Below are 54762 nucleotides of genomic sequence, written 5' to 3'. Positions count from 1 at the left end.
GATATGGCTGATGTGGTGGCGCGCTCGATGTTGGGCGAAGAGCCCCACTACCTGCCGATTCCGTGGTTCTGGTCCGATCAGTACGCCACCAAACTGCAGATTGCCGGCCTGCACCTTGGCTATAACCGCGTCGCGGTGAGGGAGGCGCCCCGTTCAGGCCTTTCGGTCTGGTATTTCGATGACGACCGCTTCCTCGCAGTCGACGCGATTAACGATCCGAAAGCCTTTATGACCGCGAAGCGCTGGTTAACGGCTGGCTTCTACCCAAGTTTTGATGCTCTGGCGGACCCGTCGGTCGAGCTGAGCGCCATACCTGAGTTCGTCCCAACACGTACGAACACAACGCAGGAGATCTGATTTGCCTACGATCATTTTCATTGAGCCAGACGGTACCGAGAAGCAGGTGGGTGCCCGGATTGGCCAAACCGTGATGGAAGCTGCCGTGCAGAACGGCGTGAAAGGCATTGATGCCGATTGCGGAGGTTCCTGTTCATGCGCGACGTGCCATGGATATGTCGACGAGGCATGGCAAGAAAAACTTGAGCCAGCCGACTCGATGGAATTGGACATGCTCGACTTTGCATATCAACGGTCGGAAGGATCTCGTCTGACCTGCCAGCTCGTCGTGGGTGAAGGAATGGATGGGCTAATGATCAAACTTCCCGTATCTCAAGCCTGACGATGCGAAAAGAGTTTCGCCCGGCACGCGTGCATATGTCGGGCAGCGACCGGAGATAAATCAGCAATTTCGAATAGTTGAACAGTCGGTGTAAATAAAACAAATATAAAAAATAGAGGAATAGTAAATGCTCCGTAAAACTATAGCTTGCCTTGGTGTTGCATTGTCGTTGTCCACGGGTCTCTCATATGCAGAGTCCATGACGCTGAAGTTGGCGCACCAGTGGCCTCAAAATGAAAAAGACTATGTCGTTGCAGCGGGGGTGCAGTTCGCCGAGGAAGTTGAAAAACGCAGCGGCGGAGATATCAAAATACGCTTCTTTCCCGCTCAGTCCCTGGTCAAGGCGGCTGATACACATACGGCCTTGAAATCCGGGGCCATCGACCTGGCAATCTATCCGTATATATATTCCGCTGGGGCCATTCCTGAGATGAACCTTGTGTTGCTACCGGGTCTCTGGAAAAGCCACAACGAAGTCTTCGACTTCAAAAGTACCGAGGCCTGGAAAGAGTTGGAAAAAAAGGCCAATGACTACGGTTTCAAGACACTTGCTTGGATTCAGATTGCAGGGGGATTTGCCTCGACCGATGGCCCTATTCGTGTCCCGGCGGATCTGCAGAGCCAGAAAGTCCGTGCTGCGGGTAAGTACATGGAAGGCGCGCTCGTAAAAGCTGGCGCGAGCACATCGACAATGCCGTCCTCGGAAACTTATGGGGCCATGCAGAGCGGATTGCTCGATGGTTTGTTGACCTCCTCTAGTTCTCTGGGTGCGTATCGGGTGTACGAAGTATCCGAGCATTACGTGTCGCCTGAAGATTATTCGGTTTATTTCACGATCGAGCCGATCGCCATCAGCATGAAAACCTGGAAAGAACTCAGCCCGGAACAGCAGAAGATACTCGTCGAGGCGGGAAAGAGTGTTGAATCGAAAGCGCTCGAAGGTGCTATGGCAGAGGACAAGCGCGTCGCGCACGAGTTTGCTGCCAACGGCGTCGCTGTGGAAAAGCTGACCGAAGGCGACTGGGATAAATGGCACGATCTTTTTGCCACCCATGCTTTCGCAGCGTTTAAAGAAGGAGTTCCTGGCGGAGCGGCGCTTCTGGAAAAGGCAATTTCAGGACAGCACTGAAACGACCCGTCTACGGACCGGCACGGCTCGCCGCACCGGTCCGTTGAAGTTAGGAGCGAAAGAATGTCCAGCAAAGTTAGATGCTTCGATAGCCTCATTACGTTGAGCGGAATTATTGCCGGGATTGCTGCTTTTTTTATCGGTATCTCGGTTACTTACGATGTGGTTGCGCGCAGTATATTCGGTGCGACAACTACTTGGGTTACTGACGTAAATACTTATATTGTCGCCTTTATCACCTTCGTTGGTGCCGCGTACGCGCAGCGGGAAGGCGCGCATGTAGGGGTCGATATTGTAACGACCCGCCTGGCCCCGAAATTGCGCGGCCTGGCACTGTCAGTGTCGAATATTATCGTGGTGTTGGTGGTCGGGTTGCTCTTATGGCTCGGCTGCGAACAGTGGCTCGAAATGTGGGTTTCGGGCGAGAAATCTGCCGGTATGTTTACCGTGCCTCTCTGGATTCCCTTCAGTTCTCTTCCCATAGGAATGGTGCTGCTATTGGGTGTTCAGTTGCGTAGTACTTTTCGCTGCTTGCTCGCGCCGAGCCGACAGACCTAATCTTAATTTCATGAGATAACTACAATGCCCGTAGAAATTTGGATTGGCGCAGCAATGTTCGGTGCATTGTTGTTGCTTTTAGCGATCGGTATTCCGGTTGCGTTTTCTCTGTTAACGGTGGCCCTTGGTTCACTGTTCATATTAGAGGGCGGAATTTCTGCTTTTAGTCTGGTGGCCCCAACTCTGAATAGCAGTGTGATGGAGTTTGCGCTGACGGCCGTGCCCCTGTTTATTCTGATGGGCGCAATCATTTCTGCTTCGGGGATGGGCGGGCGCCTATATAACGCTCTGGCAATCTTGATGCACGGTGTGCCAGGTGCGCTATTGGTCGCGACGACGCTCGCCTCAACCATCATGGCAGCCGTGTCGGGCTCGAGCGTTGCTACCGCTGGTGCCATCGGAGGGCTGTCAATCAAGGAAATGCGGCGCCTGGGATATAGCGACGACGACTCCTGTGGCGCCGTTGCCGCCGGCGGGACTCTGGGCATTCTGATACCGCCGAGCATTCCGCTAATCATCTACGGAATCATTTCCGAGCAATCGATCAACAAGTTGTTCATCGCATGCATCGTGCCGGGCCTGATCATGGCCGCGTCCTTCATCGGCTATCAGGTGTGGCTCGACTGGCGCCGTGGGAATCTGAAAGTGGTCGACCCTACTGCCGATATTCGGAAGGTCACGCTGACAATGCGGTTGCGCGCCTTGTTGGATTTGTTACCGATGGTGTTGCTCATCTGGATCATCCTGGGCTCCATTTACCAGGGAATCGCCACGCCCACCGAGGCGGCGGCACTAGGAGCGATCACCAGCCTGTTGTTAGCCGGCCTGCTTTATCGCGAGATCGATGGCAAGACGCTGGTCAAGATTCTGCTCGAGTCGGCGCGCAGCAGTGCAATGGTGCTGATGATCGTCGCCGCCGCAATGCTGTTCGGCTATGTGATGACCACCACAGCCGTTGCGCCCATCCTCGCCAACGCCGTCGCCAGCATGGACGTGGCCCCGTGGATCGTCCTGGCCGCAATCATGATGTTCCTGCTGTTTCTCGGCTGCTTCATGGAGACGATTTCCATCATCGTAATCACCACGCCCATCCTGGTTCCGATCATCGATTCGTTCGGTTGGGACCTGATCTGGTTTGGCGTACTGCTGGTCATCAACATGGAAATGGCGCTGATCACGCCACCGGTGGGTTTGAACCTCTTCGTAGTTCAGGGCGTTGTTCGGGACGTTTCCATCGAGCGAATCATGGTTGGCGCTGCGCCTTACGTCGGGATCATGCTGCTGGTTTTGTGCCTGGTAGCGATGGTGCCAGGGGTCACGACGCTCTTGTTGAACTAGCGAACGGTCGTCTAATTGCCGGCTTGGGTGCGAGACCTTGGGTCGAGCGACTAACTCGGTGCGGGCTTTTTTGATCTGGGAGTTTTACTTTGAAAATCGCAGTAGTGGGTCTGGGGAACATGGGAGGGCGGGTCGCCAAGCGGCTCATGGAGCAGGGGCATGAGGTTGGTATTTATGACACGGATGCCGCGGCCGTCGCACGGTTCGTCGAGCTCGGCGCCACGGGCTATCAAAGCCTGAAGGCTCTCGGCGCGGAGCACCCGTTCGTCATTACCGTGCTCCCGAACGGCGATATCGTCAAAAAAGTTGTGTTTAGCGAGCACGGACTGGCGGCTGGCATGCGTGAGGGCAGCACGCTCATCGACATGACTAGTTCGGTTCCGGCGATCACCACTGAAGTTGGTCTGGCTTTGTCGAAGCAAGGTATTCATATGCTCGATGCCCCCGTCAGCGGCGGGGTTAAAAAGGCTGAAACTGGCCAGTTGACCATCATGGTGGGTGGTGATGCCGCTGTGCTGGCCGATGCCGATGCCATTCTCCGGGACGTGGGCGAGCACGTGATTCATGTTGGCGAGCTGGGGGCTGGCCATACCGTCAAGGCTCTGAACAACCTCATCACGGCAACCACGCTGGCCATCACTTCAGAAGCCATGGCGCTAGGCGTCAAGATGGGCGTCGATGCGCAAAAGATGCTCGACGTGATCAACGTCGGCAGCGGCAAGAGCGTGTCGAGCGAGATGAAATTCCCGCAACAGGTCATGTCGCGCAAGTTCGAGGTTGGCTTCACCGTCGGGCTGATGTGCAAGGACGTTGGTATTGCCGTGGATATGGCACATCAGGCTGGGGTACCGACATTCGTCTCCTCAGCAGCGTACGAATTATGGAAATTCGGTGTGGCTAAAGGCTGCGGTGCCATGGACCACACGGCCATCGCGTTGGTAGTCGAGGAAATGGCGGGTGTTGAAATCAAGGGTTGATTGGTGCGGGCCGGGGTGCGGCTGCGTACACAGCAGTGCCCTAGGCATAGGTGTGCCGCCCGACCTAAGAATCCCCTGCAGTCGCGCACCAGAAAGCCGATTGTTCAGGTCTGTGCGGCGCTCTGTTCACCGGTAAAAAAACAACGAACATCTTTATCAACGTGCGTTGGCGCGCTGCGTTTTGAGCCGCCTACACGAAGCGAAGTAGCTAAGGCCGAGTCATGTTTCAAAAGAATCCATGTGGTGCGCTGCTGGCTACCTTTACCAACAAAGCGAGTCTCAACAGATTGGTTTTCCTCTGCCTGCTGGCGGCGCTTATTAGCATCGCTGGGTTAGTCATGGTCATGGCTGGAATCGTCGCGAATGGGCACGAACCCGATGCGGCGCGCTACGCATTCATTGGCGGTGGCGCCGGGTTCGTCGCCACGGCGCTGGGCGCCACGTTTGCAATAACCCTGCGAAAGTTGAGCGACGAAATCCAGTCAAACATGCTCAGCTTCGCGTCCGGAATGATGCTGGCCGCTAGTTTTCTGTCTCTTATATTGCCGGGATTCGATGCGGCCAATTCGATTCTTGAGAACAAGTTCATGGCGGCAGGCACGGTAGTGCTCGGCTTGGCGTTGGGTGCCACGCTGATCAGTTGCTTGGACCGATTTCTCCCTCACGATCAAGTGTTCGCATTGTCTTACGGGGCGGGCGCTGGGCCAGCAGGTGCTAGCCGGGTATGGCTATTCGTCATGGCGATAGCGATTCACAACTTTCCTGAGGGCATGGCGGTAGGTGTGGGATTTGGTGGTGACCCGGAGCTCGGCGTGTCGCTCGCTACGGCGATCGCTATTCAGGATATTCCCGAGGGCCTGGCTGTCGCGATGGCACTCCGTGCTATTGGTCTTTCCATTCCTGTCTCCTGCCTGGTCGCTGCTGCCACCGGGGTGATGGAGCCCGTCGGGGCGATGGTTGGCCTTGCCGTTACGTCCGGTTTCGCGATTTCCTTTCCCCTTAGCCTGGGGTTCGCCGCTGGAGCCATGCTGTTCGTGGTGTGCAACAACATCATCCCGGAGACCTGTGGGCGCGGCGGCAAAGGCAGTCCCGGACTCTCCTTGATGTCCGGTCTGTGCGTGATGGTCTTTCTCGATGCCGCGTTAGGGTAAGTATCTGATGACGCCAAGTCTGAGTGTCGAGCCGGGCGCAGCCGGGTTGCTGGTGATTCGTAAGTATTTTGGCGCTAATCAGGAGCTGCTCGAAGTCGCGATCAGCCTGCATCCGGGTTCACGTTTCAGCTATTCGATCACTCAACATCTGCGCTTTCAGGGAGAGGCCTGATGGGCGGAGGCTTTCTCCCTCTGGTGGTGACGCTGGCGATCCAGGCGCTTGCCTCGATGGCCTCGTTCACCGTGCCGGTTCTGGCACCGGCCGCTGCCCGCGAGCTGGCCGGGCCGGTGGCGCTGGTTGGCGTCTATGTCGCGCTGATCTATCTCAGTGCGATGGTGACCAGTCTCCTCAGTGGAGGCTGGGTGGTCCGTTACGGCGCCATCCGCATCAGCCAGGTCTGCCTGCTGTTGTGCACGGCCGGCCTGCTTTGCGCAGCCAGCGGTACGCTGACAGGGATGGCCTTGAGTGCGTTGCTGATTGGCGCCGGCTACGGGCCGGTGACACCGGCCAGCTCGCATATCCTGGCGCGTACCACGCCGCCGCATCTGATGGGCTTCATGTTTTCGCTGAAGCAGACCGGTGTCCCACTGGGCGGCGTGCTTGCCGGCGTCCTGGTGCCGAGTCTGGTCACCGCTGTGAGCTGGCAGGGCGCCGCAATCGCGGTGGCGCTGGCCTGCGCCACGATGGTGCTGGTCGCGCAACCGTTCCGCGCCGCGCTGGACGACGACCGCCAACCGGGCCACGCCGGCCCGCGCGATCCGTTTCGTCCGTTGGTACGGGTATTTCAGCACCGGCCGATCCGTGACTTGGCCTTGTGCTCGTTCTGCTTCGGCGCCATGCAGCTGTGCCTGACCACTTATCTGGTCACCTATCTGACCCACGAATACGGCTTACCGCTGACCACCGCCGGGCTGGTGCTGGCCGTTACCCAGGGTGCCGGGATGGTTGGCCGATTGTTCTGGGGCTGGATCGCCGATCGCTGGCTGCCGCCTCGTCGACTGTTGCCCCTGCTGGCGTTGGCCATGGCCCTGGCGGCTGGCCTGACCGCTGCCTTCGATCCTGATTGGCCGTTGCTTGCGGTGATGCTGGTCAGCGCACTGTTCGGCGCTACGGCGATCGGCTGGAATGGCGTCTATCTCTCCGAAGTCGCCCGTCTGGCGCCGCCCGGCACAGCGGGCCTGTATACCGGCGGCACGCTGTTTTTCACCTATTTCGGTGTGGTCGCCGGCCCGCCATTGTTTGCCTTGATCGCCGAGGCGAGCGGTTCACTGGCCAGCGGCTATGCCACGTTTGGCGTGCTGCTGCTGGCCACCGGCCTGCTGCTCGGGCACTTCGCCCGGCGTCCGGCACCTGCTACCGGCTCGGTCTGAGCCACACTCATCCCACGGAGGAAACATGTCCGCACGGTCCTATCTTGATCTCGCGGGGCTCGAGGCCGCAGTGCTCGATGCGCGAGGCATGGGCTTTGGCGACAAGCTCTGCGCACACCCCCGTCAGGTCCGGCCGATCAATAAATCGACCGCGGCTGAGCCGCGCGACCAGCTCAAGCAGACGGCCGAGCGGTTGTTCGCCGAACGCGGCTTTCACCGTCTCAGCCTGCGCCAGCTGGCTGCCGAGGTTGGTTTGCATCCAGGCTCTCTGTACGCCCACTTCGACAGTAAAGACAGTCTGCTGCAGGAGCTCATCGAGGATGGTTACGACGCCCTGCTCGAGGGCGCTCGTGCCAGCCTGCATCAAGCGCCGCGCGATGGTGCGCTCGAAGCCCTGGTTCGCAATCACTTAGCATTCCGGCGCGCCCATCCGTGCTGGTTCTTCCTTGCGGCGATGGAGCGACGCCACCTGGCGGCGCCGCGACAGGCCGAGATCCTTTGCTGTGAGCGTGATTATGAGGGGCTGTTCGTGGGGGCTCTGAGCATCTATACAGATTCCGATGATCAGCGCACCCGCGCCGCGGTACGTCAGTTGCTACGCCTGCTCGATGCCGTGTTGCTACACGACGAAGCATCTGGCACTCCTCCGCAGCCCGAGGATTGGGCGAGCGATCTGGCCTGGCTGGCCGTGCAGCGGTTGGCGGACAGAGCGCTTGCTGCACCGGGACGGCTGATGGAGAGCGAGTAACTTCTTGAGGCTGTGCTGGCTTCAAGGCGGGCCAAAATACAGTTCTGCCTGCATCTACGGCGGCTCGGCGTGCACTCGCTGCGGTCACGCTTCGCCCAGCGCCGCACGCACAAACTCCAGTCGATCCTGACCAAAGAACAATTCACCATCGACAAAGAAGCTCGGCGCGCCGAATACGCCGCGTTGCACGGCTTCTTCGGTGTTTGCCTTGAGTGCGGCCTTGACCTGCTCGTCCTTGATCATTGCCTGGTATTGCTGCGCATCGAGCCCTGCCGCCTCCAGGGTTGCCGCCAGCATTGCATCGTCGCCAAGGTTGCGCTGTTCGGCCCAGAGCGCGCGAAACGTTGCCGTCAGGTAGCGCGGGAAATTGTCCGGCTGGCGCAGCTGATAGCCGATGGCGCCGCGCATCAAGCCCAATGTGTTGATGGGAAAGTGCGGATTGAAGGCGAATTGCACATCGTAGCGGCGCGCATGGCGCAAGAGGTCGGTCGCCATGTAGCGGCCCTTCGCCGGGACCGTCGCTGGCGAGGCATTGCCGGTGGCCTGAAACACACCGCCGAGCAGCATCGGGCGATAGTGCAATTGGGCCCCGGCGCGCTCGCATAACGCTGGCAACTGGGTCCAGCCGAGGTAGCTGGCCGGGCTGCCCAGGTCGAAGAAGAATTCCACGGTCTTGTTCATTGTTCATGTCTCCATGTGAGTGGCTTACCAGCGCTCGATCCAGGGGCGTAGGTCGAGTTCGAAGGTCCATGCGTCGCGTGGCTGGCTGTGCAGATGCCAGTAGTTGTCGGCGATGTGCTCGGGATTGAGGATGCCGTCCTGATTCTTCAGTGCGTAGCGCTCGGGGAAGCTGTCGCGGATGAAGTCGGTGTCGATCGCACCGTCGACCACCACGTGGGCGACGTGAATGTTCATCGGACCCAGCTCGCGCGCCATGCTCTGTGCCAACGCACGAATGCCGTGCTTGGCGCCTGCGAACGCGGCGAAACCGGCGGCGCCACGAAGTCCGGCCGTGGCGCCGGTAAAAAGGATGGTGCCGCGTCCGCGCGCGACCATGCGTTTGGCCACCGCCTGGCTGGTGAGAAAGCCGGCAAAGCAGGCCATTTCCCAAATTTTGAAATACTTGCGGGCGGTCTCTTCGAGAATGCTGCAGGGCACATTGGCGCCGATGTTGAAGACGAACGCCTCGATAGGGCCGATATCGCGCTCGATGGTCTCGATCAACTGGGTGACATCGTCTTCCTTGCGTGCATCGGAGGCGAAGCCGTGAGCGCGACCGCCTTCAGCGAGGATCTGATCGACCAGCGGTTGCAGCTTGTCGGCGCTGCGTCGGGTGACGCAGGCGATGTATCCCTCACGGGCAAAACGCCGCGCGATGGCACCACCGGTGGAATCCCCTGCGCCGATCACCAGGGCGACGCGATTGTTGTTATCCATGGGCTCGCTCTCGTGCTAAACGATCGTTAGGTAAACGAACGTTATGTTACGCTCGGCTCATCGTCAAGCGACACTCACGAGGTTGTGCTGCATGCGTTATTCCTCCAGCCACAAACAGGAAACCCGACAGCGTCTGGTCGAAAGCAGCGGCGCCATCGCCAAGCGCGGCGGCTTCGCTACCACCGGTGTCGATGGGCTGATGAAAGCCATCGGCCTGACCGGCGGCGCTTTCTACAGTCACTTCCCCTCCAAGAACGATCTGTTTACCGAGGTGGTGCGCCGTGAGCTGTCGCAAAGCCCCATCCTCACCCGCGAAGGCGGTTTGAACCGGCAAAAGCTCGAGCGCTGCCTGGATCGCTACCTCAGCCTGGCCCACCTGCATAACCCGGAGGCTGGCTGCGCGATTCCGGCGCTCGGCGCGGAAATTGCCCGTGCCGATGTGCAGGTACGCGAGGAGGCCGAACACTGGTTATGCGCGCTGCAACAAGCCTGGGCAATAGCGCTAGGGGATGACCAATTGGCCTGGGCGTTGATTGCGCAGTGCGTAGGCGCTTTGGTCGTGGCGCGCATGCTGGCCAGCGAAGACACCCAGCGCCAAGTGCTCGACGCGAGCCGCAGCGTGCTGCACACGGCGCTGGGGCAGCAGGCGGAACGGACAAGCTAGGACGGGCCTGGTCTATCCCTATTTCTGCCTGAAAAACGTGACTCAAATCAGGCTGTTAGGCCACACGGAATGGCCCCCTCGGATAATACGAACATCGATTGGTTGGTAACCCTTAATGGACTAGCTCTGGATGCCGATAGCGTTACTTCCCAGTCGGCAGGTGCCGTTGGGCTGATCCAGACAAATAGAGGGTTTCCCATGTTGATAAGACGCCTGAAGGTCGGCCCTCGCGCTGTGCTCGGCTTTTCCGCAGTGGCATTGCTCGTAATTATTCTTGGGCTATTCGCCCAGAGCCAGATGAAAAGCATCCGCGCCACTACGGTCGAGGTCATGGACAACACGCTGCCCAGCTTCGTGTCGTTAGGTTCGATCAGCGAAGCCATGCTACGTCTGCGGATCATCTCCTTCCGCATTCTGGTCGATCGCGAGGACGAGCAGCTTCGCAGCACCATCGCTCGGGGCGATGAGCTGGTCACGGAGCTCGACACGTTAGTAAAGGCCTATTCCAAGCTCATCGTCACCGATGCCGAGAGGTCGCAGTTCAATCTCTTCGAGCAGGCCCTGCAAGACTACATTGGCATCCACAAGCGGCTGGTCGAAGTCTCCGGCACTGGCGATGTCGAACGCGTGCGGTCACTGTTAGGCGGTGAATACACTGAGCTCTCTATCAAACTGGGCGCGCAGCTCAAGACGTTGGTGAAGATCAACAATTCCGATGCCCAGGCGTTCGCTGCGCTGTCCCAATCCCAGTACGAGCACTCCAACATCGGTGTGTTTGCGTCGATGGGCGTAGCCGTTGCGCTGACCATTCTGCTGGCGTACCTGTTCACGCGCAGCATCGTTGCGCCGCTGAGCGAGGCTGTGAAGGCGGCCGAGGCGGTTGCCCAAGGTGACCTCACTCATCCAATCCAGGTCAACGGTGACGATGAGCCGGCCCGCTTGCTCGGTGCGCTGCATGGCATGCAGCAAAGCCTTAAAGGCACCATCCAGCGCATCGTCGATTCGTCGATGCAGCTCGCCTCGGCCGCTGAAGAGCTCAACGCCGTTACCGAGAATTCAACCAAGGTGCTCTTGCAGCAGAATCAGGAAATCGAGCAGGCCGCGACGGCCGTGAACGAGATGACTGCGGCGGTGGACGAAGTGGCTGGAAATGCCACCGCGACGTCCGAGGCCTCGCGCGACGCCGACCGCACGGCGGGGCATGGGCGTCAGCAAGTCGATCAGACAATCACCTCTATCAATGACGTGGCAAACAGCGCCGGCGAAACCGTAGAGCAGGTTACTCAGTTGGCTGAGCGGGTGCGTGGCATCAGTTCGGTGCTCGACGTTATCCGCGCCATTGCCGATCAAACGAACCTGCTGGCGCTCAATGCCGCCATCGAAGCGGCGCGGGCCGGTGAAGCCGGTCGCGGATTCGCCGTAGTGGCCGATGAAGTTCGGGCGCTGGCGCACCGGACCCAGCAATCCACCCAAGAGATCGAACAGATGATCGTCGGCACCCAACAGGGCACCGACCAAGCCATGTCGTCCATGCAGATCAGCAACCGGCGTGCACAGGAAACCCTGACTATCGCGCGCTCCGCTGGCGAAGCGCTGCAGCAGATCACGGAAGCCTTCAGCCAGATCACCGAGCGCAACCTGGTTATCGCAAGTGCTTCGGAGGAACAAGCTCAGGTTGCCCGCGAAGTCGACCGCAACTTGGTGAACATCCGCGACTTGGCCATGCAGACTTCGGCCGGTGCCCACCAAACCAACACTGCGAGCCAAGAACTTGCACGATTGGCCGTTGACCTGAACGGGTTGGTCACACGCTTCAAATTGGCATAACGCCGTCTTGCTTGCCTAGGCAGTGACTCTGGTCTACAGCCGGCGTCAGCTCGGCTTGAAGAGGCTGTGTCGGAAAGCAGGGCGGCGGTGGTAAGCGCTGCAGTGGGGAGCCGCAATGATGACGCGACCGCCAGTGGTCGCGTTACGCACACTTGCCAAGCTCTACCTCACCATCTTTCCGCACCGTCAATCGCAAGTAATCTTCCGCCAAAAATAGCGCTCCTTCATAAATCCCTGCCGCTTCCATCCGGATCTCCTCGATCGACAGACCTCGATCTCGATCTTGACCCCGATCGCGCTGATACCGAGCGCTGAAGTGCGTGAGAATCAGGTTGGGAATGCCGACTTCCTGCGCGAAAGTCGCCACCTGCGCAGCGGTGCTGTGGCCGAAGTCGGCCTTGCCGGCTTCGGCGATTGCGTGAGTGTAGGTAGCTTCGTGAACCAGGAGCTGGGCGTCCAGGCAGGCGTCACGAAGCAGCTCGGGGCGGTCGTTGTCACCCCCGATGACGATGCGCCGCGGTGGGCGCGAGAACAGCAAATAGTCTTCGCTACGCAATGTGCGGCCTCCATGTTCGACATCGAAGCCGCGGACCAGCTGGCCCCAGAGCGGACCGCGTGGAATGCCGTCGCGGTCGAGCTTGTCGATGTCCAGGCGCGGGTCGGGACGGGCTTCGGTGAAGGTATAACCCCAGCTTGGCACCCGATGGGAGAGGGCGGTGGTCTCGACACGCACCTGCGGATTGCGCCATTCGCCGAGGGTTTCGGTGGCATGGAATTGCAGTTGATAGGGCAGCCAGCTTTGGCTCATCTCAAGCGTGGCGCGTACCCAGCCTTCGATAGCGGCCGGAGCGATAATGTCGAGTGGTTCCTGCCGGCGTGCCATGCCGGCGCTGGCAAGCAAGCCTGGTAACCCGAAGCAGTGGTCACCGTGTACGTGGGTGATGAAGATCGCCCGCAGCCCGTGCAGCGTCAGCGGCGTGCGCAGCAGCTGGTGCTGGGTGGCTTCGCCGCAATCGATCAGGTACCAACCTTTGCCGCTGTCTTCGAGCAGTGCCAGGCCGCTGACATTGCGAGCCTTGGTGGGCGTACCGGATGAGGTGCCGAGAAATAGCAGATCCACGTGCAAGCTCCATCGTGTTCGTTCGTCGGATGACTCCCAATTTAGATCGTCGCAGATAAGCATGCGTTCTTCATGCGTAGCGCAGATCAACTGGCTTATGCATTTTAGCTACTAAGAAAGCACCAACTTATATTAAGGATTGCTAACAGACCCCGTTATGCTGGCCGCTATCGACACGGCCCCGCTGGGCCCATTTTGGGATTAAACGATGGAATTCGGTGTTTTCGGTTTCGTAGTAGCCGGCCTGTTAGTTGGATTTATCGTTGGCATGACAGGCGTCGGCGGCGGCTCGTTGATGACGCCCATTCTGTTGTGGTTCGGTGTCAACCCGGCGGCGGCAGTGGGCACCGACCTGCTCTACGCGGCGATTACCAAAGCAGGTGGCGTCTGGGTCCATCAAAAAAACCGCAACATCGACTGGAGCATTACAGGTTGGCTCGCACTGGGTAGCGTGCCTGCGGCCGCACTTATGCTTTGGGTGCTGCAGGGCCTGAATGCCGATCAGGAAACGCTCAACGCGATCATCAAGCAATCCTTGGGCGTCGTACTGGTGCTCACTGCGCTGGCGGTACTGTTCAAGAAGCAATTGCTGGCATTCGCGTCCCGGCTGTCCGGCCCGACCCCGCGGTTGTCGCCGCGCGGCCTGAATGTACTGACCGTCGTGGTTGGGGTTGTGCTCGGCGCAGTGGTGACATTGACCTCGATCGGTGCCGGCGCATTGGGCACCGTGGCGTTGTTCTTCCTTTATCCGTTGCTGGCCACACGCCGCCTGGTGGGGACGGAGATTGCTCACGCCGTACCGCTGACGCTGGTCGCCGGTCTTGGGCACGCCAGCATGGGCAACATGGATTGGACGATTCTGGCCTATCTCCTGATGGGCTCGTTGCCGGGCATCTATCTGGGCAGCAACCTGTCCGGCCGGGTACCTGAAACCGTTTTACGCCCGTGCCTTGCGGTAATGCTGGCGGCCATCGGCTATAAGTTGATCTGACCGCATCCATCTCGAGGGCGCGACGCACCGCGCTATCCATTGTGGAGACAATCGCGGCTGGCGTTGCCAAACAAGCATGACCACCGCCACCTTTCGCTTCTATGCCAGGCTCAACGACTTTCTGCCCGCCGAGCGCCGCGGGCAGGCGTTCAGCTGTTCGTGCGCCCGTGCCGCGACCACCAAACACATGATCGAAGCCCTTGGCGTGCCGCATACCGAAGTGGCGCTGGTGCTGGTCAACGGCCAGCCAGCCGGGCTCCGCTGGCCAATCGAAGACGGTGATCGAATCGCCGTATACCCCAGGTTCGAGCACCTGGACATCAGCACCCTGGCGCCCGTGCAGCCACTGCCGAGCGGCCGACCGCGCTTCGTGGCCGATGCTCACTTGGGTGGTCTGGCGCGGCTGCTGCGCATGGCCGGGTTCGACACGCTCTACGACAATGGCTACGAAGACGCGGCGATGGCCGAGCTGGCGAACCGCGAAGGTCGTGTGCTGTTGACCCGCGATCGCGCATTGCTCATGCACCGAGTGGTGGCGCACGGCTGCTACGTGCATGCGCTCAAGCCGGCGATACAGCTGAGAGAGCTGTACGAGCGCCTGGACCTCGCAGCCCACGCGCGGCCCTTCAGCTTGTGCATGAACTGCAACTCTCCGCTGCGTGCTGTCGACAAGCAGACCGTGCTCGATCGCCTCCCTCCACGGGTGCAGGAGCGCCATGAGCGGTTTCTTAGCTGCGACTGCTGCGCTCGGATCTACTGGGAGGGCTCGCATTGGCAGGATATGCGCGCCTTGCTCGATTCCCTGAGTGCCAACGATTGACGGCGCATCCGCTGCTGCCAATCGCCATGGCAACCGCTTCGGCTATAGCATTTCCCTAAATTCACGGAGTCGCTCATGCGCCGCCAATCACCCTATCTGTTTTCCGCCATTGCCCTGCTGACCACTGGCGTCGCCTGCATGGCGATCGGCCTTGCCTCTGAGGCAAAGACCTTTCTCTGGATGGTGCCCGGCTTTCTCGCGCCGGGGCTGGTCCTGGCTCTGCTTGCCATGCGTCGACGGGTCCGCTGATTGGGTAATGCTCCGCCCGGCTGGACGGCTTGCTCACTTCAGGTCGAAGGTGGGCTGCGTTGCTAGATCGAATACGTAGCGATTAGGTCGTAGCGAAGAAGGGGCGTCCGGCGCAGCCATCGAGGCTCATGGCTGCACGCCGTATCCGTTGGCCAGCCACAACAGGCGCTGACCGTTGGCTCGAGTGGCTAGGGCTGTTCGCAGTTGACCATCCAGGACACCCCGAAGCGGTCGGTCAGCATGCCGAAACGCTCGGCCCAGAAGGTTTTCTCCAACGGCATCACGATCTGTCCACCTTCGGCCAGCCCTCCGAACACGCGTTCACCCTCGGCCACACTGGCAGGATGCAGCGAGATGGAGCAGCCCTTAATACCTTCGTATGGGCCCCCGGCGCACGCCGCATCGCCCGGCATGGTGTCAGACGCCATCAACTGGTAATCGCCCAGATTCAGGCATACGTGCATGATTCGCTCTCGATGCTCGGCGGGGAAATGCTCGACCTCCGGCGCCTGGGCGAAGGTCATCATTTCCAACGTGCCGCCCAGCACTTTCTGATAGAGCGTAAAGGCATCGCGTGCTTGGCCGTCGAAGGTGAGGTACGGGGTGATTTTCATGAGCTATCTCCTGTTTCGATTATTGGGCTATCTGGGCGCGCAGGCGTTCTTCCTGTTCACGCAGTTCGGGCGTGAACTCGGCGCCGAAGTCTTCGGCTTCGAACACTTGACGGATTTCGATTTCCGATTCGCCAACGGCTGATGCTGGGCAACGCTTCACCGAATCGATGGCGTCCTGCAGCGATGCGGTCTGGAACATCCAATACCCGGCGATAAGTTCGCGGGTTTCAGCGAACGGGCCGTCGACTACCGAGCACTGCCCGTCGCTGAAGCGTACGCGTGCGCCTCGGCTACTCGGATGCAAGCCTTCGCCGCCCAGCAGTACTCCCGCATTTGCCAATTCCTCGTTGTACTGGCCCATGGCTGCGAGAACCTCCTCACTGGGCATCACGCCCGCCTCGGTATCGCGGTTGGCCTTGATCATCACCATGAATCGCATCGTCTGACTCCTTTATCGGATGGGAGAAAACAGCCTAGACGGATCTGCAAGAATTTCCGCCGGCTCTGATCATTGGTCGAGCGAGCGAGACAAAAATCGACACGATCTCGAAATTTTCTTTGCCACCGCATAAAACGAAGCCCATGGGATGCCAACCCTCTGGCGCGCCATCAGGGCACTGATTGGAAATTCCGAAAATATTTTTTGCAGGGCCTGCATCCGATTCGGCTTCCCGCGGGTAGTACAGGTAGCGGCCAAATTTGCCGCCCAACTGATCACTATCGGAGATTTGAAATGGACGCGAAAAAGAGCCTCTGCCTGACCGGACTTTCCCTGGCGCTCGGCTGTTCGGCCAGTGCCTTCGCCAATATGGACGTACCCGACGCCGTCAAGGTCCCGGATGGCCACACCGTCAGCATGGAAACCCGCGGCGTCGGCAAGATCACCTACGAATGCCAAGCCAAAGCCGATATGCCCGAAAAAATGGAATGGGTGTTCGCTGGCCCCAAGGCTGCGCTCAATGACCGCAGCGGCAAGCAGGTCGGCAGCTACTACGGCCCGCCTGCCACCTGGGAAGCGGCGGATGGTTCGATGGTGACCGGTACCCAGGTTGCGGTGGCGCCGGCTGGCGACGGCAACATCCCGTATCAGTTGGTCAAGGCCAACCCTGCCGAAGGCAACGGCGCGATGAAGGGCGTCAGCTATATTCAGCGCGTAGCGACCAAGGGCGGCGTAGCGCCGGCGGCAACGTGCGAGGCTGCCAACAAGGGCGAGCGTCAGGTCGTGGATTATCAGGCCGACTACCTGTTCTGGACCAGTAAGTGAGCCCAGGATAGCGGGCAGGTCGCTCGATATGAGCGTCAAACACCTCTATGCTCCACAGACGCCCCGGCCTGCGCGCCGGGGCAATTACAATCAGCCAGTGGCGGATCAATTGTCAGCGTCTCCATCCCCGTTCGACTACGAAGCAGCCTTACGCGCCTGCGCTCGCGGCGAGCGCTCGGCATTACAGAAACTGTATGAACAGGAAAGCCCGCGCCTGCTCGGCGTGGTTCAGCGCATCGTGCGAGACGCCGCGCTGGCAGAGGACATCGTGCATGACGCTTTTATCCGCATCTGGAACAAAGCGGCGACGTATGACCAGACGCGCGGCTCGGCCCGTGGCTGGGTCTTCAGCGTGACCCGTCACCTCGCCCTCAATGCCGTACGCAACGATGCCCGGCAGATGCAGATGGATCCAGACGAGGACGGCGAAACCAGCCACGCCGTCATCGACGGCTGGCAGGAACAGACTGACACCTTCGATTGGCGAGTCAATCCCGGCCGTATCGAAGCCTGTCTCGAGCAACTGGAACCGGTGCGCCGCAACTGCGTGTTTCATGCCTACGTCGATGGCTATTCCCATCAGGAGATCGCCCAGCGCCTAGGCGCGCCGCTGGGCACGGTAAAAGCCTGGATCCGCCGCAGCCTGACCGCCCTTCGCGAGTGCATCGGATGAGCCCCAACCACGAAAGCCAGCAAGACCTGCACGAACTGGCTGGGGAATATGTGCTGGGCACTCTACCGGCGCAGCAGCGCATGGATGTCGAACGGCGTTTGCCGAATGAGCCCGATCTGCAAGCGGCCGTGGACTATTGGGACGCACGTCTGCTGCACCTGACCGACCTGGCTGAGCCACAGACTCCATCGCCGCGCCTGTGGGAACGCATTCAGCGCTCGCTCGACGAATCGACCGTGCGGCAAATGTCACCGGCACCGCAGGCTCGCAAACAGGGTGTGTGGGATAACCTGCTGCTCTGGCGCGGCTTCGCAGCCGCCAGCATGGCCGCCACGCTGGTGCTTGGGACGCTCCTGCTTATCCGAACCCCACCGAGCCCATCACCTACCTGGCTGGTGGTCCTGGCTACTCCGCAAGATCTGGCCCCGGGTTGGGTGGTACAGGCCAGCAGCACGTCCCGCGAGATCGAACTCATTCCTCTCGGCGTCACCGAATTACCGCCGGACAAGGCCCTGCAATTGTGGACCAAGGCGGAAGGCTGGCAGGCGCCGGTATCACTTGGTCTGGTAGAGCCTGGCGAGCCGATCAAGATACGGCTGGATAACCTGCCACCGCTTCAGCCCAACCAATTGTTCGAACTTACGCTCGAACAACCGACCGGCTCACCCACCGGCAAACCAACCGGGCCGATCCAGTTCATCGGGCGAGCGGCGAAGGTCATTTAAGGTGCTGAGCGCGTGCTGTTGCTCTGGCTCCTCTGCCACCGAGGAGGGCTGGGGTGACGGGGCTTTTGCTCTAGCCTCTCATTCCAAGAAAAGACTGGAGGGAATGCGCTCTGCTTTGGCTCCTTCTTCTACCGAGAGAGGGCTGGGAAGGGGGCTTTTGTCTAGCCTCTCTAATCCCAGGAAAAGACTAGAGGGACGCGCTCTGCTCTGGCGCCCTCTCCCTCCGGGAGAGGGCTGGGGTGAGGGTTGCTGTTAATAAATCTGAGCGCCCCGTAAAGATCGGCACTATTTCGCCTCAACCGCGCGGCGGGATATTCAGACCTTTAACCACAGCAGGCCTCGCGACAAAGGCATTCAGAACGCGCTGCACGTTGCTGAAGCGCTCGAACTCCACCAGCTCGCCGGCTTCGTAGAAGCCCACCAGATTGCGCACCCACGGAAAGGTCGCGATATCGGCAATGCTGTAGCGGCCGCCCATGATCCACTCGCGGCCTTCCAGGCGCTTGTCGAGCACGCCCAGCAGCCGTTGGGATTCGGCGACATAACGGTCGCGCGGACGCTTGTCCTCGTACTCCTTGCCGGCGAATTTGTGGAAGAAGCCGAGCTGGCCGAACATTGGCCCGATGCCGCCCATCTGGAACATCAGCCATTGGATCGTCTCGTAGCGGGCCGCCGTGTCCTCGGGCATGAGCTGGCCTGTCTTGTCCGCCAGATACAGCAGAATCGCCCCGGATTCGAACAGCGCCAACGGCTTACCATCCGGCCCGTTCGGGTCGAGGATCGCCGGGATCTTGTTGTTCGGGCTCAGGGAAAGGAATTCCTGCGACAGCTGATCGTTGGTCTCGAAGCTGACCAGGTGCGCCTCGTAGGGCAGGCCGGTCTCCTCCAACATGATCGACGCCTTCACCCCGTTGGGCGTGGGCAGCGAGTAGAGCTGCAGGCGTTCCGGGTAACTGGCAGGCCATTTCTGGGTGATGGGGAAGGCGGATAGATCGGACATACGGGCATGCTCTCCATACGATAGGGAATTGAGGATAGCTCACCCTTTGGCGCAGTTGATCGAATGGGAACGAGGGCCGTGATCCTCCGCTGCTTTCTATGCAAGGCAAGGCGCCGCATTCAGGCCGCTTCGACGGCTCCGAGCGTCACGGATAAGCTGCACTATGCTCAACGCAGCGCGCCTGTCGCGTTCCAGAACCATCACACGAGGCGTTCGACCATGGTGCTGATCCTCATTCTGCTGTTGCTGATTGCCTTCATCGTGTATTCCACGGTGCGCTGGAAGTTGCATCCCTTCCTGGCCCTGCTGGCAGCGGCAATTCTCGCCGGCTTCGCCTATCAGGTGCCGACAGCGGAAATCCTCAAAACGGTCGCGACCGGCTTCGGTGGCATCCTCGGCTACATCGGTATCGTCATCGCCTTGGGCACCATCATCGGCGTCATCCTCGAACGCTCCGGCGCGGCGATCACCATGGCCGAAAGCGTGATCCGGCTGCTGGGCGAGCGTTTTCCCACGCTGACGCTGTCGATCATCGGTTACCTGGTGTCGATTCCGGTGTTCTGCGATTCCGGTTACGTCATCCTCAACTCGCTGAAAAATGCCTTGGCGGCGCGGATGAAGGTTTCGGTCGTCGCCATGAGCGTCGCGCTGGCCACCGGCCTGTATGCCACCCATACCTTCGTGCCGCCCACGCCGGGTCCGATTGCAGCCGCAGGCAACTTGGGGTTGGAAGACTCGCTGGGACTGGTGATTGCTGTCGGCCTGCTGGTCTCGGCAGTAGCCGCGCTGGCCGGGCTGTTCTGGGCCAACCGCTTCCTTAAGCAAGATGATCGCGACCTGCTGGACGAAGCCCCCAGCGAGTTGCTCGCCGAAGACGTGGACTTCGACAGCCTGCGCGCCCGCTACGGCACCTTGCCCAGCGCCTGGCAGGCCTTTGCGCCTATCTTCATTCCCATCGCGTTGATTTGTATCGGCTCGATCGTCGCGTTGCCGGGCAGGCCGCTGGGCGAAGGTGTCGTGTTCTCCGTGCTGAGTTTCCTCGGCCAGCCGGTCGCCGCTTTGCTGATTGGATTGGGCTTCGCCTGTACGCTGCTCAAGGGCGAGAACAAACGTCAGCAGTTTCATGATCAGGTGGCCGCGGGCATCGTCTCGGCGGCGCCCATTCTGTTGATCACCGGTGCCGGCGGTGCCTTCGGCGCGATGCTGAAGATCACACCGCTGGGCGATTACTTGGGCCAAAGCCTGTCGGCGCTGGGGATCGGCCTGTTCATGCCCTTCATCGTCTCCGCCGCGCTGAAGACCGCACAGGGTTCTACCACCGTCGCGCTGGTCACCACCTCAGCGATGGTCGCGCCACTGCTCGGTAGCCTGGGGCTGGACAGCGAAATGGGCCGGGTGCTGACCGTAATGGCAATCGGCGCGGGCGGTATGACGGTGTCCCATGCCAACGACAGCTTCTTCTGGGTGGTCTCGCAATTCAGCCGCATGAAGGTGTCGACCGCGTACCGCGCGCAGACCATGGCGACATTGATCCAGGGTGTGGTGGGTATGGCGATGGTTTGGCTGCTGGGGTTGGTGCTGCTCTGATGCATTTCTGATCGGTCAGGACTAACCACACCGGAGGCAGACAGCAACTCCGGTGTGGCGCGTATCGACTAAGGGTTCTGGCCGGACAATGTCTGGATCATCGCTACCGTCAGGTAAAGCCTTGGCGCGATGCTCGACAGCTCCATGTATTCGTCTTCGGAATGCAGTCCGGCGCCGACCACGCCCATGGTTTCCAGCACGGCAGGCTTGTCGCTGTCCGGCACGTAGGCATAGCCGGCATCGGTGCCGAAACGCATGGCGATGGGCTCTATATTCTTCCCGATTTCTCCGTAGAGCTCATTCGCAGTCTCGGCCAGTTGCGCCGAGCCTGCGTTCTTCGCCAGCGGTGGCCGGCCTTTATCGATGCGCAATTCCACCGTGGTGTCGTCGATCAGCTTGTCTTTGATGATGCGCTGGGCATCGGCCAGGACGCGGTCGTACTCACTCAGATCGGAATAACGCATGTCGGCCTCGGCAGCGGCGCTGTCAGGGATGATGTTGCGCTTCTCGCCGCCCTTGATCATCGTCCAGTTCACCGTGGTGCCCTTGTCCGGATCGCCCAGATCCCCGAGCTGTACCAGTTGATGCGCGAGCTCCATGACGGCGTTGCGGCCTTCTTCAGGCGCCGATCCGGCGTGTGAGGATTTGCCCTTCACTTCAAGCATCACGGCGTTGATGCCGTTGGTTGCGGTGGTCACGGCGTCCTTGTCTGGCGGCTCGTAAGAAAAGACGTAATCATGCTTGCGGGCGAGCTCGGCGATGATCTTCTTCGAGCCCGACGAGCCCATTTCCTCATCTGGATTGAACAGCACGGTGATGGTGCCGTAGTCATCGAAGTTCTGATCCTTCAGCAGCTTCAACGAGTGCAGGATCATCGCGACACCGCCTTTGGCATCCGCGACGCCTGGTCCATACGCGCGTTGTTCATCCATGCGGAAAGGGCGTTCGGCGGCGGTGCCTTCGGCGAATACCGTGTCGTAATGGACCATTAATAGGAAATTCTTCGTGCCCGAGCCTTTCAGCGTACCGACGATGTTGTCGCCAGCCGAGGGTGTTGCGGGTGTGGCCGTCACCTCCGCACCCAGCGCTTCGAGACGCTTGACCAACATCTGGCTGACCGTGGTCAGGCCTTTTTCCTGGCCCGTGCCGGTATCGATGGCGACCAGGTTCTTCACCGTTTCCAGATAAGGTTTTCGTTCGGCTTCGGCCTGCTTGAGCAACTCGTCGGGCTTGAGATCGGCGGCGAGGCTGGTCAGGGAGAAGAAGCAAAGCGCAACAGCAGCAGCGAGCGGGGCGGGACGGACGTGCATCGGAAATACCTCAGGTCGCGTGGGGTGGTGAGGTTGAGAGGGTTTCCCGGTCTGCTTCGTTCCTACGTTCCTGCGTCCTGCGGATCAAGGCGCGCCTACTGCTCTTCTGCTCCCTCTCCCTCTCCCTCTGGGAGAGGGTTGGGGTGAGGGTGCTTTTCTGACAGTTGGCCCCTGCGTCGCTGGACCGTATATGGTTCATAGCTGATTCCCTGACCGAGCTTTCCTTGAGTTTTACCACCGCTTACAACACCGAAAACATCTGTAGGGTGGGCTTCAGCCCACCACAGGTAGCTTCGCTGGTGGGCTGAAGCCCACCCTACAGCTGCACCTCGCCGAGCCCTATCTAGCCCGCCGCACCTAACCCGCCGCCAGCTGCGTCAGCGCATGCAGCACCAGCCCGACCAGCCCGCCAACCAGGGTGCCGTTGATGCGGATGTACTGCAGGTCCTTGCCGACGCTCTGTTCCATTTGCTCGACCAGTTCGCGGCTTTCCCAGTTCTCCACGCGCTGGGCGATGTATTTGCCGATCTGCCCGCGATAGCGCTCAAGCATCGCCGGTGCGGCAGTCATCAACCGTTCGTTGATCCAGTTGCGCATGGACATATCGGCAGCGAGCGAGTCGCCCAAGCCTCGGGTCAGTTTGACGATGCGTTGGCCGATGCGTGAGTCGGGGCTGTCCAGGTCCGCTTGTAACCAAGCGGTCAATTCCTGCCAAAGCGTCTGGATGTACTCCGTGGTGGCCGGATGTTCGAGCAGTTGGGCGACGAGCCGCTCGATTTCCAGTCGATAGGTCGGGTCATGCTTGAGACGCTCGACATACTCGGCGACGTGTTCGTCGAAACGCTCGCGCAGCGGATGATCCGGATCGCTGGCGACCTCGGCGATCACCGCCGAAACGCCATCGACGAACTTGTTCGCCGACCAGCCGCCCACTGCTTTGCCGAGCCCCAGATAACGCAAGGTACGAACCTCGGCGGTGATGGCCTCGGCGACCAGCGCGCGGGTGTCGTCGTCCTGAAGCAGGGCGTCGAGCTTGATCAGTGCCTCGTCGAGCATGGCCTGGTGCTTGCCCTGACGAGTGAGCATTTCCAATACCTGGCCGCATACCGGCGCGAGGTCGAACTTGCGTATTCGGTTGATCAGCTTGGCCTGGACGAATGTCTGCACGCGCTCGTCATGCAGGGATTCAACGCCGAAACGCGCCATGCCGGTGAGTTGTCGGCCGACCGCTTCGGCATTGGCCGGATGGCGCAGCCAATTGGCCAGACGCCCGCCGAGATCCAGCGCTTCCAGCTTGGCCAGTACCAACGGCGTGGACAGAAAATGGGTGGTGATGAAGGTCGACAAGTTCCGACCGATACGCGCTTTGCTACGCGGAATGATCGCCGTGTGCGGAATGGGCAGGCCGAGCGGGTGGCGGAACAGGGCGGTGACGGCGAACCAGTCGGCAATGGCGCCGACCATGGCCGCTTCGGCGAAGGAGGCGAGATAGCCCCAGGCCGGATGTCGGGGTTCCAACGCGGTGGCGATGATGTAGAGCAGGGCGGCAAGCAGTAGCAGAAGGCCGGCGACCCACTTCATGCGCGAAACCGGGGACTGCCAGTGGCGTTGCAGAGGGCTCATGCGATTCCTCTTGTACGGCGAATGGGTGAAGCGCAGGCGGTCTCGGTGAGACGCCAACGGATCTGCTTATACAACACAGACCCGATTTGGCGGGAGCGGGTTCGGCTTGCCGATTTTATGCGTATTGCCCGGTGGCGATAACGAGCGCCTATTCGTCCTCACCCTCGTCTTCTTCGCGCAGCAGCACGTAAGTGCCGTCATCCAGGCGCTCGCAAACGTAGAACATGGCGATGGTGCCATCCTGCTCGGTCACGGCGGCGTAATCATCCGCCTCGACGGTGAAGTATCCCTTGGAGTCGGAGTTGGCTTCGCTGGCGAACACGGCGGTGAAAAAGGCTTCCGGTGGCATGCCGTCGAAATAGTCGGTGCGTTCCTTGGCATCCCATTCCGCTGGCGGCTCGAAGGTGCCAGTAATAATAATGCGAGCGTCGCCCATGTCCAGCTCTTCGCCTTCCGGATCTGTCTCGTGAGCGCGGTAGATGGTGCAATTCAAGGCATCCGGGTGGGCCAGGATGCTGTCGCGCGAGGGTTGGGTGTTGGCAGGCATGGGGCAGCTCCGGTCGCAGGTGGGATTGCCGGCAGTGTGGTGGAGTCCTCGAGCCGCTGCAATCGCAAGTTAGACGGCGCGGTGCTTCTTTTCCCGGTGCGCAACGATCAGACCGCCGGCAAGACGCGCGAGCGAACCCCTTCCGGTGGGCGCCGCTCCAATTCGATAGAGCACGTTCCGCCACTACGTTGAGAGATAGCCATGAATCAGAACCCGCACGATCAACCCAACCAGGACAAGCCCGCCGAGGATCTGCCGGATATCACCATGACCGAGTCTGGCGAGAAGGAGCCCGGCGAAGACCCGGATTTCGATGAAGAGGAACCGGAGGTGCAGCCGGATGACCCGGATATTCAAGGCGAGGACGGCTCCGGCAAACCGAGCTGAGCCTATGCGGCTAGTGGGGCTCGCCGTACCGACTGGCCATGTCGCCCACGCGCGCGCGCCCGCGAATATTGGAGTAATGCATGGATAAATTTAAGGTAAACCCGACCCCGATGGGCTGGGAGCTGGTCGATCAGCAGTCGCAAGAAACCGTTGTTCGGACGATCACCAAAGAGGAAATGTTTCTGGAGCTGAACGCCGTCATGAAAGGAAAAACCGCATCGGTTGAGGTTTACGGTCGAGATGGTTCACTGGAGGAAGAGCGGCCGTATCCGGGAAGCAGCCATCTGGCCTCATAAAGGTCAGACCGCCAATGAGCCCGACGGAACGATGCAGTGGCTACAGCTCACCAAGTAAAAGCGGGTAGCCGAACCTTATCCGGTACCGCCCGTTTTTTGCCACTCAACGTGAGGAAAAAAACATGATGCCGCCCAGCCAGAAAACGTTAGTTGCTACCGCTTTCGGGGCTTTCATAGCCTTGTCAGGTCTTGCCACCGATGCCTTCGCTCAAACCTCGCAGGCGAAGTCCCAATCCCAAAGCAACGCTGTGCAGCGTGCCGATGAAGATATGGCCACTGTGCTGAAGAAGCTTGAGGAGCTGGGCGCCAAGCCGATTGGGACGCAGTCCGTAGAGCAGACTCGCCAGCAGCCGACACCGGCTGATGCCGTGAAGGCTGTGCTCAAAGATCAGGGCAAGGATCCGAAAGAGCTTATGGAAAAAATGAAGGTCAAAACGCAAGACATGACCTATCAACCGGGCGGTGGCTCCCAGCCGATCCGCATCTTCACCCCCGAAGGAGAGGCGCCCGAAGGCGGCTGGCCGGTCGTCGTTTACTACCACGGCGGCGGCTGGGTGATTGCTGATATAGAAACTTACGCGGCTTCCGCCATGGGCCTGGCCAGCATGGCAGAAGCCATCGTGGCGAGCGTCGAATACCGTCATGCTCCGGAAAACAAGTTTCCCGCCGCGCATGAAGATGCCTTTGCGGCGTACCAGTGGGTTCTGGCTAACGCGCAGAAATTCGACGGTAACAGCAAACGCGTTGCGGTAGCCGGCGAGTCCGCGGGCGGCAACCTGGCGATCAATACGGCAATCATGGCGCGGGACAAGAGCGTACAGATGCCAGAGCACATGCTGCTGGTTTATCCGGTTGCAGGAACCGACCTGACCACGGCCTCCTACCAGGAGAACGCCGAAGCTAAGCCCCTGAGCCTCGAGGCCATGAAATGGTTCGTTGAGAAGACCATCTCCAAGCCGGCGGACAAGCAAGACCCCCGTTTGGATGTCGTAGGCCAGGCGGACCTGAAAAACCTGCCGGATGCCACCGTGATTACCGCGGAAATCGACCCGTTGCGCTCTGAGGGCAAAGCCTTGGCCGAGAAGCTTAAGGCGGCGGGTTCGGATGTCACCTACGAGAACTACGATGGCGTAACCCATGAATTCTTCGGCATGGCCGCTGTGGTGGATGATGCCAAAAGCGCGCAGAAGCTCGCGGCCGATGAACTGCAAGATGCCTTGGAAGCTGATTGACGTCGCGACACAAGCAAAAGCGATCCCTGTGCTCAGGCTCGGCCGTATCGTTCGGTTGGGCCTGAACGCACATTGGAATGCGCCCGCTTTTAGGACAACAGCCATGCGAAAAGGCTGACTTGGGGCTTACAGTGCGTCGTTACGGTCGGCCACGCATGAACCCAGGCTGGACCGACTCATCGATAGCCTCACGGAGATTTCCATGCGTTTGACCCTTGCGTTGTTGCCTCTGCTGGCGCTGGCTGGCTGTTCGTCCTGGCAGGCTGACCCGGAGGACATCAAGCCGGTGCCGGAAGAGCGCTTGCGCGGCTATCAGACGCCGATAAAAAACGGCGGTGAGCTGGTTGTGACGCGCGACTTCGGCCTGCGCGGCGGCGGTTGCTACGTGGCGGTGATGGTCGATCGCAAGATCGCCGCACGCATTCATGTTGGCGAGCAGGTGCGGTTGCAGGTACCGGCGGGGATGCGCATCGTCAGCATCGAATCCGATCCCGAAGACGACACCCTGTGCGGCATGGGTAACCTGCTACGTGAGAAGGCCGCGCGGGTGGAAACTGGCGAGACACTGTACTTCCGCATCAGCGTCGACAACCGCGTCGCTTTCGATATCCAGCAGGTCGATGCCAAGTAACCGACGGCAACCCCCACGCAGCGACAGCGGTGACCGCAAGGGTTGCCGCGTTTCATCGGAATAATCGCGAAACATCCTCGCCGAACCTATCTGTGGTTTCTGTGCTCCCATTGGTCAGAACCGTTGTGCTTGAGCGTCTGGTGCCCAGCCGGAGGGTCGTGTCTGGCTGTGATCACGACATGCAACGGCGATCCCAATGACCTCGCGGCCACGCTGCCGCTACAAGGAGTCGATGCGTGAAGAAAACCATGTCTTCGTTGATGTTTGCCGCTGGCCTCGCGCTGGTCCCTTCGCTGCACGCCGAGCAGCGGCCGGTGTACGGACCGCAGCTGGAAGGCTTCAGTTATCCGCATCCGATCGAGCGCTACGCGTTCTCGTCGCAGGAGAAGGCGCTGTCCATGGCCTATATGGATGTCGAGCCAGAGGGAAAGGCCAATGGCCGAACCGTTGTGCTGTTACACGGCAAGAATTTCTGCGCCGCAACCTGGCAAGAAACCATCGCGGTACTTTCCCAGAATGGTTACCGGGTCATTGCACCGGACCAGATCGGCTTTTGCAGTTCCAGCAAGCCGCAGGGCTATCAGTTCAGCTTCTCTCAGTTGGCGCATAACACCGAGGCGCTGCTGCAATCACTGGACGTGGATCGGGTCACCGTCATTGGCCACTCCATGGGCGGCATGCTGGCGGCGCGCTTTGCCTTGAATTACCCCCGAATGGTTGAGCAACTGGTGCTGGTCAATCCCATCGGTTTGGAGGATTGGCAGGCTGAAGGCGTGCCTTATGCGCCTATCGACCAGATGTACCAGAGCGAGCTGAAAACCGACTTCGACAAGATCAAGGCCTATCAGCAGAAGTTCTACTACAACGGTCAGTGGAAGCCTGAATACGACCGCTGGGTGAACATGCTGGCCGGCATGTATGCCGGTGAGGGTAAGGAGATCGTCGCCTGGAACCAGGCGCAGACGTCGGAAATGCTCTTCACCCAGCCGGTGATTCACGAGTTCGAGAAGATCAGCATGCCGACCTTGTTGTTGATCGGCGGCAAGGACCGGACCGCGCCTGGTGCCAACCGCGCACCCGACGAAGTGGCGCAACGCCTTGGCAACTATCCGGAACTGGGCCGGCAGGCCGCCGCACTAATCCCCGAGGCCACACTGGTGCCATTCCCCGAGCTTGGCCATTCGCCGCAGGTCGAGGCGCCGCAGGCCTTTCATAAGGCGTTGCTGCGAGGGCTCAAGGCGCGCTGAGCAGTGGCTGCGCCGGCAGTAGCGATGCCGCTGGCGCCAGCTGCAATCAATCGGCTAGAGCGGCCAGACCCAGAGAATGACCGGCACCGCCACCAGCACCACGAGAATCGACAGCGGCAGCCCCAAACGCCAATAGTCACCGAAGTGGTAACCGCCCGGCGCCATCACCAGCGTGTTCGACTGATGCCCGATGGGCGTGAGAAATGCGCACGACGAGCCGATCGCAACGGCCATCAGCAGTGGATCGGCGGAGGCATTCATGCCTTGCGCGAGGCTGATCGCGACTGGCGCAGCGAGCACGGCGGCGGCCGCGTTGTTGACGACGTTGGTCAACAGCATCACGCCTGCCATGAGTATCGCGATGGTGGCAGCCGGCGGTGCGGCCTGGCCTACCTCAAGCAGGGCATCGGCGATCAGTCGCGAACCGCCAGTGCTTTCCAGCGCCTCGCCGATCGGTAGCATGGCGGCGATAAGGACGATGATCGACATATCGATGCTTTTATAAATATCCCCGGTGGGCACCAGCCCGGTCAGGATCATCGCCATCGCGGCGCCGACCAGAGCGATCGCTGCCGGCACAATACCCAGTGCGATCAACCCCAGCGCGACGGCGAAGATGCTGATAGCCAACAGTGCTTGGCGCGGCGCGGTGATGCGCAGACCGCGCGATGCCAGGGGCAGGCAACCGAGCTCACTGAGCGTTGCTTGCAGCTGATCCTCACGCGCCTGTAGCAGCAGGATATCGCCAGCCGCGAAGCGGATCTTGCCCAACCGTTGTTGCAGCCGCTGGCCTTGGCGCGCCACAGCGAGGACGTTCACCCCGTGACGCTCGCGCAGGGCCAGGCCAGTCGCAGTGGTGCCCACCAATGACGACCCGGCGGTAACGATGGCCTCGGCCAGAGCACGCTCGCCGTGACGGTCCTTCCTGGATTTACTGGCGTCCGGCTCTTTACCTGATTCATCGTCCGCAGCGTTCTCCGCCTGTTCGCTCTGTTCGCTCTGTTCGGCCTCCGCCTTGCTGTCGGCTTCGGCGGCCAGCGCCAGATGAGTCACGTCGAGAAAGGCCTTGAGACTGTCGGAATCGGCCTCGACCAGCAAGATGTCGTCTTCGTGCAGCACTTCGTAGGTCGAAGGCATGCGCTTGTGCTGACCGGCACGGACCAGCGCAATGACCATCACATCGGCTTCCTCGCCGCCCGCGACGATCAGGTCGTGCAGGGTACGGTCCGCATATTTGTTACCCGCAGGGACTTGCAACTCGGTCAGGTAAGCACTGATTTCGAACAGTTCCTGGTCGCCGCTCGGGTTCTCACGGCGTGGCGTCAGGCGCCAAAGCAGGGCGATGAGCAGCACGCCGCTGATGGAGATCGCCAGGCCCACCGGGAGAAAGTCGAACATGCCGAACGGCACCTCGCCGACCTGGCGCCGATAGCCAGCGATGATGATGTTGGGCGGTGTGCCGATGAGCGTCAGGGTCCCGCCGAGCAACGAGCCGAACGCCAGCGGCATCAGTAAAAACGAAGGTGAACGGCCGCTCTGCCGAGACATCCACACCGCCACAGGCATGAACAGCGCCAGCGCGCCGACGTTGTTCATGAAGCCCGAACACAGCGCGACGATACCGGTGAGCGTCAGCACTTGAACCCAAGGCCGATCGCCGACTTTGGTCAGATGACGCGCCATCGAGTCCACCACGCCGCCGTTGAGCAGCCCGCGACTGAGCACCAGCACGGCGGCGACAGTGATGACCGCTGGATGTCCAAGGCCCATGAAAGCCTTCTCGGGCGGCACGATGCCTGCCAGTGTCACAACCAGCAGGGCGCCGAGCGCGACGATGTCGTAACGCCAGCGATTCCACACGAACAATCCCAGGGTCGCGGCCAACACGGCGAATACGGTCAGCTGATCGCTCTGCATGAATAACTCCGGATTGCCGGTACGCCGCTATCGCCAGCCCTTTGCGGAAGCAGCTGCGAACAGAACGGGAGGAAGGGAATCAGTCGCCTCGGCCAGCGCCGCCGTGATGCGCACACTGCCCGGATGGTTGACCTCTGCGCTGCCGCTCCGTTCGGTGTCGCCCTCGTTCAGCCAAAAGGCGACACATTACTTTTGGGGCCTGGTTTCATCATCGCTGGCGTGTCTCCTCGATAGCCGAAGGAAGAGGCCAGCTCAGACCGTGTGAAAAACTACTGCGCTCGGTTATGTCGCGTTAAAAACAGGCTCGGATGCGAGCCCAGTCCTCCGCTTCCTCGCCTGTTTTTGTGGGGACGCCCGGTCCTTGCCTAACCTTCGCTCGCTACGTTTTCACACGGTCTGCAGCTGCGGGTTGTTTTTGACGCGGCGGTCGAGGTCGGCCAGCAGCGCCATGATGTCATGCAGTTGTGCTGGTCAAAATTCACCCGAGCGGGCAAGGTTGCGTGAGGTCCACGGAGCGACGATCAGCTATGCCCAAGCACATCCTTCTACCGTGCCGCGATGGTTATCAGCTCGCCGCGCAGCTCTGGCTGCCATCTGGCGATGCGCGCGGCTCGGTGATCGTCAGTGGCGCGACCGGCGTACTGGCGCGTTATTACGCCCGGTACGCCAGCTTTCTGCGCGAGCAGGGCTACGCGGTGCTGACTTATGACTACCGTGGCATCGGCGGTTCGCGGCCGGCGAGCCTGCGCGGCGCAGGCATCCGCTGGCGCGACTGGGGCGATTACGACTTCGACGCGGCCGTGCGCTGGATGCGCCAACGTGACGCAGACGGGACGCTGGTAGCGGTGGGGCATAGCATTGGCGGGTTTTTGCCGGGGTTCGCCGCTACGGCGACACAGGTGGACCGCTTTCTCAGCGTCGGTGCGCAATATGCCTACTGGCGGGACTACGCTGCCGCGCAGCGCTGGCAGATGTATGCAAAGTGGCATCTGTTCATGCCGGCCGTGACCGCGCTGTGCGGTTACTTTCCGGGACGACGGCTGGGCTGGCTGGAAGACCTGCCGGCCGGTGTTGCGCTGGAATGGGCGTTTCGCCGGGCGCGGCTGGAAACCAGTTACCCATCACACGAGCGCGACGAAGTTCTGCAACGCTTCGCCGCCGTCCGTGCGCCGATGCTTGCGGTGAGCCTCAGCGACGATGAATACGGCACGCCTTCGGCCATCGAGCGCGGGCTGAGTTATTACCAAAACAGTCTGCGCACCCATGTTCGACTCCGTCCCGATGAGCTGGGCTTGGCGCAGGTCGGACATTTCGATCTGTTCCGTGAGCACCACCGGGAAGGGTTCTGGCGGGCGACGCTGGTGTGGATAGACGAGGGCCGCAATCCCTGGGCGACGGAGTCAGCGTATCCGCCGGAACGTCAGATCTGCTGACAGCCACGACGTCGACTCGACAGAGGCTATCCGCTCAACCGTTGGCGTGGCCGACTTGTCTGGGCAGACGATGGATGGTTGGCTGGTTACTGTTACCCGGCAGGCCCGCCGATCCCGTCGGCGGGCCTGCTGAGTGCGATGGCGGTTTCTCTGAATCTCCGAACCTACGCTCGCCCTTGGCGCGTGGAGATCGGATCGCTGTCAGATCCGGAACTGCTTGACCAGCGACCCCAGGCGGTTGCCCAGCTGTTCCAGGTTGCGTGCGGTCTGCGCACCATGCTGGGTCTCGTCGGCGACCTGATCAACTGACATGGCGATCTGATGCACGCTGCGGTTGATCTCCTCGGCGACCGAGGTCTGCTCTTCGGCGGCGCTGGCAATCTGTGCGTTCATGGCGTTGATGGTTCCGATCAGATGGGCGATGGCATCCAGGGAAACGCCGGCGCGATTGGCCTGTTCGCTGCTGCTCTCACCCGCATCGCTGGAGCGTGTCATGGCGTTGACGGCGCTCTGAGTACCTTGCTCCAAGCGGTCGATCATGCCCTGAATTTCCTGGGTGCTCTGCTGGGTCCGGCTGGCCAGCGCGCGAACCTCGTCCGCCACTACGGCAAAGCCGCGACCCGCCTCGCCGGCACGTGCCGCCTCGATGGCCGCATTGAGCGCCAGCAGATTGGTCTGGTCGGCGATCGAACGGATCACGCCCAGCACATTGACGATCGAATCCACGTCCTTGCGCAGGTTGTCGATGGACGCGCCGCTCTCGCGGATGTCCTGCACCAGTGCATGAATGTGTTGAACGGTCACATCTACGACTCGCTTGGCGTCCTGGCCTTCCTGATCGGTCTGCTGGGCCGCGTTGGCGGCATTCTGCGCGCTCTGCGCCACTTCCTGCGCAGCGGCGGACATTTCATGGATGGCTGTCGCCACCTGATCGGTTTCCTGACGCTGCTGCGCCATGGCGACTTCGGAACGCCGTGCCTGCGCCGCCACCTCGCCAACCAGTTCGGTCAGTTGAGTGGTCACCTCGACCATCTGGCTCACCATGCCGTGAATCTTGTCGACGAAACGGTTGAACGAAGACGCCAGTTCGCCGACTTCGTCCTGGCTGGTGATCTGCAGCCGGTGGGTCAGGTCGCCGTCGCCAGCGGCGATGTCGTCGAGGTTGTCCTTGATACGCTGAATCGGTCGTACGATCGAGTTGCTCAGGGCCAGCCCCACGAGGCCAAGCGCCACCAGCATGATGGCTGCCAGCACCAGCGTACTGGTCACGATGGCCTCGATTCGCTCGTCGATCTGCGCCTGGATCTGCGCCAGCTCGGCGTCGATGCTGTCGATGTTGATCGAGGTGCCGATGGCCAGATCCCACTTCGGCAGGTAAAGGTTGTAGGACAGCTTCGGTAGCAGCACGCTGTCCTTGCCTGGCATCGATGAAAAATACTGCAGGTAATGGCTGCCGTCTTTCGCGGCCCGCACCAGCTCGGTATTGATCAGCACGCCTTGCTGATCGCGACGATCCTTCATGCTCGTGCCGACGCCGTCCGGGTTGGTGCCGCGGAATAGACGAACGATGTTCGAGTCGTGGCCGTAGAAATAACCGGCATTGTCGAACTTGATGCGTGACAACCGTTCGATGGCTTCTGCGCGTGCGGTCATGTCGCCGCTGGGCGAATCCTCATAGAGGTCGGCAATGGCGGTGAATGCCACCTCGACGTAGCCTTTCAGCTCCTTTTTGCTCTGCGCCATCAGCCGCTCACGCGTGTGGGCGATTTCCGACTCGGCACGGTCGGTGAGGATTTTCGCGGTCCCGCCGCACAGGACCAGTGCGAGCAGCAACACCGGCAGCAACGCCAGGAGAATCATTTTCTGTTTCAGTGAGAGATGCATCTACAGCAACCGGTATGGAAAAGAAGGTTCAGTAAGGCGGCCTGAATCCAAAAAACTTAAGCCCCGCATTAAAAAAACTGGGAGAGCGAACGAGCCGCCCCGACAGACGGCTGCCGGCCTTATCTCCCCGCCTTTTTTCGGCTCGAATTCAATCGCAGGCGGTAGCCGGAGTGCCGGCATTCGCGGAGTCGTCCTGGACTGTCCAGGCCCACCAGAACACCAGCAGCCCGGCCGCTCCGGTCGCTGCGCCGATATAGCCGGTGGAAGTCCAGCCGAGGCCGGCACTGATGGCCAAACCGCCGAGCCAAGGGCCCAACGCGTTGGCGATGTTGAACGCGGCATGGTTGGAGGCAGCTGCGAGCGTCTGCGCATCCGCGGCGACGTCCATCAGGTGCGTTTGCAGAGCCGGCGACAAGGCGACCATGGTGCCGACGGCAAACGCTGCCGGAAGGATGGTCCACAGCGAATGCGTGGCGAAGGGGAACACCAGCAGCACCGCAATGCTCCACAACAGCAACCAGGCGATTGCCCTGAAGCGCAGCTTGTCGAACAGCCAGCCGCCGAAGATGTTGCCAACGATCCCGCCCAGGCCGAAAGCCGCCAGCCCCACCGGAATCCAGTTTTCGCTGACGCCGGTGACCTCCAGCAGCGTTGGCGCCAGATAGCTGAATACACAGAACATTCCGGCGAACCCGACGGAACTGATCGCCAATGCCAGCCAGACTTGCTTGCGGTTGAAGTCACGCAGCTCGTGCATCGGGTTGTTGCGTGGTTCGTCGCGGTTGAGCGGCAAGAAAATCGCCACCAGCAATACGGTCAGTAGCGCGATCAGACCCACCAGTCCGAATGCCCAGCGCCAGCTCAGCCATTGCCCCAACCAAGTCGCGGTGGGGTTGCCGATCAGCATGGCGATGGTCAGCCCGGCAAGTACTCGACTGACTGCCTTGGCGCGTTGATCCGGCGCCACCATGGAGGCCGCCACCAGCATTGCCACGCCGAAATAGGCGCCGTGGGGCAGGCCGGCAATGAAGCGGAACAGCATTAGCGAGTGGTAATCGGGAGCCATCGCGCTGGCGAAATTGCCCAGCGCGAAAAAGGTCATCAGGAGCAACAGCAGGTGTCGACGGAACATTCTGGCGCCAAGGATCGCCAATAGCGGCGCGCCGACCACCACACCCAGGGCGTAGGTGCTGATCACGTGGCCGACCTGCGGCTCGCTGATTCCCAAGCCTTGAGCGACATTGGGCATCAACCCCATGATGGCGAACTCGCCGGTACCAATAGCGAATCCACCCATGGCCAGTGCCAGTTCGATCAGCAGGATGGCGCGCGGCGAAAAGCGCTGCGTTGGCGGATTGGCATGCGCCGTCATGGTCGACCTCGGACGTTGCGGAAGGGAGTGCGGGATTATCCCGTTCAGACGGCCGGAAGGGGAGAGCTGCCTGCTTTCGGATGAGTACACAAAGATCGGGGGATGGCTCGATGGTTCAACGGGCGCCGCGGGTTGTTCTGCATGATCCGCGGCGAACAGGATGATTCGTGTGGGTCAGCTGCTGATGCTACTCAACAGCGCATGCGTATCGGCAGCACCCATCATTGCCGCGGCGGCGAGTGGCGTGGCGCCGTTGACATCAGCCGCATGCGGATCGGCACCGTGGGCGATCAGGTATTCGACTATTTCGGTGCGGTTGAACATGGCGGCGATCATCAACGCGGTCTTGCCATCGGGCGAAGCGCCCTCGACATCGGCACCCTGTTCAAGCAGCAACTTGACCATATCCAGGTTGCCCTTGAAGGCGGCGCCAGCCAGCGGTGTCTGGCCCTTGTTGTTTCGCAACTGAGGATCGGCGCCGTTTTCGATCAATACACGTGAAGCGTCTAGATGGCCGTGGTAACTGGCGAGCATCAGGAGGCTGTCGCCATTGTGGTTGCGGATGTTAGCGGGCAGGCCGCGGCTGAGAAGATCGCCAAGGCGCTGGGCGTCGCCCGCGCGGGCGCTGTCGAAGACCTGCTCGGCAAATGCCAGCGCGGCGTCATCCAATTCCGGCGTGGGGTTGGTAGCTTGCGTCATTTAGAGAACTCCATGAGTGAGGCGTGACCGCCCGACGGTGATGACTTAAGCGTCCTTAGTGTGACAAGCGATTTGACGAATGGCGCCATGGCGATCGCTATATGGCGCATAGTCGGGCTTTATCGCATCAACCGAGCGTGCAACGGTCGGAGCTGTGACTATTGGCGGCTGCCGAAGCGGGTGCGCTGTGGCAGTATTTGCGCCCGTATTTCAACCGATCGGCGATTCATGAAACCGGAAGACCTCCAACGCTTGGTGACCCAGACGATGCCTTATGGAAAGTACAAGGGCCGTTTGATTGCCGATCTGCCGGGCAATTATCTGAACTGGTTCGCTCGGGTCGGCTTTCCCCCGGGCGAGATCGGCCAGCTGTTGGCGCTCATGCAGGAAATTGACCACAACGGTCTGTCGCCGTTGCTGGAACCGCTGCGCCAGCGTTGAGCCTATTTGTCGAGTTCCGCCTGCAGAGCCGTTAATGCCGGGGCGGCGTAAATACCCACTTCGACTGCCAGAGCCATCACGCGCTCCATATCGCTGGTGTAAACCAGTACGGCTTGCAACTCATCGTCCATTGGCTCGCTGAAGTCCACCAGCACGTAGCCGCTTTTTTCCGGGTAGAGGCTGCTGAGTTGCGTCTGGATACGGTTGAGCGCTTTCAGTGGCTCGGTCTTCGCCAGCTGTTTCGGCTTGAGCACGAAATTCACGTCCGGACCGAACGAGCCGACGATCTGCTCGAACAAGCTCTGATAGTCATCCGCCTGGAACAGCACCGTGTCAGGCAGGCTGCCGACGATCATCCACTCGCCCAGCGGAATGGGAAAGTCGTCGTCGTAGATGATGTCCGTATTGGCCTGCAGAAACGCTTGGGGATCGGCATAGGCTTGAGCCGCTTCGTCAGCGAGCCGGTTGATCTCGTCTTCGCTCATGCACCCGGAGCTGATCAGGCGGATCAGTTCGGCGAGTTGGTCTTTCATTGGGCAGTAATCCTTGAGGGCAGGGCGGCAAGAATAACCGAAAGCCGTCAATCCCGATTTGTCGCTTCATGAGCAAACGTCCACGACAGCTATGTGTTACAGGCTTGTGATGGTTTGTCTGCTTTTCAGTGCTCTACTGCAGATTCTGTTACGTTTTCGTGCACAATAGCGGCCATATAAACAGGCGCTAGATGAACGACCGCAATCGGCTTCGAGCCGACTTCGTACTGTTCCGAACGTCAGATTACGATCAGCCAATATTCGAGAGGAACGACTGTGCACAACGTCGTCATCAGCGGTACCGGCCTTTATACCCCTGCCAATAGCATCTCCAACGACGAGCTGGTTGAGTCCTTCAACACTTACTCACGCCGGTTCAACGCCGAACACGCCGCTGCCATCGAGGCCGGTGAAGTGCAGCCAGCGCCCGAATCCAGCTCTGCCTTCATCGAAAAAGCGTCAGGGATCAAAAGCCGCTTCGTCACCGACAAGGCTGGCATTCTCGACCCGGATCGCATGGTTCCGCGCATTCCTGAGCGCAGCAACGACGAGTGGTCGATTCTTTGCGAGATGTCGGTCAAGGCTGCGGAACAGGCGCTGGAGCGAGCGGGCAAGACTGCGGCTGATATCGATGGGGTGATCGTTGCCTGTTCCAATCTGCAGCGTGCCTATCCGGCGGTTGCCATCGAAGTACAGGCGGCACTGGGCATCAAGGGCTTCGGCTTCGACATGAACGTGGCCTGTTCGTCGGCCACCTTCGGTATCCAGAACGCCGCCAACTCGGTGCAACTGGGGCAGGCGCGGGCGGTGCTGATGGTCAACCCGGAAATCTGCACCGGCCACATGAACTTCCGCGACCGCGACAGCCACTTCATCTTTGGCGATGCCTGCACGGCGGTGATTGTCGAGCGCGCCGATTTGGCGACTTCGGCGTATCAGTGGGACGTCGTCAGCACCAAACTGGTGACCGAATTCTCCAACAACATCCGCAATAACTTCGGCTTCCTCAATCGCACCGCCGAGGAATACATGACCAACCCGGACAAGCTGTTCGTCCAGGAAGGCCGCAAGGTGTTCAAAGAAGTCTGCCCGATGGTGGCCGAGCTGATCGGCGAGCATTTGCAGCAGAACGATATCCAGGTCTCGTCAGTCAAGCGCTTCTGGCTGCATCAGGCCAACCTGAACATGAACCACCTGATCGTGCGCAAGCTGCTGGGACGCGATGCCAGCGCCGAAGAGGCGCCGGTAATTCTCGACACCTATGCCAACACCAGTTCGGCCGGCTCGGTGATCGCCTTCCACAAGCATCAGGACGACCTTTCGGCTGGCAGCCTTGGCGTGCTCAGCTCGTTCGGTGCGGGTTATTCGATTGGTAGCGTGATACTGCGGCGCAAGTAAGCCCGTGCTGGTCTGACTTCATCGATCGATTTTGAAAGCAAAAAAAGCTCCCATTAATTGATGGGAGCCCGCGTCAGGAGAGCCTGAAAAGGAGCGCGTTCAGTGTCGATTAGAAGCTATAGACCATGCCCAGGGAGAACACGCTGATATCATCGCCAAGTGCCGCCACCTGGTAGACGTCGGTGTCGTGGCCGCCCTTGATCTGGTAGTCAGCCGTGTTGTCGTCGTTCTTCAGCATGCCGTAGATGCCGTAGATGGACAGTTGCTTGGACAGTTTGTGGTCCAGGCCCAGGCTCCACTGGCTTGCGCCGGAGTCGTCGGTATCGCTCCAATCATCAGCGACCATGTACTGCAGCTTTAACGTGTTGGCGCCGAACTTGTAAGCGCCGTTCAGGCCCCAGGCATCACGGTCGCGATCGCCGTCGGCACTGCCTTCTTCGTAACGGTCGAACATCGCGCCCAGACGGATGGCGCCGAAGGTGTAGCCGGCGGCAACGCGAAACGCATCGGATTCATAGGCGCGGACGTCGGCTGCAACGGTGTCGTTATCGTCGCCGTCAGCTTTCTCGTAGCCAGCGCTGAATTCGAGGTCGCCAATGCTGTAGCCCAAGGCAACGCTCGCCAGAGAGTAGTCGTTGTCTTCGATGTCGCCGTCAACAGTCTCGTAGTCAGCATAGGACGTAGCGTACATGGCGCTGGCGACCAGGCCGTTAAGGCTCGGGCTGACGTACTGGATGCTGTTTTTTGCCCGACGGTTGGCTTCGTCGGCCACGTTACGGGCATCGGCCACGGTGTCGCCAAAGATGTCGAAGGCGTTGCGCACGTTCTTGAGCGGCGTGTCCTGGTTACCCACCAGAACCTGGCCGAAATCGCCAGCCAAACCAACGAACGTGTTGCGCCCAGCGAAATTGTCACCGCCTTCGTCGACGATGATCTTCGATTCGATCTGGTAGACCACGTTCAAATCGGGGTTGACTTCGGTGACGCCCTTGAAGCCCAGGCGCGATGAGTTACTGGCGATCGCCAGTTCGCTGTCGGTGTCGTTGTCCACGAAGTCCGCCGACACGTGGGCCTTGCCATAAATCTCCAGCTGCTTGCCGATGATTTCGTAGGCGCTGGCGGTGGTGGGCAACGCAACTGCAGCGGCGATGGCGAGGGTCAGGGGGAGAAGCTTGCGTGGCATGATTTTTCCTTTCTGTGCGTTCGCGGATTGGTAGCTGTGCCGCCTCCGGGTCCTAACCCCCCAAGCGGCTGAGGGCAGAATGAGGTTCGTTGGTTACAACTTTCCGCACTTTTGACGACGATTTCATGACGTTGCAGAGGGTGTTTGCTTTGCCTAGCTATGGCGGAACGTTCCGTTCCGCCTCTTTCTGCGGCGTCGTTGCCAACAAGGACTTCAGTTCCGCGAGCCAGCGGGTGAGACTACGCATATGCCTATCCAGACCCTTTCCAGCCTCGCCGACATCGCGCCCGCTCGTTGGGATGCCCTGCTCAGTGCTGATCCTCAACCCTTTCTTCGCCACGCGTTCCTCTCCGCCTTGGAGGACAGCGGCAGCGTCGGAGGTCGCAGCGGTTGGTGCCCACAGCATTGGCTGTTAAGCGATGCACAGGGCGCAGTCGTCGCCGCGCTGCCGCCGTATCGCAAGACCCACTCCAGCGGGGAATACGTGTTCGACTGGGCATGGGCCGACGCCTGCCACCGTGCCGGGATTGAGTATTACCCGAAGCTGCTCTGCGCCGTGCCGTTTTCGCCGGTGACCGGGGCGCGCCTGCTGGGCGATCGCAACGCCGCTGGGCAGTTGCTCGACCAGCTTTGTGCCGGACTTGCCGAGCGCGGACAATCCAGCCTGCATGTGAATTTCACCGAGCCGGATGCCGACGCGGTGTTCAAGGAGCGAGAAGGCTGGCTGGAGCGCATCGGCTGCCAATTCCATTGGCACAACCGTGGTTACCGGGATTTTCAGGACTTCCTCGACGGCCTCACCTCGCGCAAACGCAAGCAATTGCGTAAGGAGCGCGAGCAAGTGGCGGGGCAAGGGATCGAGTTCGACTGGCATGAAGGCCGTCAGGTCAGCGAAGCCGAGTGGGATTTCGTCTATGCCTGTTATGCCAATACCTACCACGTGCGTGGTCAGGCGCCGTATCTGACGCGCAGCTTTTTCAGTTTGCTTGCCGAGCACATGCCTGAAGCGATTCGATTGGTGCTGGCGAAACAGGGCGGCCAACCGGTAGCCATGGCCTTCAGCCTGATCGATGGGCAGGGGTTGTATGGCCGCTATTGGGGTTGTTTAGCCGAGTTCGACCGGCTGCATTTCGAGACCTGTTTCTATCAAGGTATCGATCAGGCCATCGCGGCCGGGCTGCCTCGTTTCGATGCTGGGGCGCAGGGTGAGCACAAGCTGATCCGCGGCTTCGAACCGGTGATCACCCGTTCCTGGCATTACTTGGTGCATCCGGGGCTGCGCGCGGCGGTGAGCGAATTTCTCGATCAGGAACGTCAGGGCGTACTGCGCTATGCCGAGGCGACGCGCGACGCGCTGCCCTATCGCCAGGCAGATTGACCGCCGCGTTTATTTCACCTTCGGCGCCGCGCTGACGCCTTCGAGCGTGGCGAAAGAGGTGTCTTTGGCCGTCAACAGGAAATCGCGCATGAAAGGCGAATCCAGCATGTCGGCGCGGATGCCGGCGAATAGCGTGGCGAACAGGCCTTTCTCGCCCAGACGCTTGGCGGTGACGTAGCTGCGCGCACTGTATTCATGCAGTGCCCAGTTCGGCACGCAGCAGACGCCGCGGCCTGAAGCCACCAATTGCATCATCATTACCGTGAGTTCGGAGGTACGCACCTGCGCCGGCTCGACGTCTGCCGGCTCCAGAAAACGAGTGAAAATATCCAGCCGGTCGCGTTCTACCGGGTAGGTAATCAGCGTTTCGTTGGCCAGGTCTTCGGCACGCACATAGGGCCGGGTTGCCAGCGGATGTTGATTGGCGACCGCGAGCAGCGCCTCGTAGGTAAACAGCGGGACATAGGTAATGCCGGGCAGCTCGATCGGGTCGGAGGTCACCACTAGATCCAGATCGCCACGAGCCAGCGCCGGGAGCGGTGCGAACGAGAAACCCGAAGCGAGATCGAGCTCGACCTCTGGCCAGGCATCGCGGAATTGGTCGATCGTCGGCATCAGCCATTGGAAGCAGCTATGGCACTCGATTGCCATATGCAGACGTCCGGCGGTGCCGCCGGCCAGTCTCGCCAGATCACGCTCGGCGCTGCGTAGTTGCGGCAGCAGACTGTCCGCCAGCTGCAGCAGGCGCAAGCCGGCGCTGGTGAAGCGCACGGGCCGCGTCTTGCGCACGAACAGCTGCAGGCCCAGACGTTCTTCCAGCTCCTTGAACTGATGCGAAAGCGCCGACTGAGTCAGGTGCAGACGTTCAGCCGCTTCGACGAGGCTGTCCGTCTCACGCAATGCATGAAGGGTTTTCAGGTGACGAATTTCCAGCATGCCGGGCTTCCTGCGATTGCGTGCGATCAAGGCCTGAGAGAGGAGGCGTTCGATCAGAAAGGAGCTTGGTAAATGAGCAAAGCTCACGTGATGGCAAAGTGTGTCCCAGCGCGTTCGTGATTGTCGAGCCGTGAACGCTGGTGGAGGGCGGGTTTACCTTTCGTTAGCCGCAACCGTTTAGCGCGGCCTATCGACACTTGCGGAGCGAAGATGAATATATCTAAAGACGAAAGATAATAACCTGAGTTTGTCTCATGTAAGTGGCGCGCCCACAATCTACTCCATCAACACAAAATGATGGAGATTGTTATGGCTGTTGCTCATTCTCTGGGCTTCCCACGCATTGGTGCCGACCGCGAATTAAAGAAAGCGCTCGAGGCGTATTGGAAAGGCGACCTGAGCGAGCGAGAGTTGCGCCAGGTCGGCCGTGACTTGCGAGCCGCTCACTGGCAACTGCAGGCCGACGCCGGTATCGAGTTGCTGCCAGTCGGCGATTTCGCCTGGTACGACCAAGTGCTGACGCATTCCTTGATGTTCGGCGTGGTCCCGGAGCGCTTCCGCCCGCTTGATGGCCAGCCGACGCTGGATACGCTGTTCGCCATGGCGCGTGGTGTGACCAAGAGCTGCTGCGGCGGTGCACAGGCGCAGGAAATGACCAAGTGGTTCGATACCAACTACCACTACCTGGTCCCGGAATTCACCGTCGATCAGCAATTCCAGTTGTCCTGGCCGCAGCTGTTTGAGGAAGTCGCAGAAGCGCAGGCGCTGGGACATGCGGTCAAGCCGGTGCTGATCGGCCCGCTGACTTATCTGTGGCAAGGCAAGGCCAAGGGTGATGGGTTCGACAAGCTGGAACTGCTCGAACGGCTGCTGCCGGTATACGGCGAGGTGCTTGAGCGACTGGCAGCGCAGGGCGTCGAATGGGTGCAGATCGATGAACCGATTCTCGTGCTGGATCTGCCTCAGGATTGGAAAAACGCGTTCGAACGTGCCTACAACCTGCTGCAGCGTGCGCCGCTGAAGAAGCTGGTTGCGACCTACTTCGGTGGCCTGGAAGACAATTTGGGTCTCGCCGCCACGCTGCCGGTCGATGGTTTGCATATCGATCTGGTACGCGCGCCAGACCAGTACCCGGTGATCCTGGACCGCTTGCCGGCTTACAAGATTCTTTCCCTTGGCCTGGTCAACGGCCGCAACGTTTGGCGCTGTGATCTGGATCAGGCGTTGAACGTGCTTCAGCACGCAGCCGAACGCCTGGGTGAGCGACTGTGGGTCGCGCCGTCCTGTTCCTTGCTGCATACGCCGGTGGATCTGACGCGAGAAGATCAGCTGGATGCCGAACTCAAAAGCTGGTTGGCCTTCGCTGTGCAGAAATGCGCCGAGGTCGCGGTGCTGGCACGCGCTGTCGACCAGCCGGAAGATGCTCAGGTGCAGGCTGCGCTGCAGCACAGCCGTGCGGTTCAGGCCAGTCGTGCGCTATCGCCGCGGATCCACAAGTCTGAGGTGCAGGCGCGGCTGGCGGCGATCAAGCCTCGGCACAGTCAGCGGCAATCCAGTTTCGTCGAGCGTATCGAGCAGCAGCGTGCGCGCCTGAACCTACCGTCGTTCCCGACCACGACCATCGGCTCGTTTCCGCAAACTCCGGCGATTCGTCTGGCGCGGCAGGCCTTCAAACAGGGCAAGTTGGCGCTGACCGACTACACGGAGGCGATGCAGGCTGAAATTCGTCATGCAATAGCGGTGCAAGAGCAATTGGGCCTGGATGTGCTGGTGCATGGCGAGGCCGAGCGTAACGACATGGTCGAGTATTTCGCCGAACAGTTGGACGGCTATGCGTTCAGCCGTTTCGGCTGGGTGCAGAGCTACGGCTCGCGCTGCGTTAAACCGGCAGTCATCTATGGCGACCTGAGCCGCCCAGCGCCAATGACGGTTGAGTGGATCCGCTATGCGCAGCAGCAGACCGACAAAATCATGAAGGGCATGCTGACTGGCCCGGTAACCATGCTGATGTGGTCGTTCACTCGCGACGATATCGGCCGCGAACAACAGGCGCGGCAGCTAGCGTTGGCGATCCGTGACGAGGTTTGCGATCTCGAAGCGGCGGGAATCAAGATTGTGCAAATCGATGAGGCGGCGTTCCGCGAAGGTTTACCGTTGCGCCGCGCGCAGTGGCGCGAGTATCTCGATTGGGCGGTAGATGCCTTCCGCTTGTGTGCGAGCGGCGTACGCGATGAAACGCAGATCCATACGCATATGTGCTACAGCGAATTCAATGATGTGATCGAATCGATCGCCGCGATGGATGCCGACGTCATCACCATCGAGACCTCGCGCTCGCAAATGGAACTGCTCGAGGCTTTCCGAGCGTTCGACTATCCCAACGATATCGGTCCGGGTGTTTATGACATCCATTCGCCGCGGGTGCCCGATACCGGCGAGATGGTGCAGTTGCTGGAAAAAGCCCGCGAGCGAATTCCTGCCGAGCGGCTCTGGGTAAATCCGGACTGTGGTTTGAAAACCCGTGGCTGGCCGGAAACCGAAGCGGCGCTGGTGAACATGGTTGCGGCGGCACGGCAACTTCGCGCCGCGCAGCAGGGCAAGGTGGCCTGAGGCTGCGTATCCCGAGGCGCGCCCCGCCTTTGTTCGCGAGCAAGCTCACTCCTACAAAGCATATGCTGGCCGCTTTTCGTAGGAGCGGGCTTGTTCGCGAATGGGCTGCGCCGAACCGCGTCCCCCTGCTCTCATGGGATAGGCCGGTTCGTAGGCCGTGTCCCGCTACGTGCGGACCGTTGCGTATTTCGGCTAAGGTATCGGCTTCCATCCGACTCGTTTACCGTCATGACGCCCGCCATCGATCTGCTGAAAAAAGCCAAGGCCGAACACCGTGTTCACAGCTATGAGCACGATCCCAAGTCCGCATCTTATGGGCTCGAAGCGGCTGAAAAGCTCGGCCTGGAGCCCGCGTGCGTGTTCAAGACACTGCTGGTCTGTAGCGAGAAAAGCGAACTGCTAGTCGCCGTTGTGCCGGTAGCGGGCAGTCTCGACCTCAAAGCCCTGGCGCAGGCTGCCAAGGTGAAAAAGGTCGATATGGCCGATCCCATGGCTGCGCAGCGGGCGACGGGTTATTTGGTCGGTGGGATCAGCCCGCTGGGCCAGAAAAAGCGTTTGCGTACCTTTATCGACAGCTCCGCGCTAGCCTTGCCGAGCCTGCATGTCAGTGCGGGGCGGCGAGGTCTGGAAGTGGAATTGACGGCGCAGGTGCTGGCCGAGCATACCGCCGGCAGCTTTGCTCAGATCGCACGATCATGACGATGATGTTTCCAGCTATTTGGGATGAGGCTTTTGGCTGCAATCGCCAAAGCTCGTAGGCCAAACTTGCTCGGCCGAATGAATTCGGCCCTACCGTGAACAGACCCTAGAGCGGCGGCAGAATCTCACCGAGGTCGGTGGAGTTGATGCCGGGGATGTGAATCTCGCTGTGCACCAATTGCTGGCCTTCCATCTGCGGCTGGGTCACCCAGGTCAGGATGTCGTAATAGCGACGAATGTTCGCCACGAAATGCACCGGCTCGCCGCCCCGTGCGTAACCATAGCGGGTCTTGCTGTACCACTGTTTCTCTGCCAGACGCGGCAGCATTTGCTTCACGTCCAACCACTTGTTCGGATCCAGTCCTTCGCCTTCGGTGAGCTTGCGTGCATCTTCCAAATGCCCGCCGCCAACGTTGTAGGCGGCCAGCGCGAACCAGGTACGGTCGGGCTCCTTGATGCTGTCCGGCAGATTGGCATGTACCTGCGCGATGTATTTGCCGCCGCCCTGAATGCTCTGCATCGGGTCGACTCGATTGGTGACGCCCATGGCCTTGGCGGTATTGAGCGTCAGCATCATCAGGCCACGCACGCCGGTTTTCGAGGTGGCGTCAGGGCTCCAGTGGGACTCCTGATAGCCGATCGCGGCGAGTAGACGCCAGTCGACGCCGTGGGCCTTAGCGGTTTCGCGGAACATTTTCTCGTAACGCGGCAGGCGTTGTTGCAGGTGTTTGGCAAAGGCGTAGGCGCCGACATAGCCGAGCACATCGACGTGACCGTAGTAGCGTTCGCGCAGGCGTTGCAGCGTGCCGTTTTCACGAGCCTCGTCGAGGAACTGGTTAGCGGCGTCAAGTACGCTGTTGTCTTCGCCCTTGCCGAAAATCCATGACAGGCTGTTCTGCTCGCCCAGGTCGAACGCCACGCGCGCGTTGGTGAAATACACTTGGTTGAGCGCCAGCTCGTTCGACTCGACCAGTGTCAGGTCGACCTGGCCTTCATCGACCATGCGCAGCAGATCGACCACTTCCACCGCGTCGGATTCCTCATAGCGCAACTCTGGCAACTCGACTTGCAACGCCTTGAGCTTCTCCGCCTGGCTGCTGCCCTTGAGCACCAGGATGCGCTTGCCGACCAGATCTTCGGGTTGGGTTGGACGACGCTGTCCCCTGCGGTAAACGACCTGAGTGGTGACGTCCAGATAGGGCTTGGTGAAGCGTGCAAAATCCTTGCGCCCTTCGCTGGCCACCAGGCCGGCGGCCGCCAGGGTAGGGCCGCCGGGGCGGTTCAGGCGGGTGAAGATTTCTTCGATATTGTCAGCGGTTTCGATTTGCAGTTTGACGCCGAGGTGGCTGGCAAAGCGCTTGACCAGCTCATACTCGAAGCCGGCTTCGCCGTTGCGGTCCTGGAAATACGTGGACGGGCTGTTGCGGGTGATCACGCGCAGTACACCTTCCTCCTTAATACGCTCGAGTGCGCTGGGCGGTTCGGCGCAGCTACTGAGCATCAGGAAGAGTCCGGTCGCTAGCAACCAGGAGGTGCAGCGCTTGCGGAACGCGGTTTGGGCAAACATCGGCGCAGTATACGCAAAGGCGAACCGCCACCATATCTGGACAGGATCGACGGACTTTGCTAAGCGAAGCGGCAAATCCTCGGCGATCCAGCGCCGCTCGGGGCTTGGCTGTCGTCGCGGCAGCGACGGCAAGTGTGTCCGAACGTTACTGCAACGTTGAGTTCGGTGCCTGCCGCAAGACGGGTTCGGCTGTTCATACTTATCTTGCTGCGAGAGGTGACCTTGCTCTGGCCGGCTCGGAGCGGGAAAATCCTTCGTCGTGGTGCCGATCGAACGGTGTCTGCCCCTTCACTTCGAGAAACCCACTGGATGAGCGTCGCTGCTGCCAAACCCTGGTTCGTCTATCTGGTGCGGGCCGCCAACGGCTCGCTGTACTGCGGTATCAGCGACGATGCCAACCGACGCTTCGCGGCCCACCAGAGCGGGCGGGGCGCGCGCTTCTTTCATTCGAGCCCGGCGGTGGCGCTGGTCTACGTCGAAGCCTGTGACGGCAAGGGCGATGCGTTGCGCCGTGAACGCGCTATCAAACGGCTCAAAAAACCGGCCAAGGAGGCGCTGGTGATCGCGTACAGCAGCGGCCCGGTGAATACCCCGGTAATCAGCTGAACGGGTAGGCTGCCTCGGCCGGGCCGAGTAAGCTGCCGGTCTACCTACAAGACTGGCGGAGCCTGCAATGCATGAACTGATTCTGCACCACTATCCCACTTCTCCCTTCGCCGAAAAGGCGCGTTTGATGCTGGGTTTCAAGCAGCTTTCCTGGCGCTCGGTGGCTATTCCTCCAGTGATGCCCAAGCCGGATCTCACCGCGCTGACCGGTGGTTATCGGCGTACCCCGGTGCTGCAGGTTGGTGCCGATGTGTATTGCGATACCGCGCTGATGGCCCGTCGCCTCGAAGCCGAGAAAAGCACGCCGGCCTTGTTCCCCGAGGGGCACGAATTCGTAGCGTCCACACTGGCACAGTGGGCTGACTCGGTGTTGTTCCTGCACGCCGTGAGCCTGGTTTTTCAGCCCGAATCCATGGCGCTGCGCTTCGCTCAGGTACCCAAGGAATTCATTCAGGTCTTCAGTAAGGACCGCGCCGCATTGTTCGGCAGTGGCTCGGTGTCACGCATTCCGCTGGAGCAGGCCAAGAGCCACTGGCCGGTGTTGATGGCTCGCCTTCAACAACAGCTGGCGCGCGACAACGGTGAGTTTCTGCTGGGCAGCGTGCCTTGCGTAGCCGATTTCGCCGTCGCCCATTGCCTGTGGTTCCTCAAGGGCACACCGGTTACCGCGCCGCTGGTGGATGACTATCTGGACGTTGCCGCCTGGCTTGGCAAGGTATTGGCTGTTGGCCATGGCTCGCCTTCCGAGCTGTCTGCCGAAGAGGCCGTGGCGATTGCCCGCAGTTCCACTCCGGCTGCCCTGCCGGACGAGGCGTTCTTCGAGCCCAACGGTTTTCAGGCTGGCCAGCAGGTGACGATCTCCGCGGTGGATTACGGCACCGATCCTGTCGAGGGCGAGTTGATATTTGCCGGCGTCGAGGAACTGATTCTGCGTCGCGAAGACGAGCGCGCCGGCGTGGTTCACGTGCACTTCCCGCGTATCGGCTACCGCATCGACGCCCGTTGATGCGCAGTGCCCGCGGATCGGCCATTACCGGTCCGCGGGTCGCTTTGCTGCGGCCTACCGCTACAGTGCGATGAACAGCAGGGTGACGCCCAGCAGCAGGCGGTAGATCACGAAAGGCAGCATGCCCAGCGCATCCAGGGCCTTGAGAAATAGCTTGATGCAGAGGAAGGCAGCGACGAAGGACAACGCCGTACCGATGAAGATGTCGTTCCAGTGCGCGGCTTCGCCCGACTGGGCCAGTTCGACGGCCTTCAATCCGCCCGCCGCGAGAATCAGCGGTATCGACAAGAGAAACGAGAAGCGCGCCGCGGTTTGCCGGGTGAAGCCGAGCAGCAACGCCGCGGTCATGGTGATGCCCGAGCGGGAAGTGCCCGGGATCAGCGCCAGCGCCTGGGCGAAGCCGATGATCAGCGCGCTTTTCCAGGTCATCTGATCCATCTCCGCGATGCGCTTGCCCTTGATGTCTGCCCACCACAGCAGCAGGCCGAAAATGATGGTGGTGGCGGCGATGAGCAGCATCGAGCGTGTGTACTGCTCGATAGAGTCCTCCAGCAGCAGTCCGATAATCGCCGCCGGCAGCGTCCCGATGATGATCGCCCAACCCAGGCGGCTTTCGGCGCTGACCTGTTGCCTGAATACGTGAGCCAACCAGCCACGGCTGGTGGCGATCACTTCATGGCGGAAGCAAATCAGCACGGCGAACAGCGTGCCGACGTGAACCGCGACGTCGAATGCCTGGCCTTGGTCTGGCCAGCCGAGGACTTGGGAAGGAAGAATCAGATGAGCGGAAGAGGAAATCGGAAGAAATTCGGTGATGCCCTGCAATAGGGACAAAATAATCAGGTGAAGCCAATCCATTGAAAATCCTTAGCCTTATCGGGTCCTGCGCGGTTGCTGCGCCGGTAAGCAGCCATGTGACTGATAAACAGGCTGTTCATTCCTCGGCGAGCAGCGGAATTTCATTCCATTCCGGCTCGCGTCGGGGGTCGCGTTTAGGTCGGTCGGTTTTCGCCGCTCCGCGGCCTGGCGCAGGCGTCGCTGTTATTGCCGGGATCAGTTCTTGCGGCGTTTGAGCTGGTCGGTCAGCTGCGTTGGGAGCTGGCGGATGATTAGCATGTTGCGGGCTTCGTCGTATTCGATTTTCGAGCCCAGCAGATGCGATTCGAAGCTGATCGACAATCCCTCGGCGCGTCCGGTGAAACGCTGAAACTGGTTGAGGGTGCGCTTGTCCGCCGGGATTTCCGGTGACAGGCCGTAGTCCTTGTTGCGGATGTGCTCGTAGAAGGCGCGCGGTCGCTCTTCGTCGATTACCCCGGATAGCTCCTCCAGCGACATCGGCTCGCCGATCTTCGCCTGGCTGCTGGCATAACCCACCAGCGCGCTGGTTTTCTCGCGCGCCTTTTCTTCCGGCAGGTCTTCGCTCTCGACGTAATCGCTGAAGGCCTTGAGCAGCGTGCGTGTCTCGCCAGGGCCATCAACGCCCTCCTGGCAACCGATGAAGTCGCGAAAGTATTCCGAAACCTTCTTGCCGTTTTTGCCCTTGATGAACGAAATGTACTGTTTGGACTGTTGGTTGTTCTTCCACTCGGAAAGGTTGATCCGCGTCGCCAGGTGCAACTGACCGAGATCGAGGTGCTTGGCCGGTGCGACATCCAGCGAATCGGTGACCGTGACGCCGTTACTGTGGTGCAGCAGGGCGATTGCCAGGTAGTCGGTCATGCCCTGTTGGTAGTGGGCGAAGAGCACATGGCCGCCGGTTGAGAGGTTCGATTCTTCCATCAGCTTTTGCAGGTGCTCCACCGCCTGCCGGCTGAACGCGGTGAAGTCCTGGTTGTTCTCCATGTACTGGCTGAGCCAGCCGCTGAAGGGGTAGGCACCGGATTCGTCGTGGAAGTAGCCCCAGGCCTTGCCCTGCTTGGCGTTGTAACTTTCGTTGAGATCGGCCAGCAGATTCTCGATGGCCTGGGACTCGCCCAGCTCCGAATCGCGGGCATGAAGCACGGCGGGTGTGCCGTCTGGCTTTTTCTCGATCAGATGAACAATGCAGTGACGAATCGGCATGGAATACTCGCGTCGGGTGAGGCAACAGGCGGCAGTTTAACCGAGCACTCATGCCTGCCGCTGGGCAAAAAAGTGGATGCGGTCGGGTGGCCTTATGCGAGTAAGATGGATTCCCCCGTTTTTTATTAAGTGTGTCGGCGATGAATGCGATATGGCGCAACAGTGCGTGGATCTTGCTGGGTGGCTCGTTGATCCTGGCCGTTTCTCTGGGTACGCGGCATGGTTTTGGTCTGTTTCTATCGCCGATGAGCGCGGAGTTCGGCTGGGGACGTGAGGTTTTTGCCTTCGCCATTGCCTTGCAAAACCTGATCTGGGGGCTGGCGCAGCCGGTCACCGGGGCGCTGGCCGATCGCTTTGGCGTTGCGCGCGCGGTATTGCTCGGCGGTGTGCTCTATGCCGCGGGTCTGTTGCTGATGGCTGGGGCGGACTCGCCGACATCGCTTTCGCTGAGTGCCGGGTTGCTGATCGGCCTCGGCCTGTCCGGTACCTCGTTCTCGGTGATTCTCGGTGCGGTCGGCCGCGCAGTACCCGCCGAGAAGCGCAGCATGGCCATGGGTATCGCCAGTGCCGCGGGATCCTTCGGCCAGTTCGCGATGCTGCCTGGCACGCTCGGCCTGATCGGCTGGCTGGGTTGGTCGTCGGCGTTACTGGCGCTGGGAATGCTGGTGGCGTTGATCATGCCGCTGGCGCTGATGTTGCGCAGTGGGCCGCCCGCACCGGTGACCGGGCCGCAGCAATCGCTGGCCGAGGCGTTGCGCGAGGCCGTCAGTCACCCCGGTTTCCGCCTGCTGGCGCTGGGTTTCTTCGTCTGCGGTTTCCAGGTCGTGTTCATCGGCATACATCTGCCGGCCTATCTGGTGGATCAGCATTTGCCGGCCACGGCGGGCACCACGGTGCTGGCGCTGGTCGGGCTGTTCAACGTGGTCGGCACCTACACCGCGGGCTGGCTGGGCGGCTGCTACTCAAAACCCAAGCTGCTGACAGCGCTCTATCTGCTCCGGGCCGTGGTCATCAGTGCGTTCTTCTTCGCCCCGCTGACACTCTGGACGGCCTATGCCTTTGGCATCGCGATGGGCTTGTTGTGGCTGTCCACGGTGCCGCTGACCAACGGTACGGTGGCGACGCTGTTCGGCGTGCGTAACTTGTCGATGCTCGGCGGTATCGTCTTTCTGTTCCATCAGATCGGCTCGTTTTTCGGCGGCTGGTTGGGCGGGTGGGTGTATGACCAGACCGGCAGCTACGATCTGGTCTGGCAGATTTCCATTGCCCTCAGCCTGATGGCCGCCGCGTTGAACTGGCCGATTCGCGAACAGCCGGTCGAGCGCGTGCGCCTGGCGGCCGGAGCGGCGTGATGCGTGCCGGATGGCTGTGGGCAGGCGGTGCCGTGTTGGCGTCGCTATTGCTGTTGGCAGCCTGGTGGGGCTGGCAGCAGGGTGGGCTGGCGCTGCTCCAGTTGGGCGTGGGAATCTGCTGATCGGCCGTTATGGTAGTTTTTGCGAGCTTTACGGAATCAATTCGTCGCAGATGGCTCCAACAAGCGAGACGAATAAAGTTGTCGCAGAACCGTAATCAAAGCCCTGTAAAAAGCTGCGGCATGCAGTTATCTGGAGCTACCGAACCATGTCCACTCTTACCGAACTCGCCCAACAGATCGCCCAACTCTATCCCTTGCAGGACAAGCGTGTCGGCAAGCGCTACCGCGTGGTCGGCGAGCTCGCCGGCATGACCGAGCTGGAGGAGATCAACGGCGAGCCTCGTTATATCCAGACCATGGCGCTGAAAAACAAGCAGCAGTGGGACGTGGCGGTCTGAGGTATGCCCCGCGTGCGCAAGGCGAACTACGATGACACTGCGGCGATAACCCGCTTGCTCGCCGACCTTGGCTATCCTGGAGCCGACGCCTTCATTGACCAGCGCCTACAGCAGCTAATGAGTCACGGCGATGCCTGCCTGTTGGTGGCCGAGGGCGATGGCGGTCAGGTGCTCGGGTTCATCTCCCTGCATTTCATCGTGCAGTTGGCACTTGCCGGAGATTTCTGCCGCATCAGTTATCTTTGTGTCGACTCGGCGGCTCGCGGCCTGGGTGTCGGTGCATTGTTGGAGCAGGCTGCGGAAGCTCGTGCCCGAGCCCGCGGCTGTGATCGTATGGAGCTCCATTGCGATACACGCCGCGAAAACGCCCATCGCTTCTATGCGCGACTGGGTTACGAGGACGCGCCAAAGTATTTCCGTCGCTCGCTGAACTGCTCAGCCCGGCTGGCGGTTCCAGTGCGTTGCGCGCCACTCGCTCTGCTGTTCTTCGCTTAAAAAAGTCCAGGCGACAAAGCGGCTGCGTTTCTGCCCTTGTGCCATCTCCACCACGCGAATTGCTGAGGCTCCCAGCTTTTTCAGCTTTGCTTGCAAGGAAGCGACATTGCTCGCTTTCGAAACGAGCGTGCTGAACCAATAGACCTGCTGCGCCACGTCTCTGCTCTCGCTCGCCAGCCGAGCAATAAATGCCGCCTCGCCGCCCTCGCACCAGAGTTCCGCCGCCTGCCCGCCGAAGTTGAGTGCCGGCAGCTTGCGCTTCGGATCGAGCTTGCCGAGGTTCCGCCATTTGCGCTGGCTGCCGCTGTTGGCCTCGGCTTGCGATGCATGGAAGGGGGGATTGCACAAGGTGATGTCGAAGCGATCATCAGGCTGCAACAGACCCTCGAAAATATGCCTTGGATCGGTTTGTTGGCGCAGCTCGATGCTTTTGCCGAGTTTGTTCGCGGTGACGATGGTACGTGCCGACGCCAGCGCGATGGTGTCGATGTCCGAACCGGTGAAGCGCCAGCCATATTCGCGCAGACCGATCAGCGGATAGATGCAGTTGGCGCCGGTGCCGATGTCCAGTGCGTGGATGGTAGCGCCGCGCGGGATCTCGCTGGCGTTTTCGTCTGCCAGCAGGTCGGCCAGGCCATGCAGGTAGTCGGCCCGGCCGGGAATCGGCGGGCACAGATAACCCGGTGGGATATCCCAGTGAGCGATGCCGTAGAACTGCTTGAGCAGCGCGCGGTTGAACGCGCGCACCGCGTCCGGGTTGGCGAAGTCGATGCTCTGCTTGCCATAGGGGTTGAGTATCACGAATTTTGCCAGCTCCGGGCTGCCAGCAAGCAGGGCGGGAAAATCGTAGCGTCCCGTATGGCGATTGCGCGGGTGCAGCGTGGCCTTGTCGTTGACGGGCTTGGCGGCGCGTGACGCTACGTTTACGTTGGTTGATTTCGGCGTGGGCATGATCGGGTGCTGGCATCGATGAGGGCGGCATTGTCCCATAGCTTTTAGCCTCGGCGTGGCACCAACAACATCCAGACCAACCCCCAAAGCAGCGCGCCGGCACCGAGCCAGAAAGCACTGTGCAGCGTGCCACCCATATTCAGCCAGACCCCGGTGAGCCAGGGGCCAGCCAGCTGGGTCAAGCTGTATAGCGCAATCAGCGCTGCGGAAAGCCGCGGTCCCTGATGAGGGTGCAGCGCGCGGGCCAGACGTTGTGTCAGCAATACCGTGCCAAGAAAAGTGCCGCCGACCAACACGGCGCACAGCAGGATGCCCGGCGCACCCGGCAACAGTAGCGCGGCCAGGACGCCAGCCAATTGGGTGACATAGCTTAAACGCAAGGCCTGGATATCGCCGAGTAGGGCGCCGAGACGATTCCACAGCCAGGGCGAGGGGAGCGTCGCGATCGCGACCACCAGCCAGCTGCTTTCGATCAGGAAGTCTCCGGGCTCCACCTGCAGGCGTGCCACCATCGGCAGGAAGGTCATCGGCAGGATGTAGCCCATCCCGGCGCCGGCATAGGACAGAAACAGCGGTGTACTGGCGCGATCCAGCAGGCGGCCGCTAAGTTGTTCCGGTTTTTCGGCGGGTTCTTCCTCGGGCATGTCCAGTCGCGCCAGTTGCCGCCAGCCCCACCACGCCAGTGGAATGGAAAGCAGCGCCGCGGGCCACCAACGTTCTGCTCCCACCAGCACGCCATTGCTCAGGCTTACCAGCAGGCTGGAAATAATCAGCCCCACACAGACGCCCAGATAGACAAGCCCGCTGGAGGAAACGCGACGATGGCGCGCCAGCCATTCGAGGATCAACGACGGCGCCTGAACGAAGACCAACCCGTTGCTGATGCCGTTGAGCAGGCGCAGCGCGGAAAGTGTTTCCGCCGATTCGGCCTGGGTCTGCGCCAGCGTGCTGAGCACATGCAACGCTAGCGCCCAGGGCAGACTCCGACGAATCTGTCCGACCCGGTGCCAGCGCAAGGCGAGCAACGCGCCGATGAGATAGCCCAGGTAGTTCCAGCTGGCGATGCTCGCCCCTTGTTGTACCGTCAGGACGCCGTCTTCCACCAGCCAGGGCAGCAGCGGGGTATAGATGAAACGGCCAAGGCCGTGGACGACCAGCAGCAGCGTGGCTCCGGCCAGCAGAACCGGGAACAGGGCGGGACGTTCAGACATCGAGGGCAGACCATGCTGGCGAAAAGGAGCACAGCTTAGCGGCCGGCGCGGCAACCAACCACCCTACCGATGGATAGCCCTGGCGGCATTGACTGTGATCAGCAGAGCGGCACCGCGGCTAGCTTCACCGGTACGGTGAATAGCGCTACGAATGCCCGAACTCGGTGAAACGATCATGTGAGCTTCCGTCGTGCGATGAGCCTTAGTTGCAGGCGCCATACCTTCGGCCGTCCGCCAGCCCAGCATCACTCAGGAGTAGCCGAGAACGGATTTGACCTGGGACAGGTTCTGCTCGATCCATTGCCTGTCGATGGCGCCCCAGCTGTGAATGCAGTAATGGCCGGCGTTGTGTCGCTCGCCGTGTTCCTGGACGAA

General features: G+C 60.7%; 58 protein-coding genes (2 of these 58 cut by a window edge). 36 read left to right on the top strand and 22 right to left on the bottom strand.

The features are described 5' to 3' along the window. The 10 genes from AC2LD7_RS09335 to AC2LD7_RS09290 all read left to right on the top strand — a co-directional run. On the top strand, nt 1-357 hold the end of the coding sequence (locus AC2LD7_RS09335; RefSeq protein WP_484597475.1) for an NAD(P)/FAD-dependent oxidoreductase. 894 nt of this gene lie to the left of the window's left edge; only the last 357 of its 1251 coding nucleotides appear in the window; its start codon lies off the left edge, out of view; the stop codon is at nt 355-357. A 1-nt stretch (nt 358) separates the two neighbouring features. Then, on the top strand, nt 359-679 hold the full coding sequence (locus AC2LD7_RS09330) for a 2Fe-2S iron-sulfur cluster-binding protein (protein ID WP_484597474.1): 321 nt from the start codon (nt 359-361) through the stop codon (nt 677-679). 199 nt (nt 680-878) lie between these two features. Then, nucleotides 879-1808, top strand: a complete 930-nt coding sequence (dctP, locus tag AC2LD7_RS09325; protein ID WP_484597473.1) for a TRAP transporter substrate-binding protein DctP — start codon at nt 879-881, stop codon at nt 1806-1808. Between the two features lie 63 nt (nt 1809-1871). Next, entirely contained in the window at nt 1872-2366 is a 495-nt protein-coding gene (locus AC2LD7_RS09320; protein WP_484597472.1) for a TRAP transporter small permease, read from the top strand. A gap of 24 nt (nt 2367-2390) precedes the next feature. After that, nucleotides 2391-3704, top strand: a complete 1314-nt coding sequence (locus tag AC2LD7_RS09315) for a TRAP transporter large permease (protein WP_484597471.1) — start codon at nt 2391-2393, stop codon at nt 3702-3704. Between the two features lie 89 nt (nt 3705-3793). Then, nucleotides 3794-4681 (top strand): NAD(P)-dependent oxidoreductase, encoded by an 888-nt coding sequence (locus AC2LD7_RS09310; protein WP_484597470.1) that lies wholly within the window; start codon nt 3794-3796, stop codon nt 4679-4681. Nucleotides 4682-4902: 221 nt separating this feature from the next. Then, nucleotides 4903-5832, top strand: a complete 930-nt coding sequence (locus AC2LD7_RS09305; RefSeq protein WP_484597469.1) for a ZIP family metal transporter — start codon at nt 4903-4905, stop codon at nt 5830-5832. Nucleotides 5833-5839: 7 nt separating this feature from the next. Then, complete coding sequence (locus AC2LD7_RS09300) at nt 5840-6004, top strand: hypothetical protein (protein WP_484597468.1); 165 nt, start codon at nt 5840-5842, stop codon at nt 6002-6004. Beyond that, nucleotides 6004-7203, top strand: coding sequence for an MFS transporter (locus AC2LD7_RS09295; protein WP_484597467.1), 1200 nt, complete (start codon nt 6004-6006; stop codon nt 7201-7203). Before AC2LD7_RS09300 ends, AC2LD7_RS09295 begins: the two co-directional genes overlap by 1 nt. Nucleotides 7204-7228: 25 nt before the next feature. Continuing rightward, nucleotides 7229-7951 carry a TetR/AcrR family transcriptional regulator gene (locus tag AC2LD7_RS09290; RefSeq protein WP_484597466.1) on the top strand — a complete coding sequence of 241 codons (723 nt, stop codon included), beginning with the start codon at nt 7229-7231 and terminating at the stop codon, nt 7949-7951. An 84-nt stretch (nt 7952-8035) separates the two neighbouring features. On the opposite strand, the gene AC2LD7_RS09285 is transcribed toward AC2LD7_RS09290, so the two are convergent. Together AC2LD7_RS09285 and AC2LD7_RS09280 are read right to left on the bottom strand one after the other, a co-directional pair. Continuing rightward, nucleotides 8036-8632, bottom strand: a complete 597-nt coding sequence (locus AC2LD7_RS09285) for a 2-hydroxychromene-2-carboxylate isomerase (protein WP_484597465.1) — start codon at nt 8630-8632, stop codon at nt 8036-8038. A gap of 24 nt (nt 8633-8656) precedes the next feature. Next, a complete protein-coding gene (locus tag AC2LD7_RS09280; protein ID WP_484597464.1) occupies nt 8657-9388 on the bottom strand; it encodes an SDR family oxidoreductase in 732 nt (243 codons plus the stop codon). 91 nt (nt 9389-9479) lie between these two features. On the opposite strand from AC2LD7_RS09280, the gene AC2LD7_RS09275 reads away from it, so the two are divergent. Together AC2LD7_RS09275 and AC2LD7_RS09270 are read left to right on the top strand one after the other, a co-directional pair. Continuing rightward, the gene (locus AC2LD7_RS09275; protein WP_484597463.1) at nt 9480-10052 is read left to right on the top strand and encodes a TetR/AcrR family transcriptional regulator; all 573 of its coding nucleotides are present in this window, start codon (nt 9480-9482) and stop codon (nt 10050-10052) included. A gap of 198 nt (nt 10053-10250) precedes the next feature. Further along, on the top strand, nt 10251-11879 hold the full coding sequence (locus tag AC2LD7_RS09270; RefSeq protein WP_484597462.1) for a methyl-accepting chemotaxis protein: 1629 nt from the start codon (nt 10251-10253) through the stop codon (nt 11877-11879). A 142-nt stretch (nt 11880-12021) separates the two neighbouring features. On the opposite strand, the gene AC2LD7_RS09265 is transcribed toward AC2LD7_RS09270, so the two are convergent. Beyond that, nucleotides 12022-12999 carry a ribonuclease Z gene (locus tag AC2LD7_RS09265; RefSeq protein WP_484597461.1) on the bottom strand — a complete coding sequence of 326 codons (978 nt, stop codon included), beginning with the start codon at nt 12997-12999 and terminating at the stop codon, nt 12022-12024. A 208-nt stretch (nt 13000-13207) separates the two neighbouring features. Here AC2LD7_RS09265 and AC2LD7_RS09260 point away from each other — a divergent pair, with 208 nt between their 5' ends. The 3 genes from AC2LD7_RS09260 to AC2LD7_RS09250 all read left to right on the top strand — a co-directional run bounded on the left by AC2LD7_RS09260 (nt 13208) and on the right by AC2LD7_RS09250 (nt 15059). Continuing rightward, a complete protein-coding gene (locus tag AC2LD7_RS09260) occupies nt 13208-13990 on the top strand; it encodes a sulfite exporter TauE/SafE family protein (RefSeq protein ID WP_484597460.1) in 783 nt (260 codons plus the stop codon). Nucleotides 13991-14066: 76 nt separating this feature from the next. Then, complete coding sequence (locus AC2LD7_RS09255; RefSeq protein WP_484597459.1) at nt 14067-14810, top strand: Mut7-C RNAse domain-containing protein; 744 nt, start codon at nt 14067-14069, stop codon at nt 14808-14810. A 75-nt stretch (nt 14811-14885) separates the two neighbouring features. Beyond that, on the top strand, nt 14886-15059 hold the full coding sequence (locus AC2LD7_RS09250; RefSeq protein ID WP_484597458.1) for a hypothetical protein: 174 nt from the start codon (nt 14886-14888) through the stop codon (nt 15057-15059). Nucleotides 15060-15247: 188 nt separating this feature from the next. Here AC2LD7_RS09250 and AC2LD7_RS09245 read toward each other — a convergent pair whose 3' ends face one another. Further along, entirely contained in the window at nt 15248-15673 is a 426-nt protein-coding gene (locus AC2LD7_RS09245; protein WP_484597457.1) for a VOC family protein, read from the bottom strand. 19 nt (nt 15674-15692) lie between these two features. Continuing rightward, nucleotides 15693-16112 carry a YciI family protein gene (locus AC2LD7_RS09240; RefSeq protein WP_484597456.1) on the bottom strand — a complete coding sequence of 140 codons (420 nt, stop codon included), beginning with the start codon at nt 16110-16112 and terminating at the stop codon, nt 15693-15695. Between the two features lie 294 nt (nt 16113-16406). On the opposite strand from AC2LD7_RS09240, the gene AC2LD7_RS09235 reads away from it, so the two are divergent. From AC2LD7_RS09235 to AC2LD7_RS09225, 3 genes are all read left to right on the top strand, one after another. Then, entirely contained in the window at nt 16407-16937 is a 531-nt protein-coding gene (locus tag AC2LD7_RS09235; RefSeq protein ID WP_484597455.1) for a DUF3455 domain-containing protein, read from the top strand. Between the two features lie 109 nt (nt 16938-17046). After that, nucleotides 17047-17610 carry a sigma-70 family RNA polymerase sigma factor gene (locus AC2LD7_RS09230; RefSeq protein ID WP_484597492.1) on the top strand — a complete coding sequence of 188 codons (564 nt, stop codon included), beginning with the start codon at nt 17047-17049 and terminating at the stop codon, nt 17608-17610. Beyond that, the gene (locus tag AC2LD7_RS09225; protein WP_484597454.1) at nt 17607-18335 is read left to right on the top strand and encodes an anti-sigma factor; all 729 of its coding nucleotides are present in this window, start codon (nt 17607-17609) and stop codon (nt 18333-18335) included. The genes AC2LD7_RS09230 and AC2LD7_RS09225 overlap by 4 nt, the downstream gene beginning before the upstream one ends. A gap of 295 nt (nt 18336-18630) precedes the next feature. Here the strand turns inward: AC2LD7_RS09225 and AC2LD7_RS09220 are convergent, their stop codons facing one another. After that, nucleotides 18631-19335 carry a glutathione S-transferase N-terminal domain-containing protein gene (locus AC2LD7_RS09220; RefSeq protein ID WP_484597453.1) on the bottom strand — a complete coding sequence of 235 codons (705 nt, stop codon included), beginning with the start codon at nt 19333-19335 and terminating at the stop codon, nt 18631-18633. 219 nt (nt 19336-19554) lie between these two features. Here AC2LD7_RS09220 and AC2LD7_RS09215 point away from each other — a divergent pair, with 219 nt between their 5' ends. Next, on the top strand, nt 19555-20922 hold the full coding sequence (locus AC2LD7_RS09215) for a GntP family permease (RefSeq protein WP_484597452.1): 1368 nt from the start codon (nt 19555-19557) through the stop codon (nt 20920-20922). A 68-nt stretch (nt 20923-20990) separates the two neighbouring features. On the opposite strand, the gene AC2LD7_RS09210 is transcribed toward AC2LD7_RS09215, so the two are convergent. The 3 genes from AC2LD7_RS09210 to AC2LD7_RS09200 all read right to left on the bottom strand — a co-directional run bounded on the left by AC2LD7_RS09210 (nt 20991) and on the right by AC2LD7_RS09200 (nt 24402). Beyond that, nucleotides 20991-22232: a M20/M25/M40 family metallo-hydrolase gene (locus tag AC2LD7_RS09210; RefSeq protein WP_484597451.1), complete on the bottom strand. Its 1242-nt coding sequence runs from the start codon at nt 22230-22232 to the stop codon at nt 20991-20993. Between the two features lie 357 nt (nt 22233-22589). Further along, on the bottom strand, nt 22590-23855 hold the full coding sequence (locus AC2LD7_RS09205) for a DUF445 domain-containing protein (RefSeq protein ID WP_484597450.1): 1266 nt from the start codon (nt 23853-23855) through the stop codon (nt 22590-22592). Nucleotides 23856-24003: 148 nt separating this feature from the next. Beyond that, entirely contained in the window at nt 24004-24402 is a 399-nt protein-coding gene (locus tag AC2LD7_RS09200; protein ID WP_484597449.1) for a hypothetical protein, read from the bottom strand. 201 nt (nt 24403-24603) lie between these two features. On the opposite strand from AC2LD7_RS09200, the gene AC2LD7_RS09195 reads away from it, so the two are divergent. From AC2LD7_RS09195 to AC2LD7_RS09175, 5 genes are all read left to right on the top strand, one after another. Next, complete coding sequence (locus AC2LD7_RS09195) at nt 24604-24789, top strand: hypothetical protein (protein ID WP_484597448.1); 186 nt, start codon at nt 24604-24606, stop codon at nt 24787-24789. 80 nt (nt 24790-24869) lie between these two features. Next, on the top strand, nt 24870-25085 hold the full coding sequence (locus tag AC2LD7_RS09190) for a hypothetical protein (protein WP_484597447.1): 216 nt from the start codon (nt 24870-24872) through the stop codon (nt 25083-25085). A 122-nt stretch (nt 25086-25207) separates the two neighbouring features. After that, nucleotides 25208-26317: an alpha/beta hydrolase gene (locus tag AC2LD7_RS09185; RefSeq protein WP_484597446.1), complete on the top strand. Its 1110-nt coding sequence runs from the start codon at nt 25208-25210 to the stop codon at nt 26315-26317. A 202-nt stretch (nt 26318-26519) separates the two neighbouring features. Next, nucleotides 26520-26948, top strand: a complete 429-nt coding sequence (locus AC2LD7_RS09180) for a 3-isopropylmalate dehydratase (RefSeq protein WP_484597445.1) — start codon at nt 26520-26522, stop codon at nt 26946-26948. Nucleotides 26949-27208: 260 nt separating this feature from the next. Further along, nucleotides 27209-28195: an alpha/beta fold hydrolase gene (locus AC2LD7_RS09175; RefSeq protein ID WP_484597491.1), complete on the top strand. Its 987-nt coding sequence runs from the start codon at nt 27209-27211 to the stop codon at nt 28193-28195. A gap of 54 nt (nt 28196-28249) precedes the next feature. On the opposite strand, the gene AC2LD7_RS09170 is transcribed toward AC2LD7_RS09175, so the two are convergent. Beyond that, entirely contained in the window at nt 28250-30112 is a 1863-nt protein-coding gene (locus AC2LD7_RS09170) for an SLC13 family permease (protein WP_484597444.1), read from the bottom strand. A 527-nt stretch (nt 30113-30639) separates the two neighbouring features. On the opposite strand from AC2LD7_RS09170, the gene AC2LD7_RS09165 reads away from it, so the two are divergent. Further along, on the top strand, nt 30640-31545 hold the full coding sequence (locus tag AC2LD7_RS09165; RefSeq protein ID WP_484597443.1) for an alpha/beta hydrolase family protein: 906 nt from the start codon (nt 30640-30642) through the stop codon (nt 31543-31545). Nucleotides 31546-31746: 201 nt separating this feature from the next. Here AC2LD7_RS09165 and AC2LD7_RS09160 read toward each other — a convergent pair whose 3' ends face one another. From AC2LD7_RS09160 to AC2LD7_RS09150, 3 genes are all read right to left on the bottom strand, one after another. Beyond that, on the bottom strand, nt 31747-33429 hold the full coding sequence (locus AC2LD7_RS09160) for a methyl-accepting chemotaxis protein (RefSeq protein WP_484597442.1): 1683 nt from the start codon (nt 33427-33429) through the stop codon (nt 31747-31749). 148 nt (nt 33430-33577) lie between these two features. Beyond that, the gene (locus AC2LD7_RS09155) at nt 33578-34801 is read right to left on the bottom strand and encodes an MFS transporter (RefSeq protein ID WP_484597441.1); all 1224 of its coding nucleotides are present in this window, start codon (nt 34799-34801) and stop codon (nt 33578-33580) included. Nucleotides 34802-34975: 174 nt separating this feature from the next. Beyond that, nucleotides 34976-35500: an ankyrin repeat domain-containing protein gene (locus tag AC2LD7_RS09150; protein ID WP_484597440.1), complete on the bottom strand. Its 525-nt coding sequence runs from the start codon at nt 35498-35500 to the stop codon at nt 34976-34978. A 228-nt stretch (nt 35501-35728) separates the two neighbouring features. Here AC2LD7_RS09150 and AC2LD7_RS09145 point away from each other — a divergent pair, with 228 nt between their 5' ends. Further along, the gene (locus tag AC2LD7_RS09145; protein ID WP_484597439.1) at nt 35729-35941 is read left to right on the top strand and encodes a DUF3820 family protein; all 213 of its coding nucleotides are present in this window, start codon (nt 35729-35731) and stop codon (nt 35939-35941) included. Between the two features lie 2 nt (nt 35942-35943). Here the strand turns inward: AC2LD7_RS09145 and AC2LD7_RS09140 are convergent, their stop codons facing one another. Continuing rightward, nucleotides 35944-36474, bottom strand: a complete 531-nt coding sequence (locus AC2LD7_RS09140; RefSeq protein WP_484597438.1) for a hypothetical protein — start codon at nt 36472-36474, stop codon at nt 35944-35946. A 276-nt stretch (nt 36475-36750) separates the two neighbouring features. Here AC2LD7_RS09140 and AC2LD7_RS09135 point away from each other — a divergent pair, with 276 nt between their 5' ends. After that, the gene (locus AC2LD7_RS09135; protein WP_484597437.1) at nt 36751-37872 is read left to right on the top strand and encodes a beta-ketoacyl-ACP synthase III; all 1122 of its coding nucleotides are present in this window, start codon (nt 36751-36753) and stop codon (nt 37870-37872) included. Between the two features lie 109 nt (nt 37873-37981). Here the strand turns inward: AC2LD7_RS09135 and AC2LD7_RS09130 are convergent, their stop codons facing one another. Then, nucleotides 37982-39055, bottom strand: a complete 1074-nt coding sequence (locus tag AC2LD7_RS09130; protein WP_484597436.1) for a porin — start codon at nt 39053-39055, stop codon at nt 37982-37984. A gap of 247 nt (nt 39056-39302) precedes the next feature. On the opposite strand from AC2LD7_RS09130, the gene AC2LD7_RS09125 reads away from it, so the two are divergent. After that, a complete protein-coding gene (locus AC2LD7_RS09125) occupies nt 39303-40433 on the top strand; it encodes a GNAT family N-acetyltransferase (protein WP_484597435.1) in 1131 nt (376 codons plus the stop codon). Between the two features lie 9 nt (nt 40434-40442). Here the strand turns inward: AC2LD7_RS09125 and metR are convergent, their stop codons facing one another. Continuing rightward, nucleotides 40443-41369: a transcriptional regulator MetR gene (gene metR / locus AC2LD7_RS09120; protein WP_484597434.1), complete on the bottom strand. Its 927-nt coding sequence runs from the start codon at nt 41367-41369 to the stop codon at nt 40443-40445. A gap of 309 nt (nt 41370-41678) precedes the next feature. Here metR and metE point away from each other — a divergent pair, with 309 nt between their 5' ends. Beyond that, nucleotides 41679-43979 (top strand): 5-methyltetrahydropteroyltriglutamate--homocysteine S-methyltransferase, encoded by a 2301-nt coding sequence (gene metE / locus AC2LD7_RS09115; protein WP_484597433.1) that lies wholly within the window; start codon nt 41679-41681, stop codon nt 43977-43979. A 228-nt stretch (nt 43980-44207) separates the two neighbouring features. Then, nucleotides 44208-44678, top strand: a complete 471-nt coding sequence (ybaK, locus tag AC2LD7_RS09110) for a Cys-tRNA(Pro) deacylase (RefSeq protein ID WP_484597432.1) — start codon at nt 44208-44210, stop codon at nt 44676-44678. A gap of 106 nt (nt 44679-44784) precedes the next feature. Here ybaK and mltF read toward each other — a convergent pair whose 3' ends face one another. After that, entirely contained in the window at nt 44785-46245 is a 1461-nt protein-coding gene (gene mltF, locus AC2LD7_RS09105) for a membrane-bound lytic murein transglycosylase MltF (RefSeq protein ID WP_484597431.1), read from the bottom strand. Between the two features lie 309 nt (nt 46246-46554). Between mltF and AC2LD7_RS09100 the strand changes: the two genes are divergently transcribed. Next, on the top strand, nt 46555-46851 hold the full coding sequence (locus AC2LD7_RS09100) for a GIY-YIG nuclease family protein (RefSeq protein WP_484597430.1): 297 nt from the start codon (nt 46555-46557) through the stop codon (nt 46849-46851). Between the two features lie 67 nt (nt 46852-46918). After that, the gene (locus AC2LD7_RS09095; protein ID WP_484597429.1) at nt 46919-47857 is read left to right on the top strand and encodes a glutathione S-transferase family protein; all 939 of its coding nucleotides are present in this window, start codon (nt 46919-46921) and stop codon (nt 47855-47857) included. 60 nt (nt 47858-47917) lie between these two features. On the opposite strand, the gene AC2LD7_RS09090 is transcribed toward AC2LD7_RS09095, so the two are convergent. Further along, a complete protein-coding gene (locus tag AC2LD7_RS09090; protein ID WP_484597428.1) occupies nt 47918-48715 on the bottom strand; it encodes an undecaprenyl-diphosphate phosphatase in 798 nt (265 codons plus the stop codon). 195 nt (nt 48716-48910) lie between these two features. Next, on the bottom strand, nt 48911-49918 hold the full coding sequence (gene yejK, locus AC2LD7_RS09085; RefSeq protein ID WP_484597427.1) for a nucleoid-associated protein YejK: 1008 nt from the start codon (nt 49916-49918) through the stop codon (nt 48911-48913). A gap of 140 nt (nt 49919-50058) precedes the next feature. On the opposite strand from yejK, the gene AC2LD7_RS09080 reads away from it, so the two are divergent. The 4 genes from AC2LD7_RS09080 (at nt 50059) to AC2LD7_RS09065 (ending at nt 52225) form a co-directional block, all read left to right on the top strand. Then, complete coding sequence (locus AC2LD7_RS09080; protein ID WP_484597426.1) at nt 50059-51270, top strand: MFS transporter; 1212 nt, start codon at nt 50059-50061, stop codon at nt 51268-51270. Continuing rightward, nucleotides 51270-51392 (top strand): hypothetical protein, encoded by a 123-nt coding sequence (locus tag AC2LD7_RS09075; protein ID WP_484597425.1) that lies wholly within the window; start codon nt 51270-51272, stop codon nt 51390-51392. Before AC2LD7_RS09080 ends, AC2LD7_RS09075 begins: the two co-directional genes overlap by 1 nt. A 146-nt stretch (nt 51393-51538) precedes the next feature. Continuing rightward, on the top strand, nt 51539-51730 hold the full coding sequence (locus AC2LD7_RS09070) for a hypothetical protein (protein WP_484597424.1): 192 nt from the start codon (nt 51539-51541) through the stop codon (nt 51728-51730). A gap of 3 nt (nt 51731-51733) precedes the next feature. After that, entirely contained in the window at nt 51734-52225 is a 492-nt protein-coding gene (locus tag AC2LD7_RS09065) for a GNAT family N-acetyltransferase (protein ID WP_484597423.1), read from the top strand. Here the strand turns inward: AC2LD7_RS09065 and rlmF are convergent. The 3 genes from rlmF to AC2LD7_RS09050 form a co-directional block, all read right to left on the bottom strand. After that, entirely contained in the window at nt 52166-53176 is a 1011-nt protein-coding gene (gene rlmF, locus AC2LD7_RS09060; protein WP_484597422.1) for a 23S rRNA (adenine(1618)-N(6))-methyltransferase RlmF, read from the bottom strand. The genes AC2LD7_RS09065 and rlmF overlap by 60 nt on opposite strands. Nucleotides 53177-53220: 44 nt before the next feature. Then, the gene (locus tag AC2LD7_RS09055; RefSeq protein WP_484597421.1) at nt 53221-54387 is read right to left on the bottom strand and encodes a YbfB/YjiJ family MFS transporter; all 1167 of its coding nucleotides are present in this window, start codon (nt 54385-54387) and stop codon (nt 53221-53223) included. A 249-nt stretch (nt 54388-54636) separates the two neighbouring features. After that, nucleotides 54637-54762, bottom strand: the final stretch of a protein-coding gene (locus tag AC2LD7_RS09050) for a winged helix-turn-helix domain-containing protein (RefSeq protein ID WP_484597420.1). It continues 171 nt past the right edge of the window; the window shows 126 of its 297 coding nt (coding positions 172-297); its start codon lies off the right edge, out of view; its stop codon occupies nt 54637-54639.

It is taken from the genome of Stutzerimonas sp. (assembly GCF_982611455.1).
The sequence above is the reverse complement of the archived record's forward strand: the minus strand, read 5'-3'. Positions and strand labels throughout refer to the sequence as shown.

Bases quoted from the DNA above. Each gene is read 5' to 3' on its own strand.
- AC2LD7_RS09080 (WP_484597426.1), top strand. From the start codon at position 50,059: ATGAATGCGATATGGCGCAACAGTGCGTGGATCTTGCTGGGTGGCTCG.
- AC2LD7_RS09315 (WP_484597471.1), top strand. From the start codon at position 2,391: ATGCCCGTAGAAATTTGGATTGGCGCAGCAATGTTCGGTGCATTGTTG.
- AC2LD7_RS09260 (WP_484597460.1), top strand. From the start codon at position 13,208: ATGGAATTCGGTGTTTTCGGTTTCGTAGTAGCCGGCCTGTTAGTTGGA.
- AC2LD7_RS09140 (WP_484597438.1), bottom strand. From the start codon at position 36,474: ATGAAAGACCAACTCGCCGAACTGATCCGCCTGATCAGCTCCGGGTGC.
- AC2LD7_RS09055 (WP_484597421.1), bottom strand. From the start codon at position 54,387: ATGTCTGAACGTCCCGCCCTGTTCCCGGTTCTGCTGGCCGGAGCCACG.
- AC2LD7_RS09190 (WP_484597447.1), top strand. From the start codon at position 24,870: ATGGATAAATTTAAGGTAAACCCGACCCCGATGGGCTGGGAGCTGGTC.
- AC2LD7_RS09320 (WP_484597472.1), top strand. From the start codon at position 1,872: ATGTCCAGCAAAGTTAGATGCTTCGATAGCCTCATTACGTTGAGCGGA.
- AC2LD7_RS09170 (WP_484597444.1), bottom strand. From the start codon at position 30,112: ATGCAGAGCGATCAGCTGACCGTATTCGCCGTGTTGGCCGCGACCCTG.
- AC2LD7_RS09100 (WP_484597430.1), top strand. From the start codon at position 46,555: ATGAGCGTCGCTGCTGCCAAACCCTGGTTCGTCTATCTGGTGCGGGCC.
- AC2LD7_RS09175 (WP_484597491.1), top strand. From the start codon at position 27,209: ATGTTTGCCGCTGGCCTCGCGCTGGTCCCTTCGCTGCACGCCGAGCAG.
- AC2LD7_RS09245 (WP_484597457.1), bottom strand. From the start codon at position 15,673: ATGAAAATCACCCCGTACCTCACCTTCGACGGCCAAGCACGCGATGCC.
- AC2LD7_RS09160 (WP_484597442.1), bottom strand. From the start codon at position 33,429: ATGCATCTCTCACTGAAACAGAAAATGATTCTCCTGGCGTTGCTGCCG.
- AC2LD7_RS09280 (WP_484597464.1), bottom strand. From the start codon at position 9,388: ATGGATAACAACAATCGCGTCGCCCTGGTGATCGGCGCAGGGGATTCC.
- AC2LD7_RS09220 (WP_484597453.1), bottom strand. From the start codon at position 19,335: ATGTCCGATCTATCCGCCTTCCCCATCACCCAGAAATGGCCTGCCAGT.
- AC2LD7_RS09200 (WP_484597449.1), bottom strand. From the start codon at position 24,402: ATGCCTGCCAACACCCAACCCTCGCGCGACAGCATCCTGGCCCACCCG.
- AC2LD7_RS09305 (WP_484597469.1), top strand. From the start codon at position 4,903: ATGTTTCAAAAGAATCCATGTGGTGCGCTGCTGGCTACCTTTACCAAC.
- ybaK (WP_484597432.1), top strand. From the start codon at position 44,208: ATGACGCCCGCCATCGATCTGCTGAAAAAAGCCAAGGCCGAACACCGT.
- AC2LD7_RS09180 (WP_484597445.1), top strand. From the start codon at position 26,520: ATGCGTTTGACCCTTGCGTTGTTGCCTCTGCTGGCGCTGGCTGGCTGT.
- AC2LD7_RS09070 (WP_484597424.1), top strand. From the start codon at position 51,539: ATGTCCACTCTTACCGAACTCGCCCAACAGATCGCCCAACTCTATCCC.
- AC2LD7_RS09250 (WP_484597458.1), top strand. From the start codon at position 14,886: ATGCGCCGCCAATCACCCTATCTGTTTTCCGCCATTGCCCTGCTGACC.
- rlmF (WP_484597422.1), bottom strand. From the start codon at position 53,176: ATGCCCACGCCGAAATCAACCAACGTAAACGTAGCGTCACGCGCCGCC.
- AC2LD7_RS09130 (WP_484597436.1), bottom strand. From the start codon at position 39,055: ATGCCACGCAAGCTTCTCCCCCTGACCCTCGCCATCGCCGCTGCAGTT.
- AC2LD7_RS09255 (WP_484597459.1), top strand. From the start codon at position 14,067: ATGACCACCGCCACCTTTCGCTTCTATGCCAGGCTCAACGACTTTCTG.
- metE (WP_484597433.1), top strand. From the start codon at position 41,679: ATGGCTGTTGCTCATTCTCTGGGCTTCCCACGCATTGGTGCCGACCGC.
- AC2LD7_RS09215 (WP_484597452.1), top strand. From the start codon at position 19,555: ATGGTGCTGATCCTCATTCTGCTGTTGCTGATTGCCTTCATCGTGTAT.
- AC2LD7_RS09270 (WP_484597462.1), top strand. From the start codon at position 10,251: ATGTTGATAAGACGCCTGAAGGTCGGCCCTCGCGCTGTGCTCGGCTTT.
- AC2LD7_RS09225 (WP_484597454.1), top strand. From the start codon at position 17,607: ATGAGCCCCAACCACGAAAGCCAGCAAGACCTGCACGAACTGGCTGGG.
- AC2LD7_RS09095 (WP_484597429.1), top strand. From the start codon at position 46,919: ATGCATGAACTGATTCTGCACCACTATCCCACTTCTCCCTTCGCCGAA.
- AC2LD7_RS09275 (WP_484597463.1), top strand. From the start codon at position 9,480: ATGCGTTATTCCTCCAGCCACAAACAGGAAACCCGACAGCGTCTGGTC.
- AC2LD7_RS09165 (WP_484597443.1), top strand. From the start codon at position 30,640: ATGCCCAAGCACATCCTTCTACCGTGCCGCGATGGTTATCAGCTCGCC.
- AC2LD7_RS09185 (WP_484597446.1), top strand. From the start codon at position 25,208: ATGATGCCGCCCAGCCAGAAAACGTTAGTTGCTACCGCTTTCGGGGCT.
- AC2LD7_RS09125 (WP_484597435.1), top strand. From the start codon at position 39,303: ATGCCTATCCAGACCCTTTCCAGCCTCGCCGACATCGCGCCCGCTCGT.
- AC2LD7_RS09300 (WP_484597468.1), top strand. From the start codon at position 5,840: ATGACGCCAAGTCTGAGTGTCGAGCCGGGCGCAGCCGGGTTGCTGGTG.
- mltF (WP_484597431.1), bottom strand. From the start codon at position 46,245: ATGTTTGCCCAAACCGCGTTCCGCAAGCGCTGCACCTCCTGGTTGCTA.
- AC2LD7_RS09240 (WP_484597456.1), bottom strand. From the start codon at position 16,112: ATGCGATTCATGGTGATGATCAAGGCCAACCGCGATACCGAGGCGGGC.
- AC2LD7_RS09295 (WP_484597467.1), top strand. From the start codon at position 6,004: ATGGGCGGAGGCTTTCTCCCTCTGGTGGTGACGCTGGCGATCCAGGCG.
- dctP (WP_484597473.1), top strand. From the start codon at position 879: ATGACGCTGAAGTTGGCGCACCAGTGGCCTCAAAATGAAAAAGACTAT.
- AC2LD7_RS09235 (WP_484597455.1), top strand. From the start codon at position 16,407: ATGGACGCGAAAAAGAGCCTCTGCCTGACCGGACTTTCCCTGGCGCTC.
- AC2LD7_RS09065 (WP_484597423.1), top strand. From the start codon at position 51,734: ATGCCCCGCGTGCGCAAGGCGAACTACGATGACACTGCGGCGATAACC.
- AC2LD7_RS09285 (WP_484597465.1), bottom strand. From the start codon at position 8,632: ATGAACAAGACCGTGGAATTCTTCTTCGACCTGGGCAGCCCGGCCAGC.
- metR (WP_484597434.1), bottom strand. From the start codon at position 41,369: ATGCTGGAAATTCGTCACCTGAAAACCCTTCATGCATTGCGTGAGACG.
- yejK (WP_484597427.1), bottom strand. From the start codon at position 49,918: ATGCCGATTCGTCACTGCATTGTTCATCTGATCGAGAAAAAGCCAGAC.
- AC2LD7_RS09090 (WP_484597428.1), bottom strand. From the start codon at position 48,715: ATGGATTGGCTTCACCTGATTATTTTGTCCCTATTGCAGGGCATCACC.
- AC2LD7_RS09150 (WP_484597440.1), bottom strand. From the start codon at position 35,500: ATGACGCAAGCTACCAACCCCACGCCGGAATTGGATGACGCCGCGCTG.
- AC2LD7_RS09210 (WP_484597451.1), bottom strand. From the start codon at position 22,232: ATGCACGTCCGTCCCGCCCCGCTCGCTGCTGCTGTTGCGCTTTGCTTC.
- AC2LD7_RS09205 (WP_484597450.1), bottom strand. From the start codon at position 23,855: ATGAGCCCTCTGCAACGCCACTGGCAGTCCCCGGTTTCGCGCATGAAG.
- AC2LD7_RS09145 (WP_484597439.1), top strand. From the start codon at position 35,729: ATGAAACCGGAAGACCTCCAACGCTTGGTGACCCAGACGATGCCTTAT.
- AC2LD7_RS09155 (WP_484597441.1), bottom strand. From the start codon at position 34,801: ATGACGGCGCATGCCAATCCGCCAACGCAGCGCTTTTCGCCGCGCGCC.
- AC2LD7_RS09195 (WP_484597448.1), top strand. From the start codon at position 24,604: ATGAATCAGAACCCGCACGATCAACCCAACCAGGACAAGCCCGCCGAG.
- AC2LD7_RS09290 (WP_484597466.1), top strand. From the start codon at position 7,229: ATGTCCGCACGGTCCTATCTTGATCTCGCGGGGCTCGAGGCCGCAGTG.
- AC2LD7_RS09075 (WP_484597425.1), top strand. From the start codon at position 51,270: ATGCGTGCCGGATGGCTGTGGGCAGGCGGTGCCGTGTTGGCGTCGCTA.